Below are 56,570 nucleotides of genomic sequence, written 5' to 3'. Positions count from 1 at the left end.
TCTTCAGCGCGTCCAGGGCCAGGTTCAGCTCCACGACGTTCACGCGCGGCTCGCCGAGGAAGCCGAGGTCCCGACCGGCGGTGTGCGCGGCCACGAGTCGGCGCACCTCGCCGACGCTCAGCCCCCGGGCATCCGCCACCCGCCGCACCTGGATCGCGGCGTACGCCGGAGAGATGTGCGGATCCAGGCCCGAGCCGGACGCCGTGAGAGCATCCACAGGCACGGCATCCGGGTCCACGTCGTCGAACGCGGCGATCTGCGCGCGGCGCTCGGTGATCTGGGCGATGAGCTCGCGGTTCTCCGGTCCGAGGTTGGAGCCACCCGACGCCAGCGTGTCGTAGTCCGCGGCCGACGGGCGGGGCTGGAAGTACTGCGGCAGGGGCTTCCCGCCGGCATCCGCGAAGCTCTGCCCGATCAGCGAGGAGCCGGCCACCGAGCCGTCGGCGCGGTGCACGAGCGAGCCGTTCGCCTGCGCGGGCATCGTCGCCTGGCCGATCCCCAGGATCAGCAGCGGGTAGCCGATGCCGAGGATCACCGTGAGCACCAGCGTGAGCCGCAGAGCGGTCCACAGCATCCGCAGCGGGTGACTGGCACGAGCGGTCATGGCATCCTGCTCTCAGAAGCCCGGCAGCAGGCTGACGACGAGGTCGATGACCTTGATGGCGACGATGGGCACGAGGATGCCGCTGATCCCGCAGATCAGCAGATTCCTGGTGAGGGCCTTGCGCAGCTCCCTGGTGCGGTACGGCACGCCGATCAGCGCCAGCGGGATGAGGATGCCCATCACCACGGTGCTGAAGATGACGGTGGACAGGATCGCGGATGCCGGGGTGTGCAGGCGCAGGATGTTCAGCGCGTCCAGGCCCGGGAAGACGCCGACGAACAGGGCGGGGAAGAGCGTGAAGTAGCGGACCGCGTCGTTGGCGAAGTTGAACGTGATGAGCGCGCCTCGGGTGGCCATCTGGCGCCTGCCCACCTCGATGATGTCCACGAGGTGACTGGGGTCGTCGTCGAGGATGATCATGTTCGCGGCGTCCTTGGCCGCCGCCGTCGCGGTGTTCATCGCGATGCCGATGTCGGCCTGCGCCAGCGCCGGCGCGTCGTTGATGCCGTCGCCGCTCATCGCCACCAGGTGGCCGCGCTTCTGCTCCTGCTGGATGATCGCGAGCTTGCCCTCCGGCGTCGTGTCGCCGACGAAGTCGTCGATGCCGACCTCGGCGCTGATGGCCTCGGCCGTGAGGCGGTGATCGCCGGAGACCATCATGCTGCGCACGCCCAGCGCGCTCAGGTGGGAGATCCGCGCGCGGACGCCCTCCTTCACGACGTCCTGCAGGTGCACGAGCCCCAGGGCTCGGCCCCGGTCGCCCGGCACCTTCATGGCCACGGCCAGCGGCGTGCCACCCGTGCGGGCGATGGCCCGCGCGGCCTCCTTGAGCTCGAGGAGCACCTCGCGCGGCGGCTGCGTGCCCTGCTGCTTGAGCCACGCGGCGACCGCCGAGACCGCCCCCTTGCGGATGCGCGTGCCGTCGGGGAGGTCGACGCCGGACAGGCGCGTCGTGGCGCTGAACGGCACGAACACGCCGCTCTCGGCGTGCGGATGCACAGGCTCCACGCCGTCCTCCGCGGCCAGGGCGACGATCGACGCGCCCTCGGGAGTCGGGTCCTCCAGCGACGCCTCCGCAGCCATGCGGATCAGCCGCTGGTCGGTGTTCCCTCCCACCGGGACGAACGCGATCGCGCGTCGATTGCCGAGGGTCACCGTGCCGGTCTTGTCCAGCAGCACGGTCGTGATGTCGCCGGCGGTCTCCAGCGCCTTCGCCGAGGTGACCAGCACGCCGCGTCGCAGCAGCTGCGACATCCCGGCGATGCCGGTCACCGACATCAGCGCTGCGATCTCGGTGGGGATCAGGCACACCACCAGCGACACCAGCACGGGGATCGACACGGGCGCGGCCACGGGGGAGACCACGGCGTTGAGCGTGAGCACGAGCAGCACGAACGACATCGAGAAGGATGCCAGCAGCGCGCTGAACGCCACCTCCAGCGGCGCCTTCTGCCGCCGCGACCTGCTGGCCAGCCGGATGGTCTGCTCCACGGCGCCCGCCTCGGGGGTGGCCGTCACGCGCACCACGAGGCGATCGGAGGTGTCGCGCGTGCCGCCGGTGACGCCGGTGCGGTCGCCGTCGGAGGCGCGGGTGACCGTGCCGGCCTGCCCGGTGAACTCGGACTCGTCCACCTCGGCCGTGCCCCAGAGCACCTCGCCGTCGGCGGGGATCAGCTCGCCGGCCTCGACGACGATCACGTCATCGGGGCGCAGGCCGCCCGCGTCGATGTCGATCACCGTGGCCGCCGATGCCCCGGCATCCCGCCCCCGGTCGTAGTCGGCCACCAGGTGCGCGGTCGTGCCGGACGGCGATCGTCGCAGCGATGCCGTCTGCGCGCGCCCCCGGCCCTCGGCGATCGACTCGGCCAGCGTGGCCGTGTACAGGCACGCCCAGAAGCCGGCGGCGAGCATCCAGGTGAACCCGGTGGGCATGACGGTCCCGCCCGAGGGCGGCGGGCCGCCCGCGAAAGGCTCGGCGATCGCGATGAGGGTGGTCAGCGCGGCGCCGATCTCGGTGAGCAGCAGCACCGGGTTGTGCCACAGGTAGCGCGGGTCGAACTTGCGCAGCGCATCGACCAGCACCGTGCCGATGGTGCTCACGGCGATCACGTCGCCCTGCGTCATGGCGGTCCGCGTGCTCATCCCATCAGCCCCTCGGCGAGCGGGCCGACCAGGAGCACGGGGACGAACACCGGCACGGTGATGAAGACGATGAGGCTCACCAGCAGCACCACGAACTGCGGCCGGTGCAGGGGCAGCTCACCGCTGGTGGCGGCCTTTCCCTGCGCGGCCAGCGACCCTGCCAGCGCCAGCACGAGGGCGATGGGGATGAACCTGCCCAGCAGGATGATCACCCCGATCAGCACGTTCAGCATCGGGTCGTTCGCGCTCAGGCCCGCGAACGCGGATCCGTTGTTGATGGCGGCCGACACGAAGGCGTAGAACACCTCCGACAGTCCATGCGGACCCTGATTGCTCATGGCGTCCAGCAGGTCGTCGCGCACCGATGGGATCGCGAAGCCCGCGGCCATCCCGCCCAGCGCCAGCAGCGGGAGCACCAGGATGGCGATGCTGACGAGCTTCAGCTCGCGCACCCCCAGGCGCTTGCCCAGATACACGGGGGAGCGGCCCAGCAGCAGTGCCGCCAGGAACACGGCGATGACCATCAGGATCAGCAGCGCGTAGGTGCCGGATCCCGCGCCGCCCGGCGCCACCTCGCCGAGCGTCATGTCCAGCATGAGCATGAGCCCGCCGAACGCCGTGTACGAGTCGTGCATGGAGTTCACGGCGCCGCCCGTGGTGCCGGTCGTCGCCGTCGCGAACAGCGTGGAGCCGACGATGCCGAAGCGCTGCTCCTTGCCCTCCATGGCGCCACCCGCCAGCATCGGCGCCGTGCCCGACCCCGCGTACTCGAAGACCGTCAGCGGGATGTACACCGCCGCGAACAGCACGATCATGGTGATCAGCAGGGCGAGGCCCGCGCGCTGGTCGCCCACCATGGTGCCGAACATCCTCGGCATCGAGAACGGGATCATCAGCAGCAGGATCACCTGCAGCAGATTCGTCCACGCCGTCGGATTCTCGAAGGGATGCGCGGAGTTGGCGTTGAAGAAGCCGCCGCCGTTGGTTCCGATCATCTTGATGGCCTCCTGCGAGGCCACCGGCCCGCCCAGCATCGTCTGCGTGCTGCCCGACACGGTCGTGATGGCGGCGGGCTCGCTGAGGTTCTGGATCACGCCGCCGACCATCAGCAGCACGGCCATCACGACGGACAGCGGCAGCAGGATGCGCAGATTCGCCCGCACGAGATCGACCCAGAAGCTGCCCAGTCCGCTGCGCCCCCGCAGCGAGGCGAAACCGCGGATGAGCGCCACCGCCACCGCCATGCTCACCGCCGCGGAGACGAAGTTCTGCACGGCCAGCCCCACCATCTGCACGGCGTAGCCGGTGGCCTGCTCGGGGGAGTAGGACTGCCAGTTGGTGTTGCCGACGAAGGATGCCGCGGTGTTGAACGCCAGATCGGGTCTCATGCCCGGCATACCCAGCGAGTACGGCAGCAGAGGCTGCAGTCGCAGCAGGGCGTACAGCAGCACGAAGCCGGCCAGCGAGAACGCCCCGATCGACGCCAGGTAGCGGCGCCAGGACTGCTGCCTGGTGGGGTCGATGCCGCACAGCCGGTAGATGAGGCGCTCGACGCGCAGGTCGCGGCCGGAGGTGAACACGGCCGCCATGTAGTCGCCCAGCGGGCGGTAGATCAGGCCGAGCACGATGGCGACGGCCAGCAGCGCCGACGCCGTGAGGAACCACGCCATCAGATGCGGTCTGGTCGGAGCAGGACGTATGCCAGGTAGATCACCGACGCGACGCCCGTGATCACGGCGACGGCTTCCAGGATGCCCACGACTTCTCCTTCACGAGAACTGCCCGACGAGCATAGTACGCGGAAGGGCCCGATCCGAATGGATCGGGCCCTTCCGCGCAGCGAGTGCGGCTCAGAGATTGATCATGTGCCCCGCGAGGCCGTGGAAGCCCTCCTGCAGCGCCTCCGACAGCGTCGGGTGGGTGTGCACGTTGCGGGCCGCCTCCAGGGCGGTGAGGTCCCACTTCTGCGCGAGCGTCAGCTCGGGCAGCAGCTCGGACACGTCGGGGCCGATCAGGTGGCCGCCGAGCAGCTCGAGGTGCTCGGCATCCGCGATCAGCTTGACGAAGCCGACCGGCTCGCCCAGGCCGTTGGCCTTGCCGTTCGCGCTGAACGGGAACTTCGCGACCTTGATCTCGCGACCGGTCGCGCGTGCCTGCTCCTCGGTGAGACCGAAGCTGGCGACCTGCGGCTGGCAGAACGTCGCGCGCGGCATCATCCGGTAGTCGCCCAGTGTCTGGGTCTCGGCGCCGGCGATGGTCTCGGCGGCGACCACGGCCTGCGCCTCGGCCACGTGGGCGAGCTGCAGCTTGGCGGTCACGTCGCCGATGGCGTAGATGCCGGGGACGTTGGTGCGCATGTAGTCGTCGATGGCGATCGCGCCGCGCTCGGTCAGGGCGACGCCGGTGGCCTCCAGGCCATAGCCGTTCACGTTCGGAGCGAAGCCGACCGACATGAGCACCTTGCCGGCGTCGATCTCGCCGGGCACGCCGTCGCGGGTCTCGTACGTGACGTGCACGGAGGACCCGTTGTCGGTGACGGTCTTCACCGCGGTGGAGGTGAGGATGTCGATGCCGAGCTTCTTGTACTGCTTCTGGATCTCCTTGGAGACCTCGACGTCCTCGTTGGGGAGGGCGCGGTCGAGGAACTCGATGATGGTGACCTTGACGCCGTAGTTGGCCAGCACGTAGGCGAACTCCATGCCGATGGCGCCGGCGCCGACGATCGCGATGGAGGAGGGCAGCTCGCGGGTGAGGATCTGCTCCTCGAAGGTGACGACGTTCTGGCTCAGCTGCACGCCGGGCAGCAGGCGCACGGTCGAGCCCGTGGCGATGATCGCGTTCTCGAACGTGACCTCTTCGGTCGTGCCGTCGGACTTCGCCACCGAGATGGCCTTGGGCCCGGTGAAGGTGCCGCGACCGTCGTACTCGGTGACCTTGTTCTTCTTCATCAGGAAGTGGATGCCCTTGACGTGGGTCTCCGCGACCTTGCGGCTGCGGTCGAACGCCGCGCCGAAATCGAAGGTCACATCACCCGAGATGCCGAAGAACTCGGCCTTGTGTGTGAAGGTGTGCGCGACCTCGGCGTTCTTCAGGAGCGACTTGGAGGGGATGCATCCGACGTTCAGACACACACCGCCCCAGTACTTCTCCTCGATGATGGCGGTGGACAGTCCGAGCTGAGCGCTGCGGACTGCGGCGACATAGCCGCCAGGGCCCGCGCCGAGGATGACGACATCGTAATGTGGCATGCCCACAAGCCTATCGTCTGAGCCGCGCGCGGGATGAGCACGGTTCTGCAGGAAGACTGCGGATCCCCCTCCCGGTCACCCGATCGCATCCGATAGGCTGGGAGGCCGGAGGAGGGAGACCCGTGACAGACGACAGCAGGAACGGCGCCGGAGGCGCCATCCACCGAAGCGGCGAGCCGCGCCACGATGTGACGCAGACGTTCGGACACGAGTCGGATCTCTCCTTCGTGCCGTTCGGCGCGGACCTCACCGAGGCGGAGGGTGCGGCCATCGAGGCGCTCCCGGCCGGCTCCGCCCTTCTGCTCGTGCGCTCCGGCGCGCTGGCGGGGGCGCGCTACCTGCTCGACGCCGACGTGACCACGGTGGGTCGTCACCCCGAGGCGGACATCTTCTTCGACGACGTGACCGTCTCGCGCCGTCATGCGGAGATCACCCGCGCCGGAGGCGCGTTCGAGATCATCGACCAGCGCTCGCTGAACGGCACGTACGTCAACGGCGAGCGGGTCGATCGCAGCGAGCTGTCCAACGGCTACGAGCTGCGCATCGGCAAGTTCCGGATGAACTTCTTCGTCTCCCCGATCGATCTCCCGACGGCGAACGACTGATGTCGGCGGCCGGAGCCGCACGGGAGCGCACTGCAGCGGGCGCGCTTCTCAGCATCGGCCAGGTTCTGGCACGTCTGGTGCCCGAGTTCTCGCAGCTGACCTCCAGCAAGCTCCGCTTCCTCGAGGTGCAGGGCATCGTCAGCCCCTCGCGCACCGAGTCCGGCTATCGCAAGTTCTCGCCGCACGATGTGCAGCGCCTGCGCACCGCGCTGATCCTGCAGCGCGACCACTACCTGCCGTTGAGCGTCATCCGCGAGCAGCTCGACGAGGCGGAGGCCAAGGGGCAGCCCTGGGCCGACCTCGTCCCGCGGTCGATCACGCCTCCCGCGCGCCGTCACCGACGTGACGAGCTCCTGGCGCGCACGGGTGCCACGCCGCAGCTGCTGAACGACGCCGTCAGCGCCGGCCTCATCGTCGCGTCCGACACCTACACCGATCAGGTGGCCTCGCTGCTGTCGGGGCTGGTCGTGCTGGCCAGGCACGGCATCGAGCCGCGCCACCTGCGCAGCCTGCGCCAGAACGCCGAGCGGGAGGCGGCGCTGATCGAGTCGGCGCTGTCCACGCTGCTGCGCAGGACGGATGCCGCATCCCGCGGCCGCGCTGCCGAGCTGGCCCCGGAGCTGGCCACGCACATCGACTCCGTGCGGAGCCTGATGGTGCGGCAGGCTCTGGATCGAGCGCTTTCGTAACGAACCGGTTGCGACACACCTTCGACGCGACGCTGATGTCGTTGCCGCGGGTGGGGTGCTGCTCTAGCGTTGAGGTATTCGTTCAGGAGAGGACAGAAGCATGAATGCGGATGAGCTGACAGGCGACCCGCGGTTCGTCACCGAACTCCTCTTCACGGACGGTCTCCCCGCCATGGACGACGAGGTCGGCTATCGCGGCGCAGTCGCCGCACGCGCCGCCGGCATCACGTACCGGCAGCTGGACTACTGGGCGCGCACCGAGCTGGTGGTCCCCACGGTCCGCAGCGCCACGGGCTCGGGATCGCAGCGCCTGTACGGCTTCCGCGACATCCTGGTGCTCAAGCTCGTCAAGCGACTGCTGGACACGGGCATCTCGCTGCAGCAGATCCGCACCGCGGTCGAGCAGCTCCGCGCCGCCGGCATCCGCGATCTGGCCGGCACCACGCTCATGAGCGACGGGGCCTCCGTCTACCTGTGCACGTCGAACGATGAGGTCATCGACCTTGTCAGCCGCGGCCAGGGAGTCTTCGGCATCGCCGTCGGCAAGGTCCTGCGCGAGGTGGAGTCCACGCTCGTGGAGTTCGACCCCACGGCGCCCGACCCTGTCGACGAGCTGGCCGCGCGCCGCAAGAAGCGCACTGCCTGACCCTTCACCTCGACGCGCCGAGCCTGTCGAGACGTCGGCTGATCAGGCCAGCGGGCCGTTCTCCGGGACGGGCACGCGACCGGTGCGGATGACGCGGTCCAGCAGCTGGTCGAAATCGCCGGCGAGCTCCTGCGCGGAGTCTCCCGGCCAGATGTGCAGAGGCTTGGCCGCGCCCTGCGCCTGCTGCAGCGACGTGCGCTCCGGCAGCTGAGGGGCCAGCACCAGCGGGCCGAACATGTCGCGCAGCTCCTTGATGCGGAACTGGTGCTCGATGGACTGCGGGCGCACCCGGTTGACGACGATGCCCAGCGGCTGCAGTCGGGGCGAGAGGCCGCGGCGGATCTCCTCGATGGCGCGCAGCGCGCGGTCGGCCGCGGCGACGGAGAACAGCCCGGGCTCGGTCACGACCATCACCCGGTCGCTGGCGGCCCAGGCGGTGCGGGTGAGGGCGTTCAGCGACGGCGCGCAGTCGATGAGCACCAGATCGTACTCGCTCTCGACGGTGGCCAGAGCCTCTTCGAGCTTCCACACGTCGCGCACCGAGGGGTGCGGGCCGTCGAAGTTGATGGCCGACGGGCTGCCGATCAGCAGATCGATCGTGCCGGGGTGCACCTTCGCCCAGCCGCTGGTGGTGATCGCCTGACGGACCACCTTCTCCTTCGGGTTCTCCAGCACGTCGGCGATGTTGAGTCGGCCGGCGATCTGGATGTCCATGCCGGTGGACACATCCGACTGGGGGTCGAGATCGACCACCAGTGTGCGGATGCCACGGGCGAAGGCGGCGGAAGCCAGACCGAGGGTCACGGTCGTCTTGCCGACGCCTCCCTTGAGGGAGCTGACGCTGAGTACGTGCACTCCTACACGTTACCGTGCCCTTCCCGTGAGTCACCTCCGCACGCCTCGGGCGAGTCACGCGGTCGGGAGAGCACCCGGAGTGCCGTTAGTCTGGGGACACACTCAGCCCCCGCTCTGCGCGCAGACCCTGCGCGCATCGACCTCTGAAGAGGTGTGCATGTTCCAGAAGATCCTGGTGGCCAACCGTGGTGAGATCGCGATCCGCGCATTCCGTGCGGCGTACGAGGTGGGGGCGCGCACGGTCGCGGTGTTCCCCTATGAGGACCGCGGGTCCCTGCACCGGCTGAAGGCCGATGAGGCCTACGAGATCGGCGAGCGCGGTCACCCTGTGCAGGCCTACCTGGATGTGGACGGCATCATCCGGGTCGCGCTGGATGCCGGGGCGGATGCCATCTACCCGGGCTACGGGTTCCTGTCCGAGAACCCCGAGCTTGCCGAGAAGGCCGCGGCCGCGGGCATCACGTTCATCGGCCCTCCCGCGCACGTGCTGGAGATGGCGGGCAACAAGGTCGAGGCCAAGCACCACGCCGTCGAGGCGGGCGTGCCCGTGCTGCGCTCGACCGAGGCATCCGACGACATCGACGCGCTCGTCGCGCAGTCCGACGAGATCGGCTTCCCGCTCTTCGCCAAGGCCGTCGCCGGCGGCGGCGGACGCGGCATGCGGCGCGTGGAGAGCAAGGGCGAGCTCGCGCCCGCGCTGGCCGAGGCCATGCGCGAGGCCGGTGCGGCGTTCGGCGACTCGCGGATGTTCCTCGAGCAGGCCGTGCTGCGCCCCCGGCACATCGAGGTGCAGATCCTCGCCGACGCGCAGGGCGAGACCGTGCACCTGTTCGAGCGCGACTGCTCGGTGCAGCGGCGGCATCAGAAGGTCATCGAGATCGCACCGGCGCCCAACCTCGACGAGGCGATCCGCGCCGACCTGCACCGGCACGCCATCGCATTCGCCCGTTCCATCGGCTACCAGAACGCCGGCACCGTGGAGTTCCTGCTGGAGACCACCGGTCCGCGCGCCGGCGAGGTCGTCTTCATCGAGATGAACCCGCGCATCCAGGTCGAGCACACCGTGACCGAAGAGGTCACCGACGTCGACCTGGTGCGCGCGCAGATGCAGATCGCGGCGGGAGCGAGCCTGGCGGACCTGGACCTGCAGCAGGACGACATCCAGCTGCGCGGCGCCGCCCTGCAGTGCCGCATCACCACCGAGGACCCCACGCAGGGCTTCCGCCCCGACACCGGCAAGATCACCACCTACCGCTCGCCGGGCGGTGCGGGCATCCGCCTGGACGGCGGCACCACCGCGGCGGGATCCCAGGTGAGCCCCTACTTCGACTCGATGCTGGCCAAGCTGACCTGTCGCGGGCGCTCGTTCCACAGCGCCGTCGCGCGCGCCCGTCGTGCGCTGGCGGAGTTCCGCATCCGCGGCGTCTCCACCAACATCCCGTTCCTGCAGGCCGTGCTCGACGACCCGTCCTTCGAGGCGGGCGACCTGTCGACCTCGTTCATCGAGGAGCGCCCCGAGCTGCTGCGCGGCCGCGTGTCGAAGGACCGCGGCACGAAGATCCTGCGCTGGCTGGTGGATGCCACGGTCAACAAGCCGCACGGCGAGAACCCGCTGGTGCTGCCGCCGGCGCACAAGCTCCCGGCGCTGGACCTGAGCGCGCCCGCTCCGGCAGGCTCCCGCCAGCTGCTTCTGGAGAAGGGGCCCGCGGCCTTCGCAGCGGCTCTCCGGGCCCAGCAGCCACTCGCCGTCACCGAGACGACCTTCCGTGACGCGCACCAGTCCCTCCTCGCCACCCGCGTGCGCACCAGCGACCTGGTCGCCGTGGCCCCGTATGTGGCCAGGATGACCCCGCAGCTGCTGTCGGTGGAGGCGTGGGGCGGCGCGACCTACGACGTGGCGCTGCGCTTCCTGGGCGAGGACCCCTGGGAGCGGCTCGCGGCCATGCGCGAGGCTCTCCCCAATGTCGCCATTCAGATGCTGCTGCGCGGGCGCAACACAGTCGGCTACACGCCGTACCCCACGGCGGTGACCGACGCGTTCGTGCGCGAGGCCGCCGCCACCGGCGTGGACATCTTCCGCATCTTCGACGCGCTCAACGACGTCTCGCAGATGCGACCGGCCATCGACGCGGTGCTGGGCACCGGCACCGCCGTGGCCGAGGCGGCCCTCTGCTACACGGGCGACCTGCTGAACCCGGCCGAGGACCTGTACACGCTGGATTACTACCTGCGCGTGGCCGAGCAGATCGTCGATGCAGGAGCGCACGTGATCGGCATCAAGGACATGGCGGGCCTCCTGCGCCCGGCCGCGGCGGCGAAGCTCGTCACGGCCCTGCGCGAGCGCTTCGATCAGCCCGTGCACGTGCACACGCACGACACCGCCGGCGGTCAGCTCGCGACCCTGCTGGCTGCCAGTGCGGCAGGAGCGGATGCCGTCGATGCGGCCTCCGCGCCGATGTCGGGCACCACCAGCCAGCCCTCGCTGTCGGCGCTGGTCGCGGCGCTCGCGCACACCGAGCGCGACACCGGCATCGACCTGCAGGCGGTCTCCGACCTGGAGCCGTACTGGGAGGCGCTGCGCCGGCTGTACAAGCCGTTCGAGTCGGGCCTCACCAGCCCCACGGGCCGCGTGTACCACCACGAGATCCCGGGCGGTCAGCTCTCCAACCTGCGCCAGCAGGCCATCGCGCTGGGTCTCGCCGACGACTTCGAGCTCATCGAGGACATGTACGCCGCGGCCGACGACATCCTCGGACGCGTTCCCAAGGTGACGCCCTCCTCCAAGGTCGTCGGCGATCTGGCGCTGCACCTCGCCGCAGTGAAGGCAGACCCGGCCGACTTCGCAGCCAACCCCGAGCACTACGACATCCCCGACTCCGTCGTCGGCTTCATGGCCGGCGAGCTGGGAGATCTGCCCGGCGGCTGGCCGGAGCCGTTCCGCAGCAAGGTGCTCGCGGGCCGCGCCGCGAAGCGCGGGATCACCCCGATCAGCGACGAGCAGCAGACGGCACTGGACGGCACCTCCGCCGAGCGGCGCGCCATGCTCAACGAGCTGCTGTTCCCCGGACCCACCAGGACGTTCCGGCAGAACCGCGAGGAGTACGGTGACCTGTCCGTGCTGGACACTCCGGACTACCTCTACGGGCTGGTCCCGGGCGCCGAGCACGCGGTGCAGATCGAGCGCGGCGTTCGGCTGTACGTCGGCCTGGAGGCCATCGGCGAGGCCGATCCCAAGGGGATGCGCACGGTCATGACCACCCTCAACGGCCAGCTGCGGCCGGTGTCGGTGCGCGATCGGTCGGTCATCGTCGACGTCCGCGAGGCGGAGAAGGCCGACACCTCCAAGCCCGGTCAGGTGGCCGCTCCCTTCTCCGGAGCGGTGACGCTGAAGGTCGAGGAGGGGGCGGTCGTGAAGGCCGGTGATCCGGTGGCATCCATCGAGGCGATGAAGATGGAGGCCGCCATCACGAGCCCCGTCGACGGCGTCGTGGAGCGGCTCGTGATCGCCGAGACCGCGCAGGTCGACGCCGGTGATCTTTTGGTCGTGGTCCGTCCGGCGCACTAACCTTGGGCGGGCGCACTTCTGCGCCGGAGCAGGGAGTTGGTACCGTGACGCCGAAGAACATCGTCGATCCCGACGGGGATGATTCGCTGGGCGTGCTCGATGACACCGCGTCGTCGGACACGATCGCGATAGGCCCGCACGACGGCACCGCCCAGGTCAGCGTGACGCTGCCCACCGGCGGCGATGACGATGATCTGGTCGATGACGAGGTCGTGGGCGGCGAGGTCGTCTCGGATCTCATCATCGACACCTCGGCCGTCGCCGACGACGAGGTGCTCGCCCGGATCAGGCAGGAGAAGCCGGAGATCATCATCGAGCTCCCGGCCGAGGAGGTCCCGGTGGACGTCGAGGCAGCGGAGACCGCGGCGGAGCCTGCCGTCGCCGTCGCCGAGGTCGTCGACGAGCAGGAGACGCCTGTCGCGGAGCCTGCGGCGGATGCTGCGGATGCCGAGGATGGCGGTGTCGAGGATGCTGTCGTCGTGCCGGCGACCGGCGCGGTGCCCACCGCGGACGAGAAGGATGCTCCCGCAGAGCGCGACACCGCTGCCCACCGGACTGCCGCCGTTGCACCCGATCCGGATGCCCTGACGCACAGCGCGATGAAGAAGCCCGGCCGTGCGAAGAAGAAGCACGCTGCCAAGAAGGCGGCTGTGGCCGCGGAGTCGGCTGCACCGGAGCCTGTCGCACCGGCGCCTGTCTCGTCGGAGCCTGTCTCGTCGGAGCCTGTCTCGTCGGGGGAACCCGCTGCACCGGAGCCTCGCGACCCGGTCGCCGCAGGCTCGGAGGCGCCGCCCGCCTCCGAGACACAGCCCGCTGCTGCTGCCGGACTGTCCGAGCTGGAGTCCGCCGTCGCAGCGGCGAAGGCGCAGCTGCGCGAGGCCATGTCGCCCGCGTCGCGCACCGCATCCGAGGAATCCCGTGCCCGCAGGGCCCCCACGTCAGAGGAGAAGACCACCGTGGCCGCCGATGACCGCGCACCCGCATCCCGCCCCGCCGCCGAGCTCGCGCACCGCACCGCGGACCACGAGCACCCCGCCGAGGTGACCCTCGTCTCCAAGCGCATCGACGACCTGGGCGACTCCGGCCGCGAGAGCGCGGATCTGCTCACCGCAGACCGGCTGCTGGATCCCGCGCACCTGACCAGGCCGGAGCCCGAAGGCGCCTGGAGCCACCTGCTGTACGCGGCATCCGGCGGCCGCATCAACATCGGCGACGGGCGCAAGGCGCGCGAGCGCAAGGCGCTGCGCGCCCGCATCGCCGCCCCCATGTCGGGCGACGCGCGATTCGTGCCCGTGCTCTCCCGCAAGGGCGGAGTGGGCAAGACCACCATCACGGCGCTGCTGGGGATGGCTCTGGCCGACGCCCGGGAGGACCGTGTCATCGCCGTCGACGCCAACCCCGACCGCGGCACGCTTGCCGAGCGGATCGTGGGCGGCCACACCAAGTCCGTTCGCGACCTGGTGCGAGCGCAGCACGACATCCGCGGCTTCCACGACCTGTCCGCACTCGTCGCGCGGGATCAGACCCGTCTGGACGTGCTGGCGTCGGATGCCGACCCGCACGTGTCCGAGGCGTTCGGCGATGCGGACTACCGCGACGTCGCGACCGTCGCCGCGCAGTACTACTCCCTGGTGCTCACGGATTCCGGCACCGGCATCGTGCACTCCGTGATGGGCGCCACGCTCGACCTCGCCGACCGGATCGTCGTGGTCTCCGGACTCTCCGTCGACGAGGCGAGGCTGGCGTCCGAGACGCTCACCTGGCTGGAGACCAACGGGTACGCGCAACTGGCCCGCGAGGCCATCGTCGTGCTGAACCAGTCCACGCCCGGCACGCCGCTGGTGCGCCTGGGCGAGCTCGAATCGCACTTCTCCACCCGCGCCGCGCACGTGCTGCGCCTGCCGTACGACCCGCAGATCGCCGGCGGCGGCGCCATCGACTTCGCCGGCCTGCAGCCGCAGACCCGGCGGGCCGTGCGCGAGATCGCCGCGGTGCTGGTCGAGGGCCTGCGGGCGAAGGCCGCCTGATGACGGTCCGTGAGATCCGCCTCTACGGCGACCCTGTGCTGCGCCAGAAGTGCGCGCCCGTCGAGACCATCGACGACGGCATCCGCGCCCTCATCGCCGACCTCGTCGAGACCGTCGAGGTGCCCGGCCGCGCGGGCGTCGCCGCCAACCAGATCGGCGTGGCACTGCGGGCGTTCAGCTACAACATCGACGGCGACATCGGCTACGTCATCAACCCCGTGCTCACCGAGGTGCGGGGCGAGGCCGTGGAGATCGGCGAGGGATGCCTGTCGGTGCCAGGACTGTGGCACGACACGCCCCGGCACCCGTGGGCGCGCGTGGAGGGCATCGACCTCGACGGGAACCCCGTGGTGCTGGAGGGCGAGGGGCTGCTGGCCCAGGCCCTGCAGCACGAGACCGATCACCTGGACGGCATGGTCTACCTGGGGCGGCTGCGGGGCGAGACCCGCAAGCAGGCCATGCGCGAGGTCCGAGAGAGCGACTGGTTCTGAGGACTTCTCAGCCCATCGGGGTCGTCGTGGTGTGCGTGGTCGTCGAGTAGATCTCGGCGATGTCTGCGGCGAAGTCCTTCAGGATCTCGTTGCGCTTGATCGACATCTTCGGCGTGAGGTGGCCGCTCGCCTCGGTCCACTCCACGGGCAGGATGGTGAACTTGCGGATCGACTCGGCGCGCGAGACCGTCTTGTTGGCCCGGTCGATGGCGCGCTGCACCTCGTCGCGGACGGCGGCGTTGGTGCTGGCATCCTGGAGCGACATGTCCGCGGGCAGTCCGTTGTTGGACAGCCAGGCCGGCAGCATCTCCGGATCCAGCGTGATCAGCGCCGAGATGAACGGCTTCTGATCGCCCAGCACCACGACCTGGCTGATGATCGAGTTCGCGCGGATCGGATCCTCGAGCTGGGCGGGGGAGACGTTCTTTCCGCCGGCGGTGACGATGATCTCCTTCTTGCGTCCCGTGATCGTCAGGAAGCCCTCGGAGTCGAAGCTGCCCAGGTCTCCGGTGCGGAACCAGCCGTCGTGGAACGCCGCGGCGGTGGCCTCCGGGTTGTTCCAGTACTCCTTGAACACGTTGATGCCGCGGACCTCGATCTCGCCGTCGTCGGCGAGCCGGATGCCCACGCCGGGGAGAGCGGGCCCGACGGTGCCGATCTTGGACTTGTCGGCGAGGTTGACGGTGGCCGGCGCCGTGGTCTCGGTGAGGCCGTAGCCCTCCAGGATCACCACGCCCAGGCTGTGGAAGAAGTGGCCCAGGCGCGCGCCCAGGGGAGCGGAGCCGGACACGGCGTAGGCGACGTTGCCGCCCATGGCCTCGCGCAGCTTGCCGTAGACGAGCTTGTCGAAGAGCTTGAACTTCAGCTTCAGGCTGAACGGGACCTTCTTCCCCTCTTCGAGGAGGGTGGAGTGCTCGACGGCGACAGCCGCCGCAGCGCGGAAGATCTTGCCCTTGCCGCCGGACTCGGCCTTCTGCTCGGCGGAGTTGTACACCTTCTCGAACACGCGAGGGACCGCCAGCAGGAAGGTGGGCTTGAACGAGCCCAGTGCCGGCAACAGGTTCTTGGTGTCGGGCTGGTGTCCGGTGCGGACGCCGGCGTGGATGGCGAGCACCGAGATGAACCGGGCGAACACGTGCGCCGTGGTGATGAACAGCAGTGTGGACGCGCCTGGCATCGAGACGACGTCGTCGAGCGCCTTCGCGGAGTTGCGCGACAGCTCGACGAAGTTGCTGTGCGTGAGCACGCAGCCCTTCGGGCGTCCGGTCGAGCCGGAGGTGTAGATGAGCGTCGCGATGTCGGATCCGACGGCGAGGTTGCGGCGGCGCTCGATCTCGGCATCCTCCACGTCCACGCCCTTGGCGGTGAGCGTGTCGATGGCGCCGAGGTGCATCTGCCAGACCTCGCGCACCAGCGGAAGGTCGCCGCGCACCTCGTCCACGCGGGCGAAGTGCTCGGGCGACTCCACCATCAGCGCGATGGCGGAGGAGTCCTCCATGATCCAGCGGATCTGGGCGGGGGAACTGGTCTCGTAGATCGGCACCATCACCGCGCCCGCGTAGAACAGGGCGAAGTCGACGAGGGACCACTCGTAGGTGGTCTGCGCGATGAAGCCGACCTTCTCGCCGGGCTGGATGCCGGAGGCGACGAAGCCCTTGGCCAGGGCGATCACCGCCGTCTCGAAGTCCTTGGCGGTGATGTCGCGCCAGCCGGCGCCGTCGGGCACGGAGAACAGCGCCAGATCGGGGGTCTTCTGCACGCGGATCCGCAGCAGGTCGGAAGTGCTGGCCTCGGGGTCGGCGGGGACGATGGCGGGGACTTCGAACTGGGTCACGGCAGCTCCTTCGGTACCGGATTGACGGGTGACACCCCGAGTCTAGGTCATGACATCCAGTCGCAGAAAATCTGACACTCGGTCGCGCGACGGTCGCAGAGCTAGACTTCAGGACGATGTTCTACTGGCTGATGAAGTACGTCGTGATCGGACCGCTGGTCAAAGCGGTCTTCCGACCCTGGATCGTGGGGCGCGAGCGCGTCCCCGCCTCCGGCGCGGCCATCCTGGCGAGCAATCACCTCTCCTTCGCCGACTCGATCTTCCTGCCGCTGCTGCTGGACCGGCCGATGTCCTTCCTGGCGAAGAGCGACTACTTCACCGGGCGCGGGCTGAAGGGATGGGCCACCAAGGTCTTCATGAAGGGCACCGGCCAGATCCCCATCGACCGCTCCGGCGGCAAGGCCTCCGAGGCCTCGCTCAACACCGGTCTGCAGATCCTCGGACGCGGCGATCTGCTGGGCATCTATCCCGAGGGCACCCGCAGCCCCGACGGCAGGCTGTACCGCGGACGCACGGGACTGGCCCGGATGGCGCTGGAGGCCAAGGTCCCCGTCATCCCGGTGGTGATGGTCGACACCGACGTGGTCATGCCCATCGGGCACAGCATCCCGCGCATCGGGCGCGTGGGCGTGCTGATCGGCGAGCCGCTGGACTTCTCCCGCTACGAGGGCATGGAGAACGACCGCTACATCCTGCGCGCGGTGACCGACGAGATCATGGTCGCTCTGCAGCGCCTGGGCGCGCAGGAGTACGACGACGTGTACGCCTCCACGGTCAAGGACCGCCTGCCGCAGCAGGCGTCGAAGCGCCGCTGAACGAGCGGGATCAGCGCACGGTCACAGCGCGATCGCGCGTGTCGCGCGGACACTAAGCTGGGTGGATGCTTCCCTCGCACCCTGAACTCGACGCGTGGCGATCCCTCTCCATCAAGCAGCAGCCGCAGTGGCCGGACGCCGAGCGCGTCGCCGAGGTCTCCGCGCAGATCGCCTCGCTGCCGCCGCTGGTGTTCGCCGGCGAGGTGGATGCGCTGCGCGAGAAGCTCGGGCGCGCGGCGGCAGGCAAGGCCTTCCTGCTGCAGGGCGGCGACTGCGCCGAGACCTTCGCCGGCGCCACGGCGGACCAGATCCGCGATCGCATCAAGACCGTGCTGCAGATGGCCGTCGTGCTCACCTACGGCGCCTCCATGCCGGTCGTGAAGATGGGGCGCATGGCGGGGCAGTTCGCCAAGCCGCGCTCCAGTGACACCGAGACCCGGGGCGACGTCACCCTGCCCGCGTACCGCGGAGACATCGTCAACGGCTACGACTTCACGGAGAAGTCCCGGCAGCCGGATGCCGGCCGTCTGCTGCAGGGCTACCACATGGCCTCCTCGACGCTGAACCTCATCCGCGCGTTCACGCAGGGCGGGTTCGCCGACCTGCGCGAGGTGCACTCCTGGAACAGGGGCTTCGCGCAGAACCCCGCCAACCAGCGCTACGAGCGGATGGCCGCCGAGATCGACCGCGCCATCAAGTTCATGGAGGCCGCGGGCGCGGACTTCGACGAGCTCAAGCGCGTGGAGTTCTTCACGGGTCACGAGGGCCTGCTGATGGACTACGAGCGGCCGATGACCCGCATCGACTCGCGCACCGGCAATCCGTACAACACCTCGGCGCACTTCATCTGGATCGGGGAGCGCACCCGCGGCCTCGACGACGCGCACGTGGACTACTTCTCCCGCATCCGCAACCCCATCGGCGTCAAGCTCGGGCCGACGACGTCGCCCGAGACGGCGCTGGAGCTGATCGACAAGCTCGACCCCGAGCGCGAGCCGGGCCGACTGACCTTCATCACCCGGATGGGGTCGGAGAAGATCCGCGACGCGCTGCCCCCGCTGCTGGAGGCCGTGCGCGATTCCGGCGCCACTCCGCTGTGGGTGACCGACCCCATGCACGGCAACGGCATCACCACCTCCACCGGCTACAAGACGCGTCGTTTCGACGACGTGGTCGACGAGGTGCGCGGATTCTTCGAGGCGCACCGCGCCGCGGGGACGTTCCCCGGCGGCATCCACGTGGAACTCACCGGCGACGACGTCACGGAGTGCCTGGGCGGCTCGGAGCACATCGACGAGGCCACCCTCGCCACGCGCTACGAGAGCCTCTGCGATCCGCGTCTGAACCACATGCAGAGCCTGGAGCTGGCGTTCCTCGTGGCCGAGGAGCTCGAGAAGCGCTGACTCGCCGCGGCGGTGCGCCTCAGCCCTGCAGCTTGAGGGTGAGCGTGACCGTGCCGCCCTTGGGCAGCGTGCCATCGGCGGGCTTCTGCTCGACGACCGTCGCCATGTCTCCGAAGCCGGGGAGGTCTCCCCAGCCCTGGTACTTGGCCTTCAGGCCCAGGCCCTCGAGCTTGGCCTTGGCCTGCGTGAGCGTCATGCCGACGACGTTCGGGACGGTGATGGGCTGCGGCCCCTTCGACACAGTGAGCGTGACGGTGTCGCCCGGGCGCCAGCTGCCGCCGCCGGGACGCTCGGCGGACTGGGAGATCACGGAGCCCTTGTCGACGGTGTCGCTCCACTCCTCGGGCGTGCTGTCGGAGACCTTCAGACGGGCATCCTGCAGCGTCCGCTTCGCGTCGTCGAGCTTCATCCCGGCCACATTCGGCACGGGGCCGAGGGAGACCTGGATGACTGCGGAATCGTCCTCGAACACCTGGCAGCCGTCACCGCAGCCATAGGCGTCACCGCCCGCGCGCGGGGTGATGCGCACATTCAGCACCAGGCCGCTGCCGAGCTTGTCGAAGTACTCCTCGGCGGTGCCTGCGACCTTCAGCCTGTTGGTCTCCAGGATCTGCCGCACCTCGTCGGCCGTTCTGCCTGCGAGCTTCTCGATCGTGTGCTCTGCCGGGCCGGAGGACACGATCAGCGTGATGGAGCTCTCCTTCTCGACGCGCTCGCCCGCGCCGGGCTGGGAGTCGATGACGCTCCCCTCGGCGACGGTGATCGACGACTGCTGCGTGGTGGTCGTGGTGAGGCCCTCGGCCTTGACGGCCTGCTCGGCCTGGGCCAGCGTCATCCCCGCGACCTTCGGCACCGCGATGAGCGATCCCGGCCCGGAGCCGAACCACCAGCCGGCGCCGCCCGCGGCCACGGCCAGCAGCAGCACCAGGGACAGCAGCAGCGCGCCGCGGGCTCGTCGCCGTGCCGTGCGCTGTCTCAGCCTGGCGCCGTTGTCGGTGTCGGAGGGCTCCGGAGTGATGACCTCGGGCAGCACTGCGGTTCCGCTCGGAAGGATCTTCGTCACCGCGCCGGAGTCGTGCCGCACTGATGCTGCGGCGTTCGCGGTGGGGACGGGGGAGACCCCCAGCTCGCGCTCGATCTCCCGCAGCCGGTCCAGCATCGCCTGCGCGTTCAGCGGACGCTCGTCGGGCGACTTGTCCGTCGCCCACAGCACCAGCTCATCGAGCTGATCCGGCACGCCCGGGTTGCGCACGCTGGGGCGGGGCACCTGCTCGGTCGCGTGCTGGAAGGCGATCTGCATGGGCTGCTCGCCCTTGTACGGCTGCTCGCCGACCAGCATCTCGTAGAGCATGATGCCCAGCGCGTAGATGTCGCTGCGGGCATCCGCCGTGCCGCGGGTGACCAGCTCGGGGGCGAGGTAGGCGATGGTGCCCAGCAGCTGGGCGCCGCTGGCGGTGTTCGCGGTGGTGGCGCGTGCCAGGCCGAAGTCGCCGATCTTGATGCGGCCGTCCTCGGCCAGCAGGACGTTCTCGGGCTTGACGTCGCGATGCACGATGCCGGCGCGGTGGGCGGCGGCCAGGCCGGAGAGGATGGCGTCCATGATGGTGACGGTCTGCGTCACGGTGAGGCGCTTCTGCTCGCGCATCAGCTCGCGCAGTGTGATCCCTGGCAGGTACTCCATGACCAGGTATGCGATCTCGCCGTCCTGGCCCTGGTCGAACACGTTCACGACGTGCGGATCCGCCAGCCGCGCCGCCGAGCGGGCCTCCTGGATGAACCTGCTCTGGAAGGCGGAGTCGTCGCTGAGATGCGCGTGCATCACCTTCAGGGCGATGCGCCGCTCGAGCCTCATGTCGGTCGCGACGTACACGGTCGCCATGCCGCCGCGCGCGATCCGCGCGCGGACTCGGTAGCGGCCGTCGACAAGCCGCCCGATGAGGGGGTCGGCCTGCGCAGTGTTCACAGGAAGAGTCTATGAAGAACAGGCTGTGAGCCCCGGGAACGGCTCACCCGCAGAGGTTTCGATCCGATGACGACTGCACCGTCATCGCAGTCCCGCGACCCACTGCATGGCCTGCTGCTCCCACAGGCCGTAGCGCTCGGGGAACGCGGAGATCTGCACGGCCTGAGCGGCCGCGGAGAAGGACTTGCCCTGCCAGCCGGCGATGTCGAGCAGACCGTTGCTGGCGGAGCCGTTGGGGTCGTGCGCGCCGCCGTAGAACACGCGGATGCTGCGCTCCACGTCCATGATCTGCGTGGGAGTGCCCCAGCCCTGGCTGGGGCGCTGCTGGAACAGCCCCAGCGAGTCGCGGTCGCCGTGGTCGAGATTGCGCATCGTCGATTCCACCATGGCCGTGGCGAGTGCGATGGCGATGCCGCGGTCGGAGACGCCCAGCTCACGGCCGATCGCGATGATGCGCAGCGCATGGGCCCGCTGTCCGGCATCCAGTGTCGCGGTGCGCTGAGCGGGAGCGGGGGGAGTGAGGTTCAGGGTCTGCCCGGGGTAGATGATGCTGCCGGTGCCCAGTCCGTTGGCCTGCAGGAGCACCGCGACCGACGTGCCGTACGTGCGGGCGATGCCGAACAGCGTGTCGCCCTTGGCGACGACGTGGGTGCGGGGTGCCGCCGGGGCTGCGGGCTTCGGGGAGGCCACGGGCGCGGCCGAGGAGGCCGGCACCGGAGCCGGGGCGGATGCCGTGGGGATGGTCAGCTTCTGTCCTGGCATGATCATGGCGGAGCGCCCGAGACCGTTGGCGGACATGATCGCTGCGACGGTGGTGCCGTAGCGGCGCGCGATCGCGTACACGGTGTCTCCGCGAGCGACGGTGTGGGTCCTCGCTGAGGGCGCCGCGGGGGCGGAGGGTGCCGCGGCCGCGGAGGGGGACGCCGGGGCGGTCAGGCGCAGGGGCTGGCCGGGCTGGATGATCGATCGCCAGCCCAGCCCGTTCCACGCCAGCACGTCGGCGGGGCGGAGCCCGTTGCGGATCGCGATGGCGGACACGGTGTCGCCGGGCCGCACGACGTACGTCGTGGGCCTGGCCGAGGACAGGTGCGCGGCGTCAGCCGCTCGCGGTGTGACGGTGGGGAGCACTCCGCTCGGCGCCTGCTGAGTGCGAACCGGCTCCGCGGCGTTCGAGGGCGTCGCGGCGATCACGGCAGCGAGGGTGCCGATGACAGCAGCTGGTGCTCCGAGTCTGATCGCCATCGACCGGGTCGAGCGAGTGTGCACGAGAACCCCCCTGATTTCCTGTAGACACGCTGACACGTATGTAAAGAGTTGTCAACAGAAGTGGCTGGTGTGACTGGAGTTACTGAATGTCGGCGGCGTGCAGGGGATGAGATAGTGGATGCGTGCCTGAGAACGCTCCCGAAATCACCGACTGGCTGACGATCCCCGACCTCGCCGATGCGCTGGACGAGACTCCCGGCCGCGTGCGGCGGCTGCTCGACGAGCACTTCCTGATCGGCTCCCGACGCAACGGCGCCTTCGCAGTTCCCGCGGCGTTCATCGTCGACGGTCGGCCGCTGTCGTCGCTGCGCGGCACGATCATCGCGCTGCAGGATGTCGCCTTCAGCGACGACGAGGTCATCGACTGGCTGTTCACCGAGGAGGACACCCTCGGGCGCACGCCCATCGCCGCCCTCCTCGACGGGCACAAGAGCGAGGTGCGGCGGGTCGCGCGCACGCTGGCCTGAGCTCAGGCCGTCCGCGTGATGGCCGCCGCTCCCAGTGCGCGCATCGCCTCGGCCGCGTCGCCAGGGATCCCGGCGTTCGCCAGAGCCCGCTCGGCGTCGTCCGTGAACCCGGAGATCATCCGCTCCATGCGCTCCACCGCCTCGGTTCCGCGGATCAGCTCCTGCAGCCCGGAGATCGCCTGATCGGACAGGTCGCGATCGCCCAGTGCGGCATCCAGGCGCTCGCGATCGGCATCCGAGAGCTCCTCGCGGGCGATCGCGATCAGCGCGGTGCGCTTGCCCTCGCGCAGATCGTCGCCGGTCGGCTTGCCGGTGAGGGCGGGATCGCCGAAGACGCCCAGCATGTCGTCGCGCAGCTGGAAGGCCATGCCGACCGGGTGGCCGAAGTCGCGCAGCGAGGCCAGCAGAGTGGCATCCGCCCCCGCCAGCGTCGCACCCAGCAGGATCGGCTCGACCACGCTGTAGCGCGCGGACTTCAGTGATGCCACGCGCAGTGCGCGCTCGAGCAGGGCTCCGGGATCGCTGACGCTCCAGGCGGACTCCTCGGCGATGTCCAGCATCTGCCCCACGGTCACGTCCCGGCGCATCCGGGCGTACTCCGCGCGGACGGCCGCGGCGTGCGGATGCCCGAGCAGCGACTCCTCGAGCAGATCGTCGCTCCAGGCCACGAGCAGGTCGCCCAGCAGCACGGCCGAGGATCGGCCGAACGCCTCGGCGTCGCCATGCCAGCCGGCATCGCGATGCGCGGACTCCAGCGCGCGGTGCGAGGCAGGCCGGCCCCGGCGCGTGTCGGAGTTGTCGATGAGGTCGTCGTGAACGAGTGCGGCGGACTGGAAGATCTCCAGCGCCGCGCACAGGCCCCACAGCGCTTCGGAGCCGTCCTGCGATCCCGCGGCGGCGATCCAGCCGGCATGGCAGAACCTCGCGCGCAGGCGCTTCCCGCCGGCCAGCGTGGCCGCCGCGGCATCGAGGAACAGCACGGCATCCGGGCCGTACTCGCCGCCGGCCGATCTCATTCGGGCCAGGAAGGCGTCGATGCGGGCCGCGACGGCATCCGACACAGGAGAAGAAGGCACGATTCCCAGCCTAGATGCAGGAATTCGGCGACGGTCCGCTAGCCGCTCGACCCGGGCACGGGTAGAGTGGAAGGAACGAACCAAGGGGGTCGGAGATGCCTCTTTCCGAACAAGAGCAGCGCATGCTCGACGAGATGGAACGCCATCTTCTCAAGCACGATGCGGATGTCGTGACGGCGCCGTCCGGCGATCGCTCGCTCAGTTATCGCAATCTCGTCTATGGGGCGCTCCTGCTGCTCGTGGGCGTCGGGGGCCTGATCGCCGCCGTCGTCGCCAGCACGGGCCTCGGTCCTGTGGGCATCATCATCGGCGTCGTCGCGTTCCTGGCCATGCTGGGCGGCGCGATGCTCGCCTTCACCCCTGTGCGCCGCACCGCCGATTCCCTCGCACCGGAGGATGCCAAGCCTCGGGCTGCCCGTCCCCGCGACGCCTCCTTCATGGATCGCATGAACGATCGGTGGGATCGTCGGCAGGACGAGCACTGATCTGATCCCCCTGCGAAGCCCGGATGCCTGGCATCCGGGCTTTCTCATGTTCTGGAGGCTGTGAGCAGCGGCGCGCCTGCACCCGCCCTCCACTTTCCCTCCACTTTCCCTCCACCTCACTCCGCCCCCGTGAATCCGCGTGATTCCGGGGGTTCTGCCATGCGTGCAGTATGAGACTCTGAGAATGGGCGCTATTTGTTGTAGGAAAGTGGAGGGTTGTGGAGTAAAGTGGTGCGCACCTCGAATTGGCCGGATGCAGAGGGGGTGATGGTCGATGCTGCTGGGTACTCACACGCCGAAGCTGGATGACAAGGGGCGCGTGATCCTGCCTGCGAAGTTCCGCGAGGATCTCGCCGGCGGCATCGTGGTCACCCGCGGGCAGGAGCACTGCCTGTACGTGTACAGCACCGCCGAGTTCGAGGCGCAGCACGAGCGGATCCGCCAGGCCCCGCTGACCGACAAGCAGGCGCGCAGCTTCCTGCGCATGTTCCTCTCCGGCGCGAGCCAGGAGATGCCCGACAGCCAGAACCGCATCACCATTCCCGCTCACCTTCGGCAGTACGCGGGCCTGGAGAAGGAGCTGGTGGTCACGGGAGTCGGCGCGCACGCCGAGATCTGGGACGCGGCCGCATGGCAGGCGTACCTGGAGAGCAACGAAGAGACCTACGCAGATCTGGAACAGGAGGTGATTCCCGGACTTTTCTGACCACGGCTGTGATGCCTCGCCGCTCAGCCCCGACACACTTCCCCGGTGCCGGGTCGAGCGGAGAGGAATCAGAGCCGGAGGTCACGGGATAGACGACCATGAGCCTCCGCGACATCCACACCCCGGTGCTCCTCGAGCGCTGCATCGAGCTGCTGGCGCCCGCACTCGCACACGACGGCGCCGTGCTCGTCGACGCCACGCTCGGCATGGGCGGCCACTCCGAGGCCTTCCTGGAGAGATTTCCGAACATCCGGCTGATCGGCCTGGACCGCGACACCGACGCGCTGCGCATCGCGGGGGAGCGGCTCGCACCGTTCTCGGATCGCCTCACGCTCGTGCACAGCGTGTACGACGAGATCGGCCTGCACGCCCAGGGCGCCTCGGCGATCCTCTTCGACCTGGGCGTCTCGTCGCTGCAGCTTGATGAGACCGATCGCGGCTTCGCCTACTCCAAGGACGCGCCGCTGGACATGCGGATGGACCAGACCAAGGGACGCACGGCCGCCACGATCCTCGCCGAGTACAGCGAGGGGCAGCTGCGCCGCATCTTCGAGCGCTACGGCGAGGAGAAGCTGGCAGGCCGCTACGCGCGTTTCATCGTGGAGGCTCGTGAGCAGCATCCGCTGACCCGCTCCGGCGAACTCGTCGATCTGCTCATCGCCGCCACTCCGGCAGCCGTCCAGCGCGCAGGGCACCCCGCCAAGAGGGTGTTCCAGGCGCTGCGGATCGAGGTCAACTCCGAGCTGAGCGTGCTGGCCGACGCCATCCCGTCCGCCATGGACGCGCTGAACGTCGGCGGGCGCATCGCGGTGATGGCGTACCAGTCGCTGGAGGACCGCCTGATCAAGCAGGCGTTCGCGGCGGCTGCGGCCTCGACGGCCCCTGCCGGGCTTCCTGTCGTGCTCCCCGAGCACGCTCCGCGCTTCAAGATCCTCACCAAGGGCGCCGAGCTCGCCGGTGACGAGGAGCGCGCCCGCAACCCCCGAGCCATCCCGGTGCGCCTGCGCGCCGCCGAGAAGCTGCGGGAGAGCGCATGAGCCTGCTGAACGCCCGCATCCAGCCGCGCATCCAGCCGCGCACGTCTCCGAAACCCGATCGCGCACTGCGCCCGGTCGAGGCTCCGGCGACCTCGCGCCGCAGGCCGCGGATCGCCTATGCGGCCCTCGCCGTCGGGGGAGCGCTCGCGATCGGCGTCGCGCAGATGGGCGTGTCGCTGGCCTCCACGCAGGACGCTTTCACGCTGGCGAAGCTCAACAACTCGCAGCACGAGCTGAACCTGCAGAAGCGCGCACTGAACGACGAGATGGTCGCGCTCAGCTCGCCGCAGGCGCTGGCGGCCAAGGCGGATGCCCTGGGCCTGGTCATCGCCGGTTCCGCGTCGTACCTCCGACTCAGCGACGGCGCCGTGCACGGCGCGGGCGACGGCGCGTCGTGGATCTCCACCGTGGCTCCCAACGGTGCCACCAAGGTGGGCAATGCGCTGCTGCCGCCGCCCGTGGCAGCCAACCAGACGCCGGCGGGCGACGCGCCCGCGGATGGTGCAGCGGCTGACGGCGCGGCCGCGGACACGGCCCCCGTCGAACCCGCACTGCCGCCGACGATCTCCGACGGACTTCCGTCACCGACCACTCGCTAGCCCACTCAGGACGGAGTCCGCCGCATGACCACACGCGCCACCCGCGGCACGCGACGACGCACCGTCGTCGCCCTCGCGGTGATCCTCGCCGTGCTGTCCGCCTTCGTCCTGCGGCTGGTCGACATCCAGATCGTGCACGCCGACGACAACGTCGCCCAGTCTCTGGAGATGCTCGGCACCAAGACCGTGGTTCCGGGGGCACGCGGTGACATCGTCGACGAGAACGGCACCGTGCTGGCATCCGACACCACGGTCTACGACCTGCAGTTGGACCCGAAGGTGATCCAGGACTACGAGGACCAGCCCGATCCGAAGAAGAAGCCGAAGCTGTCGTGGGCCGAGGCCAGCGCCAGGATCGCCGAGATCGTCGGCATGACCGGCGATGACGTGCGCGGCATCGTGGCATCCGCGCTGGCGAAGAACCGCTTCTCGCAGTACGCGCCGATCAAGAAGGGGCTGAGCACCGAGCAGCACCTCGCGCTGAGGGACCTGAAGCTGGCGTACGTCTACGACAAGCCCCGGTCCGTGCGGGTGTACCCCAACGGCGCAGTGGCCGGCAACCTCGTCGGCTTCCTCAACGGCGCGGGTGACCCGCAGTACGGCGTGGAGCGCCTGGACCAGAAGTGCCTGGCCGCGACCAACGGATCCATCTCGTATCAGCGCGGCCAGGGTGGCGTCCGAATCCCGGGCAGCGAGCGCACGGTGCCGGCAACCGACGGCGGCACGGTCAAGCTCACCATCGACAGTGACCTGAACTGGTATCTGCAGCAGCTGATCGCCGAGCAGACGGTCAAACAGGGCGCGAAGTCCGGCACCATCACCGTCGTGGAGGCGAAGACCGGCAAGATCCGGGCAGCGGCCGAGTACCCGGCCGTGGACCCCAACAACATCAACGGCGTCGCACCCGCGTTCTGGAAGTCGCATGTCTTCTCCGACGCGTATGAGCCGGGCTCGACGTTCAAGGCCATCACCGCCGCGTCCGTCATCGACCAGGGCAAGGCCACCCCGCTCTCGCACGTCACCGCACCCTCGCGGCAGGAGTTCCCCAACGGCGCCGTCGTGAACGACCCGTTCCAGCACCCGGTCTACGAGTACACGCTGGCCGGTGCTCTGATCGACTCGTCCAACGTCTCGCTGTCGAAGTTCGGCTCGATGGTCACGCCGCAGAGTCGCTATGACTATCTGAAGAAATTCGGGGTCGGCGACGGGACCGCGGTCGGGTTCCCGGCCGAGGCGGACGGGCTGCTGGACGAGCCGTCCAAGTGGGACAGCCAGTCGCTGTACACCACCACGTTCGGCCAGCACTTCACCGTCAGCCCTGCGCAGATCGCCGGCGCGTACCAGGCCTTCGCCAACGGCGGCAAGAAGATCGACCTGTCGCTGGTGGAGTCCTGCACGGCACCGGATGGGACCGTCACACAGGTCGACAAGCCCAAGAGCGAGCAGATCATCAAGCCCGAGACCGCGGCCGAGGTGCGGCAGATGCTGGAGAACGTGGCCGTGCAGGGCTCGACCGCCAAGATGGTCGCCGTGCCGGGGTACCGGATAGGCATCAAGACCGGCACCGCGCAGAAGTCCGACGGGCACGGCGGGCTGAAGAAGGGCGTCTACTTCACGAACATGGTCGGCATCGCGCCGATCGAGGATCCGCAGTACGTCGTTGTGGTCACGCTCGACGAGCCGACTAGAATCAGATCTTCGGCAGCGACCGCGGAAGCCTTCCAGAAGGCGATGACGCAGGTGCTGAAGACCTACCGCGTCGCGCCGTCCACGCAGCCCATGGGCGCGCTGCTCCCGAAATTCAACTAGCCGGCCGCTGGCCGCGCAGGAAGAAAGATCTATGATCGCGCTGTCGCTCGCACAGGTCGCCGAGATCCTCGGTGGTGAACTGCACCTCGCAGGCGCGGATTCGCCGCAGACCGTGGTCTCGGGATCGGTGGACACGGATTCCCGGGAGATGACGGACGGGTCGATCTTCGTGGCGAAGCCCGGCGAGACCACCGATGGGCATCTGTTCGTCGACGCGGCCGTCGCGAACGGCGCGACCCTGGCGATCGTCGAGCACGTCGTCGATGCAGCCGTGTCCCAGATCGTCGTCGCGGATGCCGTGCAGGCTCTCGCCGACCTCGCCCGTGCGGTGGTCGCACGCGTGCGGGATGCCGGAGAGCTGAGGATCGTCGGGATCACCGGCTCCAACGGCAAGACCACCACGAAGAACATGCTGGCGCGCATCCTGCAGGACGAGGGCGAGACCGTCGCGCCCGTCCGTTCCTACAACAACGAGGTCGGCGCCCCGCTGACCATGCTGCGCGTGACAGACTCCACCCGCTATCTCGTCAGCGAGTTCGGCGCCGCGGGGCCCGGCAGCATCGCCCGCCTCGCCGGACTCGTCGAGCCGGATGTGGCCGTCGTGCTGATGGTGGGCATGGCGCACGCCGGCGGGTTCGGCGGAATCGAGGCCACGGCCAAGGCGAAGTCCGAGCTCGTGCAGGTCGCGCGGGCCGGCGGTGCAGCGGTGCTGAACACCGACGACCCGCGGGTGTGGGCCATGCGAGAGCTGGCCGCGGAGCGGGGACTGAGAGTGGTGGGCTTCGGCCAGTCGCCCATCGCCGATGTACGCGCCGAAGATCTCGTCGTGTCGGCCTCCGGCACCACGAGCACCATCGTGCACGGGACGGAGCGGCTCCCGCTGCATCTGCAGGTGCTGGGGGCGCACCACGTCTCCAATGCGCTGGCGGCCATCTCCGCGGCGAGCGTGCTGGGGGTGCCCGTCGCCTCATCGATCGCGAGGCTCGAGACCGTCCAGGTCGCCGAGCGCTGGCGCATGCAGCCGATGGGCAACGAGCACGTGCGCATCATCAACGACGCGTACAACGCCAGTCCCGACTCCATGGCCGCCGCCCTGCGCACGCTCGCGCAGATCACGGGCCCGGGGGAGCGCACCGTCGCGGTGCTCGGCGCGATGAGCGAGCTGGGGGAGGCCTCGGGCGAGGAGCACGACAAGATCGGGCTGCTGGCCGTGCGCCTGAACATCCAGCGCATCGTCGTCGTGGGGGCCGAGGCCCGCAGGCTGTACCTGGCCGTCGTCGGCGAGGGCTCGTGGGACAGTGAGGCCGTGCACATCCTCGATCAGGATGCCGCCTTCGAGTACCTGCGCGGCGAGCTGCGCGACGGCGACCGCGTGCTCGTGAAGTCGTCGAACTCCGTCGGGCTCCGGCATCTCGGCGATCGTCTGGGAGAATTGTTCTCGTGAGGTCCCTTCTTATGGCGACCGCGATATCGCTCGCCTTCTCGCTCTTCCTGACCCCGGTGTTCCTGAAGGGCTTCCGGCGCATCGGCTGGGGCCAGGTGATCCGCACGCCCGAGAACATCGCCAACCCCAGTCACGCGGCCAAGCGCGGCACGCCCACCATGGGCGGGGTGATCTTCATCCTCGGCACGATCGTCGGCTACTTCGCCGGCACGTTCTTCGGCGGCATGACGCCCGGGCTCTCGGCCATCCTCGTGCTGTGGCTGATGGTGGGCTTCGGCGCGGTGGGCTTCATCGACGACTACATGAAGGTGCGCAGCCAGCGCAGCCTGGGCCTGTCCGGCTGGCGCAAGATCGTCGGGCAACTGCTCGTGCTGGTGCCGTTCGCGATCGTCGGACTGAACTTCCCCAACGAGTTCGGCCAGTTCCCGGCCAGCGGCTCCGTCTCGCTGTTCCGCGACATCTCCTGGCTGAACCTGTTCGCCTTCGGCGCCGTGCTGGGCTGGATCCTGTACCTCGTCTGGATCGCCGTGATCGGCGTGGCGACCTCCAACAGCGTCAACCTCACCGACGGCCTGGACGGGCTGGCCGCGGGCTCCGGCATCTTCGTGGTGGGCTCCTACGGGCTCATCGCGTTCTGGCAGTTCAAGCAGCTCTGCGTGGGCGAGGGCGCCCACGCCGTCGGCTGCTACGAGGTGCGCGAACCCCTCAACCTCGCGATCGTCGCCGCGGCGTTCGTCGGCGGACTGATCGGCTTCCTGTGGTGGAACGCGCCCAAGGCCAAGGTGTTCATGGGCGATGTCGGCTCGATGGCCATCGGCGGCGTGATCACGGCGCTGGCCGTGCTGACCCGCACCGAGCTGCTGCTGCTGATCATCGCCGGCATCTTCGTGCTGTCCTCCGGCTCCGTCATCCTTCAGCGGGCGTACTTCAAGATCACCGGGGGCAAGCGGCTGTTCCTGATGAGCCCCTTCCACCACCACCTGGAGATGCGCGGCTGGGCCGAGGTCACGATCGTCGTGCGGCTGTGGATCATCGCGGGGCTGCTGGCCGCATCCGCTGTCGGGCTGTTCTACGTCGACTGGTTCGCTCAGGCGACGGCGGGCTGAGCCATGGAGATCACTGAACGACTCGACGCGCTCACCAGCTGGCACGCGGACTGGAAGGGCCTGCGCGTCGCCGTGCTGGGTCTGTCCGTGACCGGCTTCTCGACCGCGGACACGCTCACCGAACTGGGCGCCGAAGTGCTCGTGCTCTCCGAGAGCGCGAAGGAGGAGTACGCGCGGCTGATCCCCGTCATCGGCGCGCGCCTCGAGCTGGGCTCGCTGGCGGAGGTGCCCGATGCGCTCCGCGAGTTCGCGCCCGAGGTGGTCATCGCCTCGCCGGGCTTCCCCCCCACGCATCCGCTGATCGAGTGGACGATCCAGCAGGGCATCGCGCTCTGGGGCGATGTGGAGCTGGCCTGGCGCGTGCGAGACAAGGTCGTGCGCGCCGACGGCACGCCCGCCGAATGGGTGCTGATCACCGGCACGAACGGCAAGACCACCACAACCGAGCTGACCGCGTCGTTCCTCACCGCCGGCGGGCTGCGCGCGGCGCCGTGCGGCAACATCGGCATCCCCGTGCTGGACGCCGTCCGCGACCCCGGCGGGTTCGACGTCCTGGTCGTCGAGCTCTCCAGCCACCAGCTCTGGTACCTGGGGCGGTCCGCGCCGGCGGGGCAGCTCGTCCCGCACGCCGCCAGCTGCCTGAACCTCGCCGACGATCACCTGGTCTGGCACGGCAGCGCCGAGGCCTACCGGGCCGCCAAGGCGTTCGTGTACCGCAACACCAGGGTCGCCTGCGTGTACAACAAGTCCGACGAGGCCACGCTGCGCATGGTCGAGGAGGCCGACGTCATCGAGGGCGCGCGCGCCATCGGCTTCGACCTCGGCACGCCAGGACCCAGCGACGTGGGCGTGGTCGACGGCATCCTCGTCGACCGCGCGTTCCACGACGACCGCCGGCACAGCGCGCTGGAGCTGACCACCGTCGCCGAGCTGGCCTCCGTCGGCCTGTCGGCCCCCCACATCGTGCAGAACATCCTGGCGGCCTCCGCGCTGGCACGCTCATTGGGCACCTCACCCGCCGACATCCACGACGCGCTGCAGACCTTCACGATGGACGCGCACCGCATCCAGATCGTGGCGGAGCACCGCGGCATCCGCTGGGTGGACGACTCCAAGGCGACCAACCCGCACGCCGCCGCCTCGTCGCTGCGGGCGTACCCCGGCGCGGTCTGGATCGTCGGCGGCGATCTGAAGGGCGTCGCCCTCGGCGACCTGGTCGAGCACGCCGGCTCCACCGCGAGCGCCGCCGTGGTGATCGGTGCGGATCGCGAGCCGGTGCTCTCGGCATTCCGGCGACACGCGCCGCACGTGCCGGTCGCCGAGGTCGTCCCCGCCGACACTGGAGAGGTCATGGATCGCGTGGTGGAGCTCGCCGCAGGGATGATCGATGGCGAGGGCACGGTTCTGCTGGCCCCCGCCGCGGCATCCTTCGACCAGTTCCGCAGCTACGCGGACCGGGGAGAGCGCTTCGCCGCGGCGGTGCGCGCATGGATCGAACGGGGGAGCGCTGATGACCCAGACGGCTCGCCCGCCACGCACTGACAGCGCCGCCTCGGGCGGCGGACTCGCCGCGCGCGTCTCGTTGGGGCGCCTGTTCACGGTGCCGTCGACCGAGTTCGTGATGATCGCGTCCACGGCGGTTCTGCTGACCATCTTCGGCGTGGTGATGGTGCTCTCCGCGACCAGCGCGAACCCGAAGGGGCCGCTGGATGCGGCACTGCGGCAGGGGACGTTCGCGGTCATCGGCATTCCGCTGATGTACGTGATCAGCAGGCTGCCGGTGCGGTTCTTCCAGAGGATGGCCTGGCCGGTGCTGCTGGGTGCCATCGCGTTCCAGCTGCTGGTGTTCATCCCGGCGCTGAGCGTGTCCTCGTACGGCAACACGAACTGGGTGAGGATCGGCGGCGTGCAGCTGCAGCCCTCCGAGTTCCTCAAGCTCGCCCTGGCGCTGTGGATCGCGTTCGTGCTCATGCGCAAGCAGGCCAAGCTCGGCACCTGGCACCAGGTGTTCATCCCCGTCGTGCCGGTCGCGGGGCTCGCCATCGGCACGGTGATCGCCGGCGACGACCTGGGCACCGTGATGGTGCTGGTGATGGTCGTGATGGGATGCCTGTTCTTCTCGGGCGCCAAGCTGCGGATGTTCATCCTTCCGCTGCTGCTGGGCGTGGTCCTCGTGGCGGGCTTCGCATTCACCAGCAAGAACCGGATGAGCCGCATCCTGTCCGCCTTCAACCCGGCCGCGTGCGACCCGTCCAACGGCTGCTACCAGGCTGTGCACGGCATGTGGGGAATGGCCAACGGCGGGATCTTCGGCGTGGGGCTCGGCAACTCGCAGGAGAAGTACTGGCTCCCCGCCGCCTCCAACGACTTCATCTTCGCCATCATCGGCGAGGAGCTCGGGCTGCTGGGCTGCCTGCTGGTGCTCGTGCTGTTCGCGGTCTTCGCGGTGGGCGTCTTCCACGTGATCCGCAAGACCGACGACCCGTTCATCCGCATCGCCGCCGGCGGCATCGTGGTGTGGATCATCGGGCAGGCGCTGTTCAACATCGGCGTGGTCCTGCGCATCTTCCCGGTGATGGGCGTCCCGCTGCCGTTCATGTCGCAGGGCGGCACCTCGCTGCTGTCGGCGATGATGGCGTGCGGCGTGCTGCTGGCGTTCGCGCGCACGATCCCCGCCACGCGCAAGGGCGTCCCTGCAGCCCGAACGGGTAAGGTCACCAGGTGACCACGTACCTCCTGGCCGGCGGTGGCACCGCCGGCCATGTCAATCCGCTGCTCGCCGTCGCCGATCTGCTGCGCGAGCGCTCAGGCGACTCCGTGCTCGTGCTGGGCACGAAGGAGGGCCTGGAGCACAGGCTCGTGCCCGCCCGAGGCTACGAGCTGCTCATCGTCGACAAGGTGCCCTTCCCACGGCGTCCGAACCGCGCGGCGCTCGCGTTCCCCTGGCGGTTCCGCCGTGCCGTGGCCCAGGTCCGCGAGCACATCCGCCGGCGTCGTGTGGACGTGGTGGTCGGCTTCGGCGGGTACGCGTCGGCACCCGCGTACATCGCCGCGCGCCGCGAGCGCATCCCCTACGTCGTGCACGAGGCCAACGCCAGGCCGGGGCTCGCGAATGTGCTGGGCGCGCGCCGCGCGGCCGCCGTCGGCGTGGCCTTCGACGGCACGCCGTTGCGCCGGGGTGAGACGGTCGGGATGCCGCTGCGCCGCGAGATCGTCGACCTGGACCGCGCGGACCTCCGCGCCGAAGCCGCGGCGGCGTTCGGACTGGACGCCGACCGTCCGGTGCTGCTGGTGTTCGGCGGCTCGCTGGGCGCCGTGCGCCTGAACCGCGCCTTCGCGGACTCCTGGCGGGACGTGCTGGATGCCGGCTGGCAGCTGCTGCACGTCACGGGGGAGCGCAGCGAGCTGGCGGACCCGCAGTCGCCCGGCTACGCGATGCGCCGCTACGTCGACCGGATGGACCTGGCGTTCGCCCTGGCGGACCTGGTCGTGTCGCGCTCCGGCTCCGCCACGGTCAGCGAGATCAGCGCACTGGGGATGCCCGCGCTGTACGTGCCGTACTCCGTCGGCAACGGCGAGCAGCGGCTCAACGCGGCATCCGCCGTCGAGGCGGGCGCCGCCGAGCTGCTGGACGACGAGACGTTCAGCGGTGACGTCGTGCGCGAGCGCGTGATCCCGCTGCTGCACGATCGCGCGCGCATCGCCCGGATGACCGAGGCCGCAGCCCGCGTGGGCACCCGCACGGGCGCCGAGAACGTCGTGGCCCTCATCGATCGTGCGCTGGCGGAAAAGTAGACTGATTCCGACATGATCAGACCCGACCTCACCCTCCCCATCCCCGAGACCATCACCGCGGCGCACTTCATCGGCATCGGCGGCTCCGGGATGAGCGGATTGGCCAGAATGTTCCTGGATGCCGGCATCCGCGTCTCCGGCTCCGACCGGGCTGACAGCGCCAACCTGCGCGCTCTGGCGGCCGCCGGTGCCACCGTGCATGTCGGGCACGACGCCGCCTACCTGGGCGATGCCGACACCGTCGTGCACACCGGTGCGATCTGGCCGGAGAACCCCGAGTTCCTGGCGGCCAAGGAGCGCGGGCTGCATGTGATCCATCGCTCGCAGGCGCTGCACTGGCTGATCGGAGCGCACCGGCTGGTGTCGATCGCCGGCGCTCACGGCAAGACCACCTCCACCGGGATGGTCGTCACCGCGCTGCAGGCGCTGGGCGCGGACCCGAACTTCGTCAACGGCGGCGTCATCGAGCAGCTGGGCGTGTCCAGCTCCTCCGGGGCCGACGAGCTGTTCGTCATCGAGGCCGACGAGTCCGACGGCACGTTCCTGCTGTATCGCACCTCGGTGGCGCTGATCACCAATGTCGACCCCGACCACCTCGACTTCTACGCCGACGAGGACGCGTTCTACGACGCCTTCGTGCGCTTCGGGAACGAGGCCTCCGAGGCCGTCGTCATCTCCAGCGACGACCCGGGCGCGCTGCGCGTGCACGCCGATCTCGCGCACGACACCGTGATCACCTTCGGCCGCGCGGAGGGCTCCGACCTGCGCATCACCGACATCGACACCACCGGGCCGGTCGCCGCGACCCTCACCCGCGACGGCGAGAGCGTGCGGATGCAGCTGGCGGTGCCCGGCGCGCACAACGCGATCAACGCCGCCGGCGCCGTGGCTGTGCTGATGACCCTGGGGTACGGTCTGTCCGAGTCCGTGCAGGCGCTCAGCGGCTTCGCCGGCACCGTGCGCCGCCTCGAACTGCACGGCGAGGCCCGTGGGGTGCAGGTGTACGACGACTACTCGCACCATCCCACCGAGGTGCGCGCGGCGCTGGAGGCCATGCGCGGCATCGCGGGCACGGGACGGGTCATCGCCATCCAGCAGCCGCACACCTACTCCCGCACGCAGCAGATGTACCGCGAGTTCGCCCAGGTGCTCGAGGAGCTGGCCGACCACACGGTCATGCTCGACGTGTACGGCGCCCGCGAGGATCCGGTGCCCGGCGTGACCGGCGAACTGGTCAGCGGCGCCTTCGCCGACGCCTCGCATGTGCACTACGTGCCGGACTGGCAGGAGGCCGCCGACTACACCGCGCAGGTCGCCCGCGACGGCGACGTCGTGGTCACGCTCGGCTGCGGCAACGTCTACCAGATCATCCCGCAGGTGCTGGACTCGCTCCGGAAGACGCCCGAGGTCTGAGGCATGCGTCGTCCGGCTCCGCTCCCGGCTCCTGCGCAGGAACCGGCTGAGGTCGCGCACGCGGCGCGGCCGGGACGGCGTGCCCGGGCGAGCGAGGTGGAGCCGGATGCGAAGACGGACGCAGCCGTGGAGGCCCCATCAGAGGGCGCCCGTTCGACGGATGCCGGCGTCGATTCCCCCGTGCGCAGCAGCGACGTGTGGCGCGCGGCCCGTGCCAGGCGCAGGGCGCTGCGGGCGGAGATCCGGCGATTCACCCAGCGCTCGCGTCGTCGAAGGCTGGTCTGGTGGTGCTCGATCGGCGCCGTCCTCGCACTGATCCTCGGCAGCGTCGTCGCCGCGTACAGCCCGCTGTTCGCGGTGGAGAAGATCACGGTCGCCGGTGCGAGCGGGGTGGACGCCGCCGCGGTGCAGCAGGCACTGCGCGGGCAGATCGGCTCGCCGCTGGCGCTGATCGACGAGAGCGCCGTCAAGTCCGCGCTGACCCAGTTCCCGATCATCGAGTCGTATGCGCTGGAGGCCCGTCCTCCGCATGAGCTGCTGGTGCGCATCGTCGAGCGCACGCCGGTCGGCGTGATCCCCTCGGATGCCGGATACTCGCTCGTCGATGCGGCCGGCGTCGTGCTGGCCACCACCGAGAAGAAGCCCGACGGGCAGCCGGTGCTGAGCATCGACGGCGGCACCGACGGCGCGGCGTTCCGCAGCGCGGGCCTCGTGGTCCGCTCGCTGCCCGCCGATCTGCGCGGCGAGCTGAAGCAGGTCGGCGCGACGTCGGGCGACGACGTCACGCTCACCCTCCAGGACGGCCGGACCATCGTCTGGGGGAGCGCCGACGAGTCGGCGCAGAAGGCGGTCGTGCTGGTCGCACTCATGAAGGGCGCACCCGGCGGGCGCACCTACGACGTGTCCGCGCCGACCGTCCCGGTCGTGCGCTGACCGCGCGCGACACCAGATAGCGACGACACGCCGTGTCGGTGCGGGCACGCGCGCGGCTTGCGCTTACCGTCGATGACGAGAACGCAATACCGGGAAACAGTTTAACCCTCTTGTTGAGGTTTAAGGTTTCTCCCTCGTCAGGCTCGAATAACGGAGGCCGGCCATGAGCCAGAACCAGAACTACCTCGCCGTGATCAAGGTCGTCGGCGTCGGCGGTGGCGGCGTCAACGCCGTCAACCGCATGATCGAACTCGGGCTCCGCGGGGTCGAGTTCATCGCCGTGAACACCGACGCGCAGGCGCTGCTCATGAGCGACGCCGACGTCAAGCTCGACGTGGGCCGTGAGCTCACCCGGGGCCTCGGTGCGGGTGCGGACCCCGAGGTCGGCCGTCGCGCCGCCGAGGACCACCTCGAGGAGATCGAGCAGGCGCTGACGGGCGCCGACATGGTCTTCGTCACCGCCGGTGAGGGCGGTGGCACCGGCACCGGCGGCGCTCCGGTCGTGGCGCGCATCGCCAAGTCGATCGGCGCCCTGACCATCGGCGTCGTGACCAAGCCGTTCTCGTTCGAGGGTCGTCGTCGCCAGAGCCAGGCGGAGGCAGGGGTCGCCAAGCTGAAGGAGGAGGTGGACACCCTCATCGTGGTGCCCAACGACCGTCTCCTCGAGATCAGCGACCGCGGCATCTCGATGATCGAGGCGTTCGCCACGGCCGACCAGGTGCTCCTCGCCGGTGTGCAGGGCATCACCGACCTCATCACCACCCCTGGTCTCATCAACCTCGACTTCGCCGACGTCAAGTCGGTCATGCAGGGTGCGGGCTCCGCGCTGATGGGCATCGGCTCGGCGCGCGGCGCCGACCGCGCCATCAAGGCCGCCGAGCTGGCCGTCGAGTCCCCGCTGCTGGAGGCGTCCATCGAGGGCGCGCACGGCGTGCTGCTGTCGATCCAGGGCGGATCGAACCTGGGCATCTTCGAGATCCACGACGCGGCGGAGCTCGTCAAGGAGGCCGCGCACCCCGAGGCCAACATCATCTTCGGCACGGTCATCGACGACACGCTCGGCGACGAGGTGCGCGTGACCGTGATCGCGGCCGGGTTCGACGGCGGCGAGCCGCTGCCGAAGCTCGAGCCGCTGGAGGTCAAGCGCCCCGTGTCGCAGACGCTGCCCGAGGTCGAGCTGCCTGCCGCGGTCGAGGAGACGGGCATCGATGCCCCGCGCGCCGTCTCGCCGAAGCCGGCGCCGGTGGCATCCGGCTTCGATTCCGGGTTCGGGAGCGACGACGACCTCGACGTGCCCGAGTTCCTGAAGTGACTCTCGCCGCGCGGCTCTCGGCGATCGACGAGCGCATCGCCGAGGCCGCGCGGCGGTTCGGCCGCGACCCGGGGGAGATCACCCGGATCGTGGTCACCAAGTTCCACCCCGCCCAGCTCGTGCGCGACCTGCACGCCCTCGGCGTGCGCGAGGTGGGTGAGAACCGCCAGCAGGAGCTGACGGCGAAGCGCGCAGCCCTCGGCGATGTCCAGGACATGCGCTGGCACTTCATCGGGCAGGCGCAGACCAACAAGGCGGCCGCGATCCGCCGGGCATCCGACGTGGTGCACTCGGTCGATCGGGTGCGGCTGGCGGATGCCCTGCATCGCGCCGCGGACGATGATCGCGTGCTGGACGTTCTGGTGCAGGTCAACCTCACCGACGACGCCGATCGAGGCGGCAGCACGACCGCGGATGCCGAGACCCTGGCCGAGCACGTGCTGAGCCTGGACACGCTGCGCCTGCGCGGCGTGATGGCCGTCGCCCCGCTCGATGAGGATCCCTCCTCGGCCTTCGCGCGGCTGCGCGCGGTCGCGGACCGCATCCGCCTCCTCGCCCCGGAGGCGACGTGGATCTCGGCAGGGATGACCAACGACTTCGTGCAGGCCGTCGAGGCCGGCGCGACACACCTGCGGATCGGTTCCGCAATCACCGGACCGCGCCCCGACCGGGGTTAATCTGAATGCCAGACCAGCCCGAACCGTTCGAACCGGAGGACACGATGGGTAACCCGCTGAAGAAGACCATGGTGTATCTCGGCCTCGCCGACGAGGAAGAGGGATACGAGGACGAGGCTGTGCAGGCACCCGTCCGCGCACCACGCGAGCACGAGCGCGAGCGCGAGGAGCAGGCCCCCGCGCCCGTCACCCCGCTGCGTCGCCCGACCGCCGTGCGTCAGCCCGCCGCGGGCGCGGTCAACGAGATCCTCACCGTGCACCCCAAGCAGTATCGTGACGCGCAGGTCATCGCCGAGAACTTCCGTGACGGCATCCCGGTGATCATCAACCTGTCGCAGATGAGCGATGCCGAGGCACGGCGACTGATCGACTTCGCCAGCGGACTCTCGCTCGGGCTGTACGGGCGCATCGAGCGGGTCACCAGCAAGGTGTTCCTGCTCTCGCCGGAGAACATCGCGGTGTCGGGTCAGGGCGGCATCGCCCAGGCGAGCTCCGCCTCGTTCGACTCCTGACCTTGTCGACCGTCCTCGGCATCATCGGCGGCATCGCCGAGCTGGTGCTGACGCTGTACCTGCTCGTCCTCATCGTGCGGCTGGTGCTGGAGTACATCCCGCTGTTCGTGCGCGGATGGCGTCCGAAGGGCGCGGGTCTGATCGCGGCGGAGGTCATCTTCACGATCACCGACCCGCCGATCCGGTTCTTCCGGCGGCTGGTCCCGCCCATGCGGATGGGCACGATCTCGCTGGACTTCGGCTTCGCGCTGACGATGATCGTCGTGCTGATCCTGATGACGGTCGCCGGCGCCCTGTGACACCTCGAAGCTGACTCCGGGGCATCGCGCCGCACAGACTGGGGGGCTATGCTTGGCTCCCAGACGCGCGCCGCGGGTACGCGTCGGCAGAAACACCACGCCATCTTCAACGACTGGCGAGAAGAACTCATCGAAAGAGGAGCCACCCATGGCACTTACCCCGGATGACGTCGTCCACAAGGAGTTCCAGCACGTCCGATTCAAGGACGGCTTCGACCCCGAAGAGGTCGATGACTACCTCGACGAGATCGTCGTTGAATGGCGCAAGACCATCGAGGAGAACAACGACCTGAAGTCGAAGCTCGCCGCCCTCGAGGCGGGCCAGAGCTCGCAGCCGGTCGCCGAGACTCCTGCCTTCTCCGCCCCCGCCGAGCCTGCCGCTCCCACTCCTGCGCCCGTCAGCGGTGCATCGGCCACCGGCACGTCCGCGGGCATCATCGAGCTGGCCCAGCGCCTGCATGACGAGCACGTCGCCGAGGGCGAGGCCAAGCGCAAGCAGCTCATCGCCGACGCGGAGGCCGAGGTCTCCCGCATCCGCACTCAGGCCGAGGCCAAGCAGCGCGAGGAGTCCGCACGACTCGAGCGCGAGCGCAACACGCTCGAGAGCCGCATCACCGAGCTGCGCGAGTTCGAGCGCGACTACCGCAGCAAGCTCCGCGCCATGATCGAGGGTCAGCTGCGCGACCTGGACCAGAAGTCGGGTTCCGACTCGACTCCGGTCTCGGCCATCGGCCTGTAGGTCACTCTTGGCAGGACGTCGTCCCCTTCGACGGTCGGCGGCCGGAGCGATCGTCGCGATTCTCGCGATGGTCGTCCTGGCCGCCGATCAGTTCGTGAAGTACCTCACCATCGAGCACCTCCCCTCTGAGAAGGCCGTCCCGGTGCTGGGGGAGTTCCTCCAGCTGTTCTACATCCGCAACTCCGGCGCCGCGTTCTCCATCGGCGCCGGCATGACCTGGATCTTCACGATCGCCCTCGCGGTGGTGGCCGTCGTCATCATCTGGAAGACGGTGGCCGTGCGCTCCCGGCTGTGGGCCGTGGTGCTGGGCTGCCTGCTGGGCGGCGTGCTGGGAAACCTGACCGATCGACTTCTCCGCGAGCCCGGCTTCGCCGTGGGGCACGTCGTGGACATGATCTCGATGCCGTGGATGATCCCCGCGATCTTCAACGTGGCCGACATCTTCATCGTCACCGGCATGATCTCCGTGGCGCTGCTGGTGGTCATCGGTCTGCGCCTGGACGGCACGCGCGAGCGCGATCATGCGGATGCTGCGGATGCCGCGAGCCAGGATGCGGCCTCGGCCGCGACCGAGAGCTGAGCGTGGCCTCCTCGCGCAGCCTGCCCGTGCCGGACGGGCTGGAAGGCTCCCGCGTCGACGCCGCCTTGGCGAAGATGCTGGGCTTCTCCCGCACCTTCGCCGCCGAGGTGGCGGAGGCGGGCGGCGTCGTGCTGGACGGCGCGGTGCTCGGCAAGTCCGATCGGCTGCGCGCCGGCGGCTGGCTCGAGGTCACCTGGACGCCGAAGCAGGAGCCGCGGGTCGTGCCCATCGCCGTCCCGGAACTGGGGATCGTCTACGACGACGACGACATCGTGGTGGTGGACAAGCCCACCGGCGTCGCCGCGCATCCGTCGGTCGGCTGGGAGGGTCCCACGGTGGTCGGGGCCCTGGCCGCGGCCGGGTTCCGCATCGCCACCAGCGGCGCCGCCGAACGGCAGGGCGTGGTGCACCGGCTGGATGTCGGCACCAGCGGTCTGATGGTGGTCGCCAAGACCGAGCAGGCGTACACCGTGCTCAAGCGCGCCTTCAAGGAGCGCACGGTGCAGAAGATCTACCACGCGGTCGTGCAGGGGCATCCCGATCCGCTCGCCGGCACGATCGACGCGCCGATCGGGCGGCATCCGCACCATCATTGGAAGTTCGCGGTCGTCGCCGACGGCAAGCCCTCGGTGACCCACTACGAGACGCTCGAGGCGTTCCCGCGCGCGTCGCTGCTCGAGATCCACCTCGAGACCGGGCGCACGCACCAGATCCGCGTGCACATGGCGGCCCACCGGCATCCGTGCGTCGGCGACCCGCTGTACGGCGCGGACCCCACGCTCTCAGAACGGCTGGGGCTCACCAGGCAGTGGCTGCACGCCCACCGGCTGGCGTTCACACACCCGACGACGGGGGAGTGGGTGAGCTTCGAATCGCCGTATCCCGCGGACTTCGTGCACGCCCTCGACGTGCTCGATCCCGGGCGCTCCTCGGCGGACTGAGCCCTCAGAGATCGAGCTCTCCGGCCGAGGCGACCACGCCGTCGAGCGTGCCCACCAGGAAGCGCACGACGTCAGCAGGCGGCGTGTCGCGCTCGACGAGCAGGCTGATCAGCGTCTCCTCGGTGAACGCCACCCAGGCGCGCAGCGCCATGCGCAGCGCGGGGGAGTCGGGGGTGCCGAGCTCCGTGAACGCCTCCACGAGACGCTCGGCGTTGCGCACGCGCGATTCGTCCACCACGGCTCGCACGGCGGAGTCCCCGCTGGCGATGCCCCGCACCAGCGAGTGGAACGTGCCCTGGTGCTGCTGCACGAAGTCGGCGATGCGCATCAGCGTGTCGCGGAGCCGCTCGTGCGGCGGGAGGTCCGGACGGGGCTCGGTGGCCTGCAGAAGGCTGTCCCTGGCGGTGGCGATCACCGCGAGGTGCATGCCCTGACGCGTGTCGAAGTAGTGGAACACGAGCGGACGCGACACACCGGCCTGCTGCGCCAGCGCCTCCATCGTCAGCTCGTCGAGGGTGTGATCGGCGAGGAAGTTCACGCCCACGGCGATGAGCTGGGCTCGGCGCTGGTCCGGGGTGAGTCGGGCGCGGCGCTCTGCAGGCATGAGGCGATCTTATCGGCGAGTGGTATTGACTAGTAGTCAATGAGCGGTATTCTGGCAGGAGCGCCGATGTCGACGCGACCGACCAGGAGGATCGATGAAGTTCCGCAGCCCGAAGAAACTGATCACGAAGGCCACCGGCACGCACGCAGGCCGCATCACGCTCGCCGCCGTCCCCGTCGGGATCGTCGCGGCCGTGCTGATGGGCGGTGTCGCGCAGGGGCAGGTGCCCGTGTCGTTCGCCGTGTCGGGCAGCCAGTTCCAGATCAGCGCCAGCCAGCTGGAGGGCACCGGATTCTCGCAGTACGCCGGCGTCACGAAGGATACCGAGGGCGGCGAGCACTCCGTGGCCATCGCCAACATCAAGAGCGCGACGCTCGCGGACCTGTGCCAGTCGGTCGTCTCCGACACACCGCTCGGCAAGGTCGGCGTGCTGATCAAGGCCGGTGGAGGCGGGAACCCCGCCAGCGCCTCCGACCTGCAGATCGGCATGACGGGCCTGAAGGGCGACGCGTCGTTCGGGGCGATCCGCATCGGCGTGGACGCGTCGACCGTCAACACCAGTGCCAAGGGCTCGGCCGGTGACTTCGCCCAGGATGCCGACACCGTCAGCATCAAGAACCTGCAGCAGACCGCGTGGAGCACCCAGGCATCCGTCTTCACCCTCACCGGGATGACGCTGGAGCTCACGGACGGATCGCAGGGATGCTTCTGAGCGACGAGATCGAGCAGGCCCCGGAGACGGCGATGACGGATGCCGGCCAGAGCGGCACGTCGGGCTTCCGCGCCTGGAGCCGACGGCGGCCGCTGATCGGCGGTGTGCTGCTGGCGATCAGCGGCATCGAGATGTTCTTCTCGGGGCAGCTGGACTTCGGTGAACTGCACATCCAGCTCGGCATCGAGGGGCTGCAGGCCACGATCATCCCCCTCCTGCTCGTGCTGCTGGGCGTGCTGGCGGTGCTGATGCCCGCGCATCACGTCTTCTACGGCGTGATCGCCCTGGCCGTCGCGCTGTACTCCCTCGTGGGCGTCAACCTCGGCGGATTCATCATCGGGATGCTGCTGGGCTGCATCGGCGGGATCATCGTCGTCGCCTGGATGCCCGGACGCGTCACCCGTCGTGATCGACGGTGTGCGGAGCGGGCATCGTGAAGAGGTCGTCGCGCTGGAGCGCGGTCGCCGCGGCGGCCGTGTGCGTGCTGTGCACACCGCTGATGGTGGGGGCCGCGTCGGCTGCACCGGCATCGGTCCGCCCCGCACTGTGCATCCCGCTCATCTGGTGCCCGACGCCGAGCCCGAGCCCGACTCCGACGCCGAGTCCGACGCCGACGCCCTCCGCTCCGGCATCCGGGAGCCCGATCCCGGGCATCCCGCTTCCCGGCGCGACCACGCCTCCGGTGGAATCTCCCGATGGCGCGCTGCCGGGCACGCAGACTCCGGGTGAGGCGACGCCGACTCCGACGCCGACTCCGACTCCGGCCGTGCCAGACGACGGCGCACCGGTGTTCACGAAGACGCCCGCGCAGATGTCGTCCAAGGGGCTGTCGTTCACCGGCCTGAAGTCCATCGCGCTGGTCACCGTCCCCACGATCGACGGCAGCCGCATCACGGTGCTGAAGATCAGCGCCGACACGATCACGATCACCGGCTTCTCGCTGTCCGTGCGCCCGCCGGAGAAGGACGGCCTCGTCACCGACGCCGACACGATGTCGCTCAAGGGACACGTCTCGGTCTACCTCGGTTCGCTCACGGCCACGGGGCAGGACGGGAAGACACTCGTGCAGCTCGGTGCCGACACTCCGCCGTCGCTGGACGATGTGGAGCCCGGGCTGCTGCACGTGAACATGGGGCTCGTGGGCACCATCGCCGATTCGATCAGCTACACCAACACCGACCAGCGGATGGTCGCGTCGAAGTGACCCTCCGGGCATCCGGCTCCCTCGTCGGATGCCCCGGGTAGGCTCGTCCCATGGCCTCCGACTCCTTCGTGCACCTGCATGTCCACAGCGAGTACTCCATGCTGGACGGCGCCGCGAAGATCGGGGCGATGACTCAGGCCGCCGCGGAGTACGGGATGCCGGCCATCGCCGTCACCGACCATGGCAACACGTTCGCGGCCTTCGAGTTCTACAAGGCGGCCAACGCCGCCGGCGTCAAGCCCATCATCGGGCTGGAGGCGTACGTCACACCCGGTACCCACCGCAGCGACAAGTCCCGCGTGGCCTGGGGATCGCCCGACCAGAAGAGCGACGACGTCTCGGGCTCGGGCGCGTACACGCACATGACCCTGTGGAGCGAGAACACGCAGGGCATGCACAACCTGTTCCGGCTCAGCTCGCTCTCCAGCATCGAGGGCTACTACTTCAAGCCGCGCATGGACCGCGAGCTGCTGCAGACCTATCACAAGGGCCTGATCGCCACGACGGGCTGCCCGTCGGGCGAGATCCAGACCCGGCTGCGACTGGGACAGTACGATGCCGCCCGCGCGGCGGCAGCGGAGTTCCAGGACATCTTCGGCAAGGAGAACTACTTCTGCGAGATCATGGACCACGGCCTCGCCATCGAGCGGCGCGTGACCGGCGATCTGCTGAAGCTGTCGAAGGATCTCGGCATCCCCCTGGTGGCCACCAACGACTCGCACTACACGCACCAGCACGAGGCCGACGCGCATGAGGCTCTGCTGTGCGTGCAGTCCGGCTCCACCATGGACGACCCGAACCGCTTCAAGTTCGACGGCGACGGGTACTACATCAAGACCGCGCAGGAGATGCGCCAGCTGTTCCGCGACCACCCCGAAGCGTGCGACAACACGCTGCTGATCGCCGAGCGCTGCGAGGTGGAGTTCGACACCGAGGCCAACTACATGCCGGACTACCCGGTGCCCGAGGGGGAGACCGAGGAGACCTGGCTGGTCAAGGAGGTCGCTCGCGGCCTGGATTACCGCTACCCGGATGGTGTCCCGCGCGAGGTGCGCGAGCGAGCCGACTACGAGCTGGGCATCATCCTGCAGATGAAGTTCCCCGGCTACTTCCTCGTGGTCGCAGACTTCATCAACTGGGCCAAGGACCACGGCGTGCGCGTGGGACCCGGCCGTGGGTCCGGTGCAGGGTCGATGGTGGCGTACGCCATGAAGATCACCGACCTCGACCCCCTCAAGCACGGCCTCATCTTCGAGCGCTTCCTGAACCCGGATCGTGTCTCGATGCCGGACTTCGACGTCGACTTCGACGACCGTCGCCGCACCGAGGTGATCGACTACGTCACCGAGAAGTACGGCGCCGACCGCGTGTCGCAGATCGTCACCTACGGCACCATCAAGTCCAAGCAGGCGCTGAAGGATGCCGGGCGCGTGCTGGGCTTCCCGTTCAGCATGGGCGACCGGCTCACCAAGGCCATGCCCCCCGCCGTGATGGGCAAGGACATGCCTCTGAGCGGCATGTTCGATCCCGAGCATCCGCGCTACAAGGAGGCCAGCGAGTTCCGCGCGCTGATCGACACCGACCCGGAGGCCAAGACGGTCTTCGATCGGGCGCTGGGACTGGAGGGCCTGAAGCGGCAATGGGGAGTGCACGCCGCCGGCGTGATCATGTCCTCGCACACGCTGCTGGACATCGTGCCGATCATGAAGCGCGAGCAGGACGGCCAGATCGTCACGCAGTTCGACTACCCGTCCTGCGAGACGCTCGGCCTGATCAAGATGGACTTCCTGGGGCTGCGCAACCTCACGATCATCTCCGACGCGCTGGACAACATCCGCACCAACCGCGGCGAGGAGCTCGACCTCGAGCACCTCACCATCGAGGACCACGCCGCCTACGACCTGCTGACGCGCGGCGACACACTGGGCGTGTTCCAGCTCGACGGCGGCGCCATGCGCGCCCTGCTGCGCCTGATGAAGCCGGACAACTTCGAGGACATCTCGGCCGTCATCGCGCTGTACCGCCCGGGCCCGATGGGTGCCAACTCGCACACCAATTACGCACTGCGCAAGAACGGCCTGCAGGAGATCACCCCGATCCACCCTGAGCTCGAGGAGCCGCTGCGCGAGATCCTGGAGGGCACCTACGGCCTGATCATCTACCAGGAGCAGGTGATGGCCATCGCGCAGAAGGTGGCCGGGTTCAGCCTCGGCCAGGCAGACATCCTGCGCCGCGCGATGGGCAAGAAGAAGAAGTCCGAGCTGGACAAGCAGTACGCAGGCTTCCACCAGGGCATGATCGACCGCGGGTTCAGCGAGGCCGCCATCAAGGCGCTCTGGGACATCCTGCTGCCGTTCTCGGACTACGCCTTCAACAAGGCGCACTCCGCCGCCTACGGACTGGTCTCGTACTGGACCGCGTACCTCAAGGAGCACTACCCGGCCGAGTACATGGCGGCGCTGCTGACCAGCGTCGGCGACTCCAAGGACAAGATGGCGCTGTACCTGAACGAGTGCCGCCGCATGGGCATCCGGGTGCTGCCGCCGGACGTGTCCGAGTCGATCAACTTCTTCGCCGCCGTGGGGGAGGACATCCGCTTCGGCCTGGGCGCGGTGCGCAACGTCGGCAGCAACGTCGTCGACGGCATCGTGCAGGCGCGCAAGGACGGCCCCTACACGTCCTTCCACGACTTCCTGCACCGTGTGCCCCTGCACGTCTCGAACAAGCGCACCGTGGAGTCGCTGATCAAGGCCGGTGCCTTCGACTCGATGGGCGACACGCGCCGTGCGCTGCTGGAGATCCACGAGGATGCGGTCGAGGCGGCCGTCGACCGCAAGCGCAACGAGGCTCAGGGTGCCATCGGGTTCGACTTCGACAGCCTCTACGACGACATGGAGGAGGCGGCCCCCGCGAAGGTGCCCGAGCGGCCCGAGTGGATCAAGAAGGACAAGCTGGCCTTCGAGCGCGAGATGCTCGGCCTGTACGTCTCCGACCACCCGCTGGCGGGTCTGGAGGTGCCGCTGGCCAAGCACGCCTCGATCTCCATCCATGACCTGCTCACCTCCGAGGACCTGCAGGACGGCGACCAGGTGACGGTCGCGGGGCTGGTCACCAGCGTGCAGCACCGCATCGCCAAGTCCAGCGGCAACCCGTACGGCATGATCACCGTCGAGGACTTCAACGGCGAGGTGACGGTCATGTTCATGGGCAAGACCTACACCGAGTACCAGCACCTGCTGCAGCAGGACTCGATCCTCGCCGTGCGCGGACGCATCTCGCGCCGCGACGACGGCCTCAATCTGCACGGCCAGTCGGCGTTCGCGCCCGACATCGGCTCGTTCGACGCGGCGGGGCCGCTCGCGCTGCAGGTGGCGGAGCAGCGCGCCACCGAGCGCACCATGACGGATCTGGCGGAGATCCTCCGTCGTCACAACGGAGACACCGAGGTGCTGCTGCGCCTGCACCGCGGCGGGTCCGCGAAGGTGTTCGAGGTGCCGATGCCGGTGAAGGTCTCCGCCGACCTGTTCGGCGACCTGAAGTCGCTGCTCGGGCCCACCTGCCTCGGCTGACCGGTGCTGCGGACTGAAACCTCTCCCAGGTTGCCCAAGCCCTGCTGAGTAGGATCGGGACGCGCGGGAACCCGTGACCGCGACGAAAGGAAAGCATTCGATGAGCCTCGAGCACGCCGATGACGCCCCAGAGGTCGACGCCGACCTCCTGACGGCCGACGACGTGAATGCTGCCGACGACGTGGATGCTGCCGACGATGACGCGGTGTACTACGAGGAGCAGGTGGAGCCCGAGTACGGCATCCTCGGCTTCACGCTGCGCGAGCTGATCATCGTGGGCGCATGGCTGGTGGCCTTCGCGGTGTCGTTCTTCCCCGTCACCTCGGGCGGTGGATCCATCTGGACGCGCGGAATCGACTGGGTGCTGGCCATCGGCGTGCCTACGGTCGCCGTGTTCCTGATCGTGCTCCGCCGGTTCTCCCCGCAGGGGATCCGCCGGGTCGGATCGCTGGGCATCGACCAGTTCGCCTCGGTCGCGGCCTCGGTCGCGACCGTGGTCTGGGCCGGCCTGGTATGGAACCAGGTCGCCGCCACCATCGAGGTCGGCGCGTTCCTGGTCAGCTGGGTGCCCATCGTCGCCGCGATCGCCGCGCTGGCACTTGTCGCCGCGACCGTCGCGGCTCCGCTGATCCCGCGGCTGCGGGACGACTTCGAGGGACGGATGGAGACCCTCGCGCACCGCAGCGCCAACCCCATCCGGCCGGTCATCTCCCGCCCGCGTCCCGAGCCGACGGCGGTGCCGGATGCCGATCAGCCGGACGCTGAAGAAGCCGAACATGCGGATGCCGAGGACGGGACCGCTGCCGCAGCCGATCTCGAGGACGCATCCGCTGTCGAGGACGCATCCGCTGTTGCCGAGGCATCCGGTGTCGCGACTGAGCAGGAAGACGCGCTGACCGTGGTCCTGTCAGACGTCGTGCCCAGGTCGGATGCGTCGCCCTGGGCGCCGCCGACCGAACCCGCCGTCGCCGAGGAGGCCGCTGCCGTGGCCGTCGAGGACGATTCGACCCGTGTCCTGGACCTGCCCGTGCTGGACAGCACTCCGTTCGGCGGTGCTCCTGTCGACGGCGCTCCGGTCGATAGTGCTCCGGTTGACAGTGCTCCGGTTGACAGTGCTCCGTTCGGCGGCGCTCCTGTCGACGGCACTCCGGTCGGCGGCGGTGCAGACGTCGGCGGTATCGAGCCGAGCGGGCGCGCTGACAGCCCGGCCCCTTCATGGAGCGCTCCGGAGGAGAGCACGCCCGGGCCAGGCGCTCCGTTCGCCGTCGAGCCCCCGGCAGCGCCTCAGCCGGCGACCGAGGACCGGGATCCCGGCATCGCCGACGCCGACCGCGATCCCGGCGTCGCCTACACCGACCCGATCGGCGCGCTGAACGACATCTTCGACGCAGCTGAGCACGAGGGCGCTGAGCACGAGAGCGTCGACCACACACTCGGCCGGTCCGCCGATGAGCTGCCGTTGCGCCGCACGCGCAACGAGCACGCGCGCGCCGCGCAGGCGGACGGCGCGGGGAGCGCGACGCAGACCGCCGGCGCCCCGTTCTGGGCACTCGCAGCCACCGAGCGCGACGTGCTCGACGAGCAGGGGCATCCGCTGTTCCGGATCGGCCCCGACGCCTGGATCCTCGTGGTCGAGGACCGCGGCGGCGCGTTCGTGGTCCGACATGACGATGGCCGGATCGGCTATCTCCACGACCTCACCGACATCACGAAGGGCTGATACGTTGCGCACCATCGATCTCCGCGGCAGGACACTCGATCCCGCGGAAATGCTCGCTGCTGTCCCGCGCGCCGCCAAGGCGCGCGCGGCGGCTCTCGCCGCCGCCACGCAGATCGTCGAGGAAGTGCGCACGCATGGCGAGGCCGCGTTGCGGGATCAGGCCAATCGATTCGACCATGTGACGGGACACGCGCTCCGTGTGCCCGCCGAGCACCTCTCCGAGGCGCTCGCGAGCGTGGACCCCGAGGTCCGGACCGCGCTGGAGACCGCCATCGCACGGGTCCGTCGCGGCTCCGCCGCGCAGGTGCCCGCATCGCAGACCACCGAGATCGGCCCCGGTGCTCGCATCGTGCAGCGCTGGCAGCCCGTGCACCGTGCGGGCGTGTACATCCCCGGCGGCAAGGCGCCGCTGGCATCCAGCGTCGTGATGAACGTCGTACCCGCGCAGGTCGCAGGCGTCACCAGCATCGCCCTCGCCTCGCCGCCGCAGGCCGCCTTCGACGGTCGGGTGCACCCGACGGTCCTCGCAGCTGCGGCGCTGCTGGGCGTCGAGGAGGTCTACGCCATCGGCGGCGCCGGAGCCATCGGCGCGCTGGCCTACGGCGTTCCCGAACTCGGGCTGGATCCGGTGGACGTGGTCTCCGGACCCGGCAACAACTACGTGGCCTCCGCCAAGCGCGCCGTCGCCGGGGTGGTCGGCACCGACTCCGAGGCCGGTGCCACGGAGATCCTCGTGGTGGCCGACGAGCACGCCGACCCCGATCTCGTCGCCGCCGACCTGGTCAGCCAGGCCGAGCACGACGAGCAGGCCTCCGCCGTGCTGGTGACGGACTCCGCAGGACTCGCGGAGCGCGTCGCAGAGCGCGTCGCCGCACGTGCGGGGAGCACCCGTCATGCCGAGCGCGTGGCGGCGGCACTCGCCGGTCCGCAGTCGGCGATCGTGCTCGTCGACGACCCGGAGCAGGCCTGCGCCTTCAGCAACGCCTACGCGCCCGAGCACCTCGAGCTGCACCTGGTCGACGCCGAGCGCGCCGCTGAGCGATTCACCAGCGCCGGCGCCGTGTTCGTGGGAGACCAGACCCCGGTGAGCCTCGGAGACTACATGGCCGGCAGCAACCACGTGCTCCCCACCGGGGGACAGGCGAGATACGCGTCGGGCCTGGGCGCCTACACCTTCCTGCGTCCGCAGCAGGTGATCCAGTACGACCGCGCCGCGCTCGCCCAGGTGCGGGCGGGGGTCGTCGCGCTGTCCGGCGCGGAGTTCCTGCCTGCGCACGGTGAGGCCGTCGAGGCGCGGTTCGCCGCGCACTCAGAGGGCGCACAGGCCGCCGAGTAGGCTGAGGGATCATGCACTGCCCGTTCTGCAGACATCCGGACTCCCGCGTCATCGACTCCCGCACCAGCGACGACGGCCTGTCGATCCGCCGCAGGCGGCAGTGCCCCGAATGCGGCGGACGCTTCTCCACGACCGAGACGGCCAGCCTCATGGTCATCAAGCGCTCCGGTGTGCTGGAGTCGTTCAGCCGCGACAAGGTGATCTCGGGCGTCCGCAAGGCCTGCCAGGGCCGGCCGGTCACCGAGGCGGACCTGGCGGTCCTCGCCCAGAAGGTCGAGGAGGCCGTACGGCAGACCGGGGTCTCGCAGCTGGACACCAACGAGATCGGCCTGGCCATCCTCGGCCCGCTGCGCGAGCTCGACGAGGTGGCCTACCTGCGCTTCGCCAGCGTGTACCAGGAGTTCGACTCGCTGGAGGACTTCGAGCGCTCGATCAGCGAGCTGCGCGCGGATCACATCGCGTCGAAGGCCGAGTGATCCGACCGGTACTGTGGCAGTGATGTATCCGCTGCTCTTCCGCCACGTCCTCTCGCGCTTCGACCCCGAATTCGCGCACCATGCCGCCATGACGGTGATCCGCGTGCTCGGCGCGCGTCCGTTCTCCTGGGCCGCTCGCGCACTGACCGCGCCGTCGCCGGAGCTGCAGGTGCACGCGCTCGGCCTGACGTTCCCGTCGCCGTTCGGCGTGGCCGCGGGCTTCGACAAGAACGCCGTCGGCGTGCGCGGCCTGGATGCTCTGGGTTTCGGGCATGTCGAGGTGGGCACAGTGACCGCCATCCCGCAGGACGGCAATCCCAAGCCGCGGCTGTTCCGCCTGGTCCCCGACCGCGCGGTCATCAACCGGATGGGCTTCAACAACGACGGTGCGGGGGCTGCGGCGCGCAAGCTGGCCGGGCTGCGCCGTCGTGCGCCGCGAGCGGTGATCGGCGCCAACATCGGCAAGAGCCGCGTGGTGGCTGTGGACGACGCCATCGGCGACTACGTGGCCTCCGCCACGATCATCGCCCCGTTGGCTGACTACCTGGCCGTCAATGTGTCGTCTCCGAACACACCGGGCCTGCGCGGCCTGCAGGCCGTGGAGACTCTCGCACCGCTGCTGCGGGCCGTGAAGGTCGCGGCCGGAGACACGCCGCTGCTGGTGAAGATCGCCCCCGACCTGTCCGACGAGGAGATCACCGGGATCGCGCGACTGGCCGCCGCTGAGGGACTGGCCGGCATCATCACCCACAACACGACCGTCGGACGCGAGGGTCTGAAGACCGATCCGGCTGTCGTCGAGGCCGCCGGCGCGGGAGGCCTCTCCGGGGCTCCGCTGAAGGAGCGCTCACTCGAGGTGCTGACCCTGGTGCGCTCGGTCGTCCCTGCGGACTTCTGCGTGATCGCGGTCGGCGGTGTCGAGACCGCGGAGGATGTGCAGAAGAGACTGGATGCCGGTGCCACTCTCGTGCAGGGCTACACGGCCTTCCTGTACCGCGGGCCGCTCTGGGCGCGTCAGATCAACCGCGGACTGCGCGCCCGCTGAGCGCGGTTCAGTCCGGGTACTGGCCGCGCTTGGCCTGCGGCTTCGGCAGGCGCATGAATCGCATCTGCATCGAGCGCATCGCGGCGTACCAGCCCAGGCCCTTCTCGCGGCGCGCTGCGCCGAACTTGTCGGATGCCTTGCGCTTGACGCGCATGCTCAGCAGCACCATGTCCATCACGGCCAGCAGCACGTACACCCACAGCCCGATCATGGCCCAGATCTGCACGCTGGGGATCGGCGTGAGGTTCAGCAGGATGACCGCCAGCATGGCGGCCATCAGCCACTCCGAGATGTGCCAGCCGGCATCCACGTAGTCGCGCACCCAGCGGCGCTGCGGCCCCTTGTCGCGCGCGGGCAGGAACTTGTCCTCGCCGCGCTCCATGCCGATCCGCGCACGCTCGCGGCGCGCCTGCAGATCGGCCTTGGCGGCGGCGCGGGCCTCCTTGGTGTTGGCGACCAGCGGCCGTCGGTTCGCGGCCTCGCGCTCGGCGCGCGTCGGCGTCGCGTGTCCCTTCCCCACGGTGGGCGTCTCGGGGGCGTCGTCGTTGGCGGAGGGGGTGGGCTTGGGCACGTTCGACCTCAGTTCGGAATCGGGTTCGCCCTTAAGATTACTCGCATGACCTCGTCCTCATCGTCGGCTTCGCCGGCATCCGAATCCGCCGTCCTCGAGGCGGTCGCGCTGGGCATCCCGGCCGCACTGTCCGATCTCGGCTCGCTGGTGCGGATCCCGGGCATCGCCTGGCCCGCATTCGATCAGACCCAGTTGGAGCGCAGCGCCGCCGCGGTCGCCGAACTCGCGCGCGGCACCGGCGTCTTCGACGAGGTGCGGGTCCTGCGCGCGCACGTCGACGACACCGAGGAGCTCGGGCAGCCGGCGGTCCTCGCCACCCGCGCCGCGCGAGGCGGCAGGCCGACCATCCTGCTGTACGCGCACCACGACGTGCAGCCCCAGGGTGCCGACGAGCTGTGGGAGACCCCGCCGTTCGAGCCCACCGTGCGCGACGGCCGGCTGTACGGACGCGGCGCGGCCGACGACAAAGCCGGCATCATGGCGCACATCGCCTCGCTGCGCGCCGTCGCCGAGGTGCTCGGCGACGACCTCGACCTGGGCGTCGCGCTGTACATCGAGGGGGAGGAGGAGTACGGCTCTCGCTCGTTCGCCCGATTCCTGCGCGACAACACCGACGCGCTGCGCGCGGACGCCATCGTGGTGGCCGACTCCGGCAACCTCGACTCGCACACGCCTGGCCTGACGGTCTCGCTGCGGGGCAACGCGCGCTTCACGCTGCGCATCCGCACCCTGGACCACGCCTCGCACTCCGGCATGTTCGGGGGAGCGGTGCCGGATGCCATGATGGCCGCGACCAGGCTGCTCTCGACCCTGTGGGATGCCGACGGCGCCGTCGCCGTGGAGGGCATGACAGCTCGCGGCGGGCAGACGCCCGCGTACACGGAGGACACGCTGCGCGAGGAGACCGGGCTGCTCCCGGGTGTCTCGCCGGTAGGCCGGGACGACATCCTCGGCCGCATCTGGAACAAGCCCTCGATCACCATCACGGGGATCGACGCCACCAGCGTCGCGCAGGCATCCAACACGCTGCTTCCCGAGGTCACCGTCGTCATCAGCGCGCGCGTCGCGCCGGGCCAGGACGCCAAGGACGCCTACGCGGCCGTGCACGACCACCTCGTGGCGAACGCGCCGTTCGGCGCCGAGCTGACGTTCTCCGACGTGGATCTCGGAGACGGCTTCCTGGTGGACACCAGCGGCTGGGCGGTCGAGCTCACCAGGGGCGCCATGGCCGACGGCTACGGCGTACCGCCCGCGGATCTCGGCGTGGGGGGATCCATCCCGTTCATCGCCGATCTCGTGCGCACCTTCCCCGGCGCGCAGATCCTGGTGACCGGCGTGGAGGACCCGCATTCCCGTGCGCACAGTCCCAACGAGTCGCTGCATCTGGAGACCTTCGGCAACGCCGTGCGCGCCGAGGCGCTGCTGCTGACGCGCATGAACGCCCGCACCGCGGCATCCTGAACCTCGCGACGCGCAAGGAACCGCCCGGGATCCACGGCCTCCGTGCGCGTCCCGGCGGTAGGATCTAGTAGGCGCAGCGACACCGTGCTGCACGTCTGCAAGGAGTGACATGAGCGACATCGCACTGACCGAAGAGACCACGGCCGCCCACAGCATCTCGCTGACGGACGCGGCAGCGCTGAAGGTGAAGAGCCTGCTCGAGCAGGAGGGCCGTGACGACCTGCGTCTGCGCGTCGCCGTCCAGCCGGGCGGATGCTCCGGCCTGATCTACCAGCTCTACTTCGACGAGCGCTTCCTGGAGGGCGACGAGACCGTCGACTTCAACGGCGTCGAGGTCATCGTCGACAACATGAGCGTCCCGTACCTCGAAGGCGCCTCGATCGACTTCAAGGACACCATCTCCGAACAGGGCTTCACGATCGACAACCCCAACGCCGCCGGCAGCTGCGCCTGCGGCGACAGCTTCCACTGACCTCCCGCCAACCTGCGTGGTTGGCATGAATCGGGTGAGAGGTTGCCCTAGACTTAGGGGTGCCCTTGTCCGAGATCTGAAAGGTGCACCGTGCCCTCGAAACGCCGCCTTCGTTGGGCCGCTCTCCCCCTGGGAGTAGTGGCAGCCGTGGTTCTGGCAGGCTGTTCTGCCAATGAACTCCACGGGTTCCTCCCCGGCTTCGTGGAAGGCGCACCCGACGCGACCAACCAGACCGGCCGAGTCGCCGGCCTGTGGGTCACCTCCTGGGTGATCCTGCTGATCGTCGGCGTCATCACCTGGGGCCTGATGGGCTGGGCGGTCGTCATGTACCGTCGTCGCGCCGGTCAGACCGGCCTGCCGGTGCAGCTGCGCTACAACATGCCGATCGAGATCCTCTACACGGTCGTGCCGCTGATCATGATCATGGGAATGTTCTTCTTCTCGGCTCGCGACCAGGCGTCGATCGAGACGCAGTGGAAGAACCCCGATGTGGAGATCACCGCGATCGCCAAGCAGTGGTCGTGGGACTTCCAGTACGACGGCAAGGAAGCGGACAACTCCGACGCCGTGTGGAGCATGGGCGTGCAGGCCGACCCCGACGCCAACGGCAACATCGACCGCAGCAAGCTGCCGACGCTGTGGCTGCCGGTCGACAAGAAGGTCAAGATCGACCTCACGTCGCGTGACGTGGTGCACTCCTTCTGGATCATCGACTTCCTGTACAAGAAGGACATGTACATCGGCAAGGACAACAGCTGGTCCTTCATCCCGACCCGCATCGGCGAGTACGACGGAAAGTGCGCAGAGCTCTGCGGCGAGTACCACTCGATGATGCTCTTCAACGTCAAGGTCGTCTCGCAGGCCGACTACGACGCTCACCTCCAGGCCCTCCAGGCCGAGGGCAACACGGGCGACATCGTCGATGCCTACGCCCGACTCAGCAATCTTCCGGGCACCGGCGCGAGCACGGGCGAAGAGGAAGGGAAGTAGGTCATGACAACCACAGCTGATCCCAACATGCCGCAGGGCGTTCGCCCGACCACGATCCCGCCGCGGCAGGCATCGCTGCTCACCGCGACGCGCGTGGAGCAGAAGGGCAACATCGTCGTCAAGTGGATCACCTCCACCGACCACAAGACCATCGGGTACATGTACCTGATCACCTCGGTGCTGTTCTTCCTCCTCGGCGGCGTGATGGCGCTGATCATCCGCGCCGAGCTGTTCGCCCCCGGCATGCAGATCGTGCCGACGAAGGAGCAGTACAACCAGCTGTTCACGATGCACGGCACGATCATGCTGCTGATGTTCGCGACGCCG

General features: G+C 69.4%; 53 protein-coding genes (1 of these 53 running past the window's edge). 40 read left to right on the top strand and 13 right to left on the bottom strand.

The window, feature by feature from the left end:
- From kdpC to lpdA, 5 genes are all read right to left on the bottom strand, one after another.
- Positions 1–604, bottom strand: the 5' portion of a protein-coding gene (gene kdpC / locus Q0568_RS01415; protein ID WP_298861046.1) for a potassium-transporting ATPase subunit KdpC. The gene continues 8 nt to the left of window position 1, outside the view; the window shows 604 of its 612 coding nt (coding positions 1–604); its start codon is at positions 602–604; the stop codon falls past the left edge of the window.
- A 12-nt stretch (positions 605–616) separates the two neighbouring features.
- On the bottom strand, positions 617–2,746 hold the full coding sequence (gene kdpB / locus Q0568_RS01410; RefSeq protein WP_298861043.1) for a potassium-transporting ATPase subunit KdpB: 2,130 nt from the start codon (positions 2,744–2,746) through the stop codon (positions 617–619).
- Positions 2,743–4,416 carry a potassium-transporting ATPase subunit KdpA gene (gene kdpA / locus Q0568_RS01405; protein WP_298861041.1) on the bottom strand — a complete coding sequence of 558 codons (1,674 nt, stop codon included), beginning with the start codon at positions 4,414–4,416 and terminating at the stop codon, positions 2,743–2,745. Before kdpA ends, kdpB begins: the two co-directional genes overlap by 4 nt.
- Entirely contained in the window at positions 4,416–4,505 is a 90-nt protein-coding gene (locus Q0568_RS01400) for a potassium-transporting ATPase subunit F (RefSeq protein ID WP_298861038.1), read from the bottom strand. Before Q0568_RS01400 ends, kdpA begins: the two co-directional genes overlap by 1 nt.
- 91 nt (positions 4,506–4,596) lie before the next feature.
- Entirely contained in the window at positions 4,597–5,994 is a 1,398-nt protein-coding gene (gene lpdA / locus Q0568_RS01395; RefSeq protein WP_298861035.1) for a dihydrolipoyl dehydrogenase, read from the bottom strand.
- Positions 5,995–6,116: 122 nt separating this feature from the next.
- Between lpdA and Q0568_RS01390 the strand changes: the two genes are divergently transcribed.
- The 3 genes from Q0568_RS01390 (at position 6,117) to Q0568_RS01380 (ending at position 7,934) form a co-directional block, all read left to right on the top strand.
- Positions 6,117–6,599 carry an FHA domain-containing protein gene (locus tag Q0568_RS01390; RefSeq protein WP_298861032.1) on the top strand — a complete coding sequence of 161 codons (483 nt, stop codon included), beginning with the start codon at positions 6,117–6,119 and terminating at the stop codon, positions 6,597–6,599.
- Positions 6,599–7,288 (top strand): MerR family transcriptional regulator, encoded by a 690-nt coding sequence (locus Q0568_RS01385; protein WP_298861029.1) that lies wholly within the window; start codon positions 6,599–6,601, stop codon positions 7,286–7,288. The genes Q0568_RS01390 and Q0568_RS01385 overlap by 1 nt, the downstream gene beginning before the upstream one ends.
- Positions 7,289–7,388: 100 nt before the next feature.
- Positions 7,389–7,934 (top strand): MerR family transcriptional regulator, encoded by a 546-nt coding sequence (locus Q0568_RS01380; RefSeq protein ID WP_298861026.1) that lies wholly within the window; start codon positions 7,389–7,391, stop codon positions 7,932–7,934.
- A 42-nt stretch (positions 7,935–7,976) separates the two neighbouring features.
- Here Q0568_RS01380 and Q0568_RS01375 read toward each other — a convergent pair whose 3' ends face one another.
- On the bottom strand, positions 7,977–8,789 hold the full coding sequence (locus Q0568_RS01375) for a ParA family protein (RefSeq protein WP_298861023.1): 813 nt from the start codon (positions 8,787–8,789) through the stop codon (positions 7,977–7,979).
- A 157-nt stretch (positions 8,790–8,946) separates the two neighbouring features.
- On the opposite strand from Q0568_RS01375, the gene Q0568_RS01370 reads away from it, so the two are divergent.
- Genes Q0568_RS01370 through def form a run of 3 tightly spaced genes read left to right on the top strand, consistent with a single transcriptional unit; the run spans position 8,947 to position 14,872 of the window.
- Entirely contained in the window at positions 8,947–12,354 is a 3,408-nt protein-coding gene (locus tag Q0568_RS01370; protein ID WP_298861020.1) for a pyruvate carboxylase, read from the top strand.
- Between the two features lie 44 nt (positions 12,355–12,398).
- Positions 12,399–14,381: a MinD/ParA family protein gene (locus Q0568_RS01365; protein ID WP_298861017.1), complete on the top strand. Its 1,983-nt coding sequence runs from the start codon at positions 12,399–12,401 to the stop codon at positions 14,379–14,381.
- Entirely contained in the window at positions 14,381–14,872 is a 492-nt protein-coding gene (gene def / locus Q0568_RS01360; RefSeq protein ID WP_298861015.1) for a peptide deformylase, read from the top strand. Before Q0568_RS01365 ends, def begins: the two co-directional genes overlap by 1 nt.
- A 7-nt stretch (positions 14,873–14,879) precedes the next feature.
- Here the strand turns inward: def and Q0568_RS01355 are convergent, their stop codons facing one another.
- Positions 14,880–16,706 carry a long-chain fatty acid--CoA ligase gene (locus tag Q0568_RS01355; RefSeq protein ID WP_298861013.1) on the bottom strand — a complete coding sequence of 609 codons (1,827 nt, stop codon included), beginning with the start codon at positions 16,704–16,706 and terminating at the stop codon, positions 14,880–14,882.
- A 116-nt stretch (positions 16,707–16,822) separates the two neighbouring features.
- Here Q0568_RS01355 and Q0568_RS01350 point away from each other — a divergent pair, with 116 nt between their 5' ends.
- Together Q0568_RS01350 and Q0568_RS01345 are read left to right on the top strand one after the other, a co-directional pair.
- Positions 16,823–17,521 carry a 1-acyl-sn-glycerol-3-phosphate acyltransferase gene (locus Q0568_RS01350; protein WP_298861010.1) on the top strand — a complete coding sequence of 233 codons (699 nt, stop codon included), beginning with the start codon at positions 16,823–16,825 and terminating at the stop codon, positions 17,519–17,521.
- A 65-nt stretch (positions 17,522–17,586) separates the two neighbouring features.
- Positions 17,587–18,924 carry a class II 3-deoxy-7-phosphoheptulonate synthase gene (locus tag Q0568_RS01345; protein ID WP_298861007.1) on the top strand — a complete coding sequence of 446 codons (1,338 nt, stop codon included), beginning with the start codon at positions 17,587–17,589 and terminating at the stop codon, positions 18,922–18,924.
- A gap of 19 nt (positions 18,925–18,943) precedes the next feature.
- Here the strand turns inward: Q0568_RS01345 and pknB are convergent, their stop codons facing one another.
- On the bottom strand, positions 18,944–20,887 hold the full coding sequence (pknB, locus tag Q0568_RS01340; protein WP_298861004.1) for a Stk1 family PASTA domain-containing Ser/Thr kinase: 1,944 nt from the start codon (positions 20,885–20,887) through the stop codon (positions 18,944–18,946).
- A gap of 81 nt (positions 20,888–20,968) precedes the next feature.
- Positions 20,969–22,129, bottom strand: coding sequence for a LysM peptidoglycan-binding domain-containing protein (locus Q0568_RS01335; protein ID WP_298861001.1), 1,161 nt, complete (start codon positions 22,127–22,129; stop codon positions 20,969–20,971).
- A 146-nt stretch (positions 22,130–22,275) separates the two neighbouring features.
- Here Q0568_RS01335 and Q0568_RS01330 point away from each other — a divergent pair, with 146 nt between their 5' ends.
- Positions 22,276–22,620, top strand: coding sequence for an Rv2175c family DNA-binding protein (locus Q0568_RS01330; protein ID WP_298860998.1), 345 nt, complete (start codon positions 22,276–22,278; stop codon positions 22,618–22,620).
- Positions 22,621–22,622: 2 nt separating this feature from the next.
- Here Q0568_RS01330 and Q0568_RS01325 read toward each other — a convergent pair whose 3' ends face one another.
- The gene (locus Q0568_RS01325; RefSeq protein ID WP_298860993.1) at positions 22,623–23,696 is read right to left on the bottom strand and encodes a polyprenyl synthetase family protein; all 1,074 of its coding nucleotides are present in this window, start codon (positions 23,694–23,696) and stop codon (positions 22,623–22,625) included.
- A gap of 95 nt (positions 23,697–23,791) precedes the next feature.
- Between Q0568_RS01325 and Q0568_RS01320 the strand changes: the two genes are divergently transcribed.
- The 19 genes from Q0568_RS01320 to Q0568_RS01230 all read left to right on the top strand — a co-directional run bounded on the left by Q0568_RS01320 (position 23,792) and on the right by Q0568_RS01230 (position 42,083).
- Positions 23,792–24,181, top strand: coding sequence for a DUF3040 domain-containing protein (locus tag Q0568_RS01320; RefSeq protein WP_298860990.1), 390 nt, complete (start codon positions 23,792–23,794; stop codon positions 24,179–24,181).
- 274 nt (positions 24,182–24,455) lie between these two features.
- Complete coding sequence (gene mraZ / locus Q0568_RS01315; protein ID WP_298860987.1) at positions 24,456–24,887, top strand: division/cell wall cluster transcriptional repressor MraZ; 432 nt, start codon at positions 24,456–24,458, stop codon at positions 24,885–24,887.
- Between the two features lie 98 nt (positions 24,888–24,985).
- Positions 24,986–25,924: a 16S rRNA (cytosine(1402)-N(4))-methyltransferase RsmH gene (gene rsmH, locus Q0568_RS01310; protein ID WP_298860984.1), complete on the top strand. Its 939-nt coding sequence runs from the start codon at positions 24,986–24,988 to the stop codon at positions 25,922–25,924.
- Positions 25,921–26,523: a hypothetical protein gene (locus Q0568_RS01305; RefSeq protein WP_298860981.1), complete on the top strand. Its 603-nt coding sequence runs from the start codon at positions 25,921–25,923 to the stop codon at positions 26,521–26,523. The genes rsmH and Q0568_RS01305 overlap by 4 nt, the downstream gene beginning before the upstream one ends.
- 24 nt (positions 26,524–26,547) lie before the next feature.
- Entirely contained in the window at positions 26,548–28,332 is a 1,785-nt protein-coding gene (locus Q0568_RS01300; RefSeq protein ID WP_298860978.1) for a penicillin-binding protein 2, read from the top strand.
- Positions 28,333–28,363: 31 nt separating this feature from the next.
- A complete protein-coding gene (gene murF / locus Q0568_RS01295) occupies positions 28,364–29,776 on the top strand; it encodes a UDP-N-acetylmuramoyl-tripeptide--D-alanyl-D-alanine ligase (RefSeq protein ID WP_298860973.1) in 1,413 nt (470 codons plus the stop codon).
- Positions 29,773–30,882 (top strand): phospho-N-acetylmuramoyl-pentapeptide-transferase, encoded by a 1,110-nt coding sequence (gene mraY, locus Q0568_RS01290; RefSeq protein ID WP_298860970.1) that lies wholly within the window; start codon positions 29,773–29,775, stop codon positions 30,880–30,882. Before murF ends, mraY begins: the two co-directional genes overlap by 4 nt.
- 3 nt (positions 30,883–30,885) lie before the next feature.
- Complete coding sequence (gene murD / locus Q0568_RS01285) at positions 30,886–32,424, top strand: UDP-N-acetylmuramoyl-L-alanine--D-glutamate ligase (protein ID WP_298860967.1); 1,539 nt, start codon at positions 30,886–30,888, stop codon at positions 32,422–32,424.
- Positions 32,393–33,607 (top strand): putative peptidoglycan glycosyltransferase FtsW, encoded by a 1,215-nt coding sequence (locus Q0568_RS01280; RefSeq protein WP_298860964.1) that lies wholly within the window; start codon positions 32,393–32,395, stop codon positions 33,605–33,607. The genes murD and Q0568_RS01280 overlap by 32 nt, the downstream gene beginning before the upstream one ends.
- The gene (locus Q0568_RS01275) at positions 33,604–34,677 is read left to right on the top strand and encodes a UDP-N-acetylglucosamine--N-acetylmuramyl-(pentapeptide) pyrophosphoryl-undecaprenol N-acetylglucosamine transferase (protein ID WP_298860962.1); all 1,074 of its coding nucleotides are present in this window, start codon (positions 33,604–33,606) and stop codon (positions 34,675–34,677) included. The genes Q0568_RS01280 and Q0568_RS01275 overlap by 4 nt, the downstream gene beginning before the upstream one ends.
- A 12-nt stretch (positions 34,678–34,689) precedes the next feature.
- Positions 34,690–36,090: a UDP-N-acetylmuramate--L-alanine ligase gene (murC, locus tag Q0568_RS01270; protein ID WP_298860959.1), complete on the top strand. Its 1,401-nt coding sequence runs from the start codon at positions 34,690–34,692 to the stop codon at positions 36,088–36,090.
- A 126-nt stretch (positions 36,091–36,216) separates the two neighbouring features.
- Positions 36,217–37,023, top strand: a complete 807-nt coding sequence (locus tag Q0568_RS01265) for an FtsQ-type POTRA domain-containing protein (RefSeq protein WP_298860956.1) — start codon at positions 36,217–36,219, stop codon at positions 37,021–37,023.
- Positions 37,024–37,186: 163 nt separating this feature from the next.
- Complete coding sequence (gene ftsZ, locus Q0568_RS01260; protein ID WP_298860953.1) at positions 37,187–38,335, top strand: cell division protein FtsZ; 1,149 nt, start codon at positions 37,187–37,189, stop codon at positions 38,333–38,335.
- Positions 38,332–39,012, top strand: coding sequence for a YggS family pyridoxal phosphate-dependent enzyme (locus Q0568_RS01255; RefSeq protein ID WP_298860950.1), 681 nt, complete (start codon positions 38,332–38,334; stop codon positions 39,010–39,012). Before ftsZ ends, Q0568_RS01255 begins: the two co-directional genes overlap by 4 nt.
- Before the next feature lie 44 nt (positions 39,013–39,056).
- On the top strand, positions 39,057–39,524 hold the full coding sequence (gene sepF, locus Q0568_RS01250) for a cell division protein SepF (protein ID WP_298861120.1): 468 nt from the start codon (positions 39,057–39,059) through the stop codon (positions 39,522–39,524).
- A gap of 2 nt (positions 39,525–39,526) precedes the next feature.
- Complete coding sequence (locus tag Q0568_RS01245; protein ID WP_298860947.1) at positions 39,527–39,823, top strand: YggT family protein; 297 nt, start codon at positions 39,527–39,529, stop codon at positions 39,821–39,823.
- 148 nt (positions 39,824–39,971) lie between these two features.
- Positions 39,972–40,562, top strand: coding sequence for a DivIVA domain-containing protein (locus Q0568_RS01240; RefSeq protein ID WP_298860944.1), 591 nt, complete (start codon positions 39,972–39,974; stop codon positions 40,560–40,562).
- Between the two features lie 67 nt (positions 40,563–40,629).
- Entirely contained in the window at positions 40,630–41,142 is a 513-nt protein-coding gene (gene lspA, locus Q0568_RS01235; protein ID WP_298860942.1) for a signal peptidase II, read from the top strand.
- A gap of 2 nt (positions 41,143–41,144) precedes the next feature.
- Positions 41,145–42,083, top strand: coding sequence for an RluA family pseudouridine synthase (locus tag Q0568_RS01230; protein ID WP_298860939.1), 939 nt, complete (start codon positions 41,145–41,147; stop codon positions 42,081–42,083).
- Between the two features lie 4 nt (positions 42,084–42,087).
- Here the strand turns inward: Q0568_RS01230 and Q0568_RS01225 are convergent, their stop codons facing one another.
- Entirely contained in the window at positions 42,088–42,687 is a 600-nt protein-coding gene (locus Q0568_RS01225; RefSeq protein ID WP_298860937.1) for a TetR/AcrR family transcriptional regulator, read from the bottom strand.
- Positions 42,688–42,781: 94 nt separating this feature from the next.
- On the opposite strand from Q0568_RS01225, the gene Q0568_RS01220 reads away from it, so the two are divergent.
- Together Q0568_RS01220 and Q0568_RS01215 are read left to right on the top strand one after the other, a co-directional pair.
- Positions 42,782–43,399 (top strand): DUF6230 family protein, encoded by a 618-nt coding sequence (locus Q0568_RS01220; RefSeq protein ID WP_298860934.1) that lies wholly within the window; start codon positions 42,782–42,784, stop codon positions 43,397–43,399.
- Positions 43,390–43,836 (top strand): DUF6114 domain-containing protein, encoded by a 447-nt coding sequence (locus Q0568_RS01215; RefSeq protein ID WP_298860930.1) that lies wholly within the window; start codon positions 43,390–43,392, stop codon positions 43,834–43,836. The genes Q0568_RS01220 and Q0568_RS01215 overlap by 10 nt, the downstream gene beginning before the upstream one ends.
- On the opposite strand, the gene Q0568_RS01210 is transcribed toward Q0568_RS01215, so the two are convergent.
- The gene (locus tag Q0568_RS01210; protein ID WP_298860927.1) at positions 43,796–44,053 is read right to left on the bottom strand and encodes a hypothetical protein; all 258 of its coding nucleotides are present in this window, start codon (positions 44,051–44,053) and stop codon (positions 43,796–43,798) included. The genes Q0568_RS01215 and Q0568_RS01210 overlap by 41 nt on opposite strands.
- A gap of 28 nt (positions 44,054–44,081) precedes the next feature.
- Here Q0568_RS01210 and Q0568_RS01205 point away from each other — a divergent pair, with 28 nt between their 5' ends.
- The 6 genes from Q0568_RS01205 (at position 44,082) to Q0568_RS01180 (ending at position 52,749) form a co-directional block, all read left to right on the top strand.
- Positions 44,082–44,603 (top strand): hypothetical protein, encoded by a 522-nt coding sequence (locus tag Q0568_RS01205; protein ID WP_298860925.1) that lies wholly within the window; start codon positions 44,082–44,084, stop codon positions 44,601–44,603.
- A gap of 50 nt (positions 44,604–44,653) precedes the next feature.
- Entirely contained in the window at positions 44,654–48,172 is a 3,519-nt protein-coding gene (gene dnaE, locus Q0568_RS01200) for a DNA polymerase III subunit alpha (protein WP_298860923.1), read from the top strand.
- 100 nt (positions 48,173–48,272) lie between these two features.
- Positions 48,273–49,892, top strand: a complete 1,620-nt coding sequence (locus Q0568_RS01195) for a hypothetical protein (protein WP_298860918.1) — start codon at positions 48,273–48,275, stop codon at positions 49,890–49,892.
- A gap of 49 nt (positions 49,893–49,941) precedes the next feature.
- Positions 49,942–51,228: a histidinol dehydrogenase gene (gene hisD, locus Q0568_RS01190; RefSeq protein ID WP_298860915.1), complete on the top strand. Its 1,287-nt coding sequence runs from the start codon at positions 49,942–49,944 to the stop codon at positions 51,226–51,228.
- Between the two features lie 11 nt (positions 51,229–51,239).
- Complete coding sequence (gene nrdR, locus Q0568_RS01185) at positions 51,240–51,704, top strand: transcriptional regulator NrdR (protein ID WP_298860913.1); 465 nt, start codon at positions 51,240–51,242, stop codon at positions 51,702–51,704.
- 22 nt (positions 51,705–51,726) lie between these two features.
- A complete protein-coding gene (locus Q0568_RS01180) occupies positions 51,727–52,749 on the top strand; it encodes a quinone-dependent dihydroorotate dehydrogenase (RefSeq protein ID WP_298860910.1) in 1,023 nt (340 codons plus the stop codon).
- A 7-nt stretch (positions 52,750–52,756) separates the two neighbouring features.
- Here Q0568_RS01180 and Q0568_RS01175 read toward each other — a convergent pair whose 3' ends face one another.
- Positions 52,757–53,320: a DUF3043 domain-containing protein gene (locus Q0568_RS01175; RefSeq protein ID WP_298860907.1), complete on the bottom strand. Its 564-nt coding sequence runs from the start codon at positions 53,318–53,320 to the stop codon at positions 52,757–52,759.
- A gap of 45 nt (positions 53,321–53,365) precedes the next feature.
- Here Q0568_RS01175 and Q0568_RS01170 point away from each other — a divergent pair, with 45 nt between their 5' ends.
- From Q0568_RS01170 to Q0568_RS01155, 4 genes are all read left to right on the top strand, one after another.
- The gene (locus tag Q0568_RS01170; protein WP_298860904.1) at positions 53,366–54,781 is read left to right on the top strand and encodes a dipeptidase; all 1,416 of its coding nucleotides are present in this window, start codon (positions 53,366–53,368) and stop codon (positions 54,779–54,781) included.
- Between the two features lie 109 nt (positions 54,782–54,890).
- A complete protein-coding gene (gene erpA, locus Q0568_RS01165) occupies positions 54,891–55,253 on the top strand; it encodes an iron-sulfur cluster insertion protein ErpA (protein ID WP_298860901.1) in 363 nt (120 codons plus the stop codon).
- Positions 55,254–55,343: 90 nt separating this feature from the next.
- Positions 55,344–56,243 (top strand): cytochrome c oxidase subunit II, encoded by a 900-nt coding sequence (locus Q0568_RS01160; protein WP_298860898.1) that lies wholly within the window; start codon positions 55,344–55,346, stop codon positions 56,241–56,243.
- Between the two features lie 3 nt (positions 56,244–56,246).
- Positions 56,247–56,570 (top strand): cbb3-type cytochrome c oxidase subunit I (locus Q0568_RS01155; protein ID WP_298860895.1); only part of this gene is annotated, 324 nt, incomplete at its 3' end.

Source organism: uncultured Microbacterium sp. (genome assembly GCF_937927635.1).
Lineage (GTDB): Bacteria > Actinomycetota > Actinomycetes > Actinomycetales > Microbacteriaceae > Microbacterium.
This window is presented reverse-complemented; position numbering and strand designations above follow the sequence as displayed.

Bases quoted from the DNA above. Each gene is read 5' to 3' on its own strand.
- mraZ (WP_298860987.1), top strand. From the start codon at position 24,456: ATGCTGCTGGGTACTCACACGCCGAAGCTGGATGACAAGGGGCGCGTG.
- murF (WP_298860973.1), top strand. From the start codon at position 28,364: ATGATCGCGCTGTCGCTCGCACAGGTCGCCGAGATCCTCGGTGGTGAA.
- Q0568_RS01320 (WP_298860990.1), top strand. From the start codon at position 23,792: ATGCCTCTTTCCGAACAAGAGCAGCGCATGCTCGACGAGATGGAACGC.
- sepF (WP_298861120.1), top strand. From the start codon at position 39,057: ATGGGTAACCCGCTGAAGAAGACCATGGTGTATCTCGGCCTCGCCGAC.
- Q0568_RS01385 (WP_298861029.1), top strand. From the start codon at position 6,599: ATGTCGGCGGCCGGAGCCGCACGGGAGCGCACTGCAGCGGGCGCGCTT.
- Q0568_RS01280 (WP_298860964.1), top strand. From the start codon at position 32,393: ATGACCCAGACGGCTCGCCCGCCACGCACTGACAGCGCCGCCTCGGGC.
- Q0568_RS01170 (WP_298860904.1), top strand. From the start codon at position 53,366: ATGACCTCGTCCTCATCGTCGGCTTCGCCGGCATCCGAATCCGCCGTC.
- lpdA (WP_298861035.1), bottom strand. From the start codon at position 5,994: ATGCCACATTACGATGTCGTCATCCTCGGCGCGGGCCCTGGCGGCTAT.
- Q0568_RS01180 (WP_298860910.1), top strand. From the start codon at position 51,727: ATGTATCCGCTGCTCTTCCGCCACGTCCTCTCGCGCTTCGACCCCGAA.
- lspA (WP_298860942.1), top strand. From the start codon at position 40,630: ATGGTCGTCCTGGCCGCCGATCAGTTCGTGAAGTACCTCACCATCGAG.
- Q0568_RS01345 (WP_298861007.1), top strand. From the start codon at position 17,587: ATGCTTCCCTCGCACCCTGAACTCGACGCGTGGCGATCCCTCTCCATC.
- kdpA (WP_298861041.1), bottom strand. From the start codon at position 4,416: ATGGCGTGGTTCCTCACGGCGTCGGCGCTGCTGGCCGTCGCCATCGTG.
- Q0568_RS01305 (WP_298860981.1), top strand. From the start codon at position 25,921: ATGAGCCTGCTGAACGCCCGCATCCAGCCGCGCATCCAGCCGCGCACG.
- dnaE (WP_298860923.1), top strand. From the start codon at position 44,654: ATGGCCTCCGACTCCTTCGTGCACCTGCATGTCCACAGCGAGTACTCC.
- Q0568_RS01240 (WP_298860944.1), top strand. From the start codon at position 39,972: ATGGCACTTACCCCGGATGACGTCGTCCACAAGGAGTTCCAGCACGTC.
- Q0568_RS01350 (WP_298861010.1), top strand. From the start codon at position 16,823: ATGTTCTACTGGCTGATGAAGTACGTCGTGATCGGACCGCTGGTCAAA.
- Q0568_RS01335 (WP_298861001.1), bottom strand. From the start codon at position 22,129: ATGGCGATCAGACTCGGAGCACCAGCTGCTGTCATCGGCACCCTCGCT.
- Q0568_RS01300 (WP_298860978.1), top strand. From the start codon at position 26,548: ATGACCACACGCGCCACCCGCGGCACGCGACGACGCACCGTCGTCGCC.
- murD (WP_298860967.1), top strand. From the start codon at position 30,886: ATGGAGATCACTGAACGACTCGACGCGCTCACCAGCTGGCACGCGGAC.
- Q0568_RS01370 (WP_298861020.1), top strand. From the start codon at position 8,947: ATGTTCCAGAAGATCCTGGTGGCCAACCGTGGTGAGATCGCGATCCGC.
- Q0568_RS01220 (WP_298860934.1), top strand. From the start codon at position 42,782: ATGAAGTTCCGCAGCCCGAAGAAACTGATCACGAAGGCCACCGGCACG.
- Q0568_RS01380 (WP_298861026.1), top strand. From the start codon at position 7,389: ATGAATGCGGATGAGCTGACAGGCGACCCGCGGTTCGTCACCGAACTC.
- hisD (WP_298860915.1), top strand. From the start codon at position 49,942: ATGCTCGCTGCTGTCCCGCGCGCCGCCAAGGCGCGCGCGGCGGCTCTC.
- erpA (WP_298860901.1), top strand. From the start codon at position 54,891: ATGAGCGACATCGCACTGACCGAAGAGACCACGGCCGCCCACAGCATC.
- def (WP_298861015.1), top strand. From the start codon at position 14,381: ATGACGGTCCGTGAGATCCGCCTCTACGGCGACCCTGTGCTGCGCCAG.
- Q0568_RS01215 (WP_298860930.1), top strand. From the start codon at position 43,390: ATGCTTCTGAGCGACGAGATCGAGCAGGCCCCGGAGACGGCGATGACG.
- nrdR (WP_298860913.1), top strand. From the start codon at position 51,240: ATGCACTGCCCGTTCTGCAGACATCCGGACTCCCGCGTCATCGACTCC.
- Q0568_RS01195 (WP_298860918.1), top strand. From the start codon at position 48,273: ATGAGCCTCGAGCACGCCGATGACGCCCCAGAGGTCGACGCCGACCTC.
- Q0568_RS01225 (WP_298860937.1), bottom strand. From the start codon at position 42,687: ATGCCTGCAGAGCGCCGCGCCCGACTCACCCCGGACCAGCGCCGAGCC.
- rsmH (WP_298860984.1), top strand. From the start codon at position 24,986: ATGAGCCTCCGCGACATCCACACCCCGGTGCTCCTCGAGCGCTGCATC.
- murC (WP_298860959.1), top strand. From the start codon at position 34,690: ATGATCAGACCCGACCTCACCCTCCCCATCCCCGAGACCATCACCGCG.
- kdpB (WP_298861043.1), bottom strand. From the start codon at position 2,746: ATGAGCACGCGGACCGCCATGACGCAGGGCGACGTGATCGCCGTGAGC.
- ftsZ (WP_298860953.1), top strand. From the start codon at position 37,187: ATGAGCCAGAACCAGAACTACCTCGCCGTGATCAAGGTCGTCGGCGTC.
- Q0568_RS01210 (WP_298860927.1), bottom strand. From the start codon at position 44,053: ATGCCCGGGATCGGGCTCCCGGATGCCGGAGCGGAGGGCGTCGGCGTC.